General features: G+C 70.7%; 48 protein-coding genes, 1 tRNA gene and 4 pseudogenes (2 of these 53 only partly in view). 31 read left to right on the top strand and 22 right to left on the bottom strand.

The features are described 5' to 3' along the window. On the bottom strand, window positions 1-861 hold the 5' portion of the coding sequence (locus SRB17_RS29515) for a helix-turn-helix transcriptional regulator (protein ID WP_194294175.1). 129 nt of this gene lie to the left of the window's left edge; only the first 861 of its 990 coding nucleotides appear in the window; the start codon lies at window positions 859-861; the stop codon falls past the left edge of the window. 62 nt (window positions 862-923) lie between these two features. Between SRB17_RS29515 and SRB17_RS29510 the strand changes: the two genes are divergently transcribed. The 5 genes from SRB17_RS29510 (at window position 924) to SRB17_RS29490 (ending at window position 7,624) form a co-directional block, all read left to right on the top strand. Beyond that, window positions 924-2,432, top strand: coding sequence for an MFS transporter (locus SRB17_RS29510; protein ID WP_153543204.1), 1,509 nt, complete (start codon window positions 924-926; stop codon window positions 2,430-2,432). Between the two features lie 235 nt (window positions 2,433-2,667). Continuing rightward, complete coding sequence (locus tag SRB17_RS29505) at window positions 2,668-3,429, top strand: DeoR/GlpR family DNA-binding transcription regulator (RefSeq protein ID WP_153543203.1); 762 nt, start codon at window positions 2,668-2,670, stop codon at window positions 3,427-3,429. After that, window positions 3,426-4,373 carry a 1-phosphofructokinase gene (gene pfkB, locus SRB17_RS29500; RefSeq protein WP_153543202.1) on the top strand — a complete coding sequence of 316 codons (948 nt, stop codon included), beginning with the start codon at window positions 3,426-3,428 and terminating at the stop codon, window positions 4,371-4,373. The genes SRB17_RS29505 and pfkB overlap by 4 nt, the downstream gene beginning before the upstream one ends. Before the next feature lie 691 nt (window positions 4,374-5,064). Then, window positions 5,065-7,251, top strand: coding sequence for a PTS fructose transporter subunit IIABC (locus SRB17_RS29495; protein ID WP_153543201.1), 2,187 nt, complete (start codon window positions 5,065-5,067; stop codon window positions 7,249-7,251). Between the two features lie 118 nt (window positions 7,252-7,369). Next, window positions 7,370-7,624: a hypothetical protein gene (locus tag SRB17_RS29490; RefSeq protein WP_153543200.1), complete on the top strand. Its 255-nt coding sequence runs from the start codon at window positions 7,370-7,372 to the stop codon at window positions 7,622-7,624. 37 nt (window positions 7,625-7,661) lie between these two features. Here SRB17_RS29490 and SRB17_RS29485 read toward each other — a convergent pair whose 3' ends face one another. The 4 genes and pseudogenes from SRB17_RS29485 to SRB17_RS29470 all read right to left on the bottom strand — a co-directional run bounded on the left by SRB17_RS29485 (window position 7,662) and on the right by SRB17_RS29470 (window position 12,266). Next, window positions 7,662-8,408, bottom strand: coding sequence for a DUF6227 family protein (locus SRB17_RS29485; RefSeq protein WP_153543199.1), 747 nt, complete (start codon window positions 8,406-8,408; stop codon window positions 7,662-7,664). 157 nt (window positions 8,409-8,565) lie between these two features. Beyond that, complete coding sequence (locus SRB17_RS29480) at window positions 8,566-9,783, bottom strand: L,D-transpeptidase (protein WP_323376409.1); 1,218 nt, start codon at window positions 9,781-9,783, stop codon at window positions 8,566-8,568. 185 nt (window positions 9,784-9,968) lie between these two features. Then, window positions 9,969-10,994: a P1 family peptidase gene (locus SRB17_RS29475; RefSeq protein ID WP_153543198.1), complete on the bottom strand. Its 1,026-nt coding sequence runs from the start codon at window positions 10,992-10,994 to the stop codon at window positions 9,969-9,971. A gap of 37 nt (window positions 10,995-11,031) precedes the next feature. Then, a pseudogene (locus SRB17_RS29470) lies at window positions 11,032-12,266 on the bottom strand (low temperature requirement protein A). Window positions 12,267-12,402: 136 nt separating this feature from the next. Between SRB17_RS29470 and SRB17_RS45545 the strand changes: the two are divergent. Next, entirely contained in the window at window positions 12,403-12,579 is a 177-nt protein-coding gene (locus tag SRB17_RS45545; protein ID WP_194294174.1) for a hypothetical protein, read from the top strand. A 19-nt stretch (window positions 12,580-12,598) separates the two neighbouring features. On the opposite strand, the gene mscL is transcribed toward SRB17_RS45545, so the two are convergent. The 6 genes from mscL to SRB17_RS29440 form a co-directional block, all read right to left on the bottom strand. After that, a complete protein-coding gene (gene mscL / locus SRB17_RS29465) occupies window positions 12,599-13,075 on the bottom strand; it encodes a large conductance mechanosensitive channel protein MscL (RefSeq protein ID WP_323376408.1) in 477 nt (158 codons plus the stop codon). Between the two features lie 165 nt (window positions 13,076-13,240). Continuing rightward, on the bottom strand, window positions 13,241-13,819 hold the full coding sequence (locus SRB17_RS29460) for a hypothetical protein (protein WP_153543197.1): 579 nt from the start codon (window positions 13,817-13,819) through the stop codon (window positions 13,241-13,243). A gap of 155 nt (window positions 13,820-13,974) precedes the next feature. Continuing rightward, window positions 13,975-14,808 (bottom strand): S-methyl-5'-thioadenosine phosphorylase, encoded by an 834-nt coding sequence (locus tag SRB17_RS29455; protein WP_153543196.1) that lies wholly within the window; start codon window positions 14,806-14,808, stop codon window positions 13,975-13,977. A 99-nt stretch (window positions 14,809-14,907) separates the two neighbouring features. Further along, the gene (locus SRB17_RS29450; RefSeq protein WP_323376407.1) at window positions 14,908-15,213 is read right to left on the bottom strand and encodes an FmdB family zinc ribbon protein; all 306 of its coding nucleotides are present in this window, start codon (window positions 15,211-15,213) and stop codon (window positions 14,908-14,910) included. Between the two features lie 67 nt (window positions 15,214-15,280). Further along, the gene (locus SRB17_RS29445; protein ID WP_323376406.1) at window positions 15,281-16,579 is read right to left on the bottom strand and encodes an MFS transporter; all 1,299 of its coding nucleotides are present in this window, start codon (window positions 16,577-16,579) and stop codon (window positions 15,281-15,283) included. 282 nt (window positions 16,580-16,861) lie between these two features. After that, window positions 16,862-18,418 carry a potassium/proton antiporter gene (locus SRB17_RS29440; RefSeq protein WP_323376405.1) on the bottom strand — a complete coding sequence of 519 codons (1,557 nt, stop codon included), beginning with the start codon at window positions 18,416-18,418 and terminating at the stop codon, window positions 16,862-16,864. 217 nt (window positions 18,419-18,635) lie between these two features. Between SRB17_RS29440 and SRB17_RS29435 the strand changes: the two genes are divergently transcribed. Further along, window positions 18,636-21,413, top strand: a complete 2,778-nt coding sequence (locus SRB17_RS29435) for a penicillin acylase family protein (protein ID WP_153543194.1) — start codon at window positions 18,636-18,638, stop codon at window positions 21,411-21,413. Window positions 21,414-21,488: 75 nt separating this feature from the next. Here SRB17_RS29435 and SRB17_RS29430 read toward each other — a convergent pair whose 3' ends face one another. Further along, complete coding sequence (locus SRB17_RS29430; RefSeq protein ID WP_153543515.1) at window positions 21,489-22,070, bottom strand: 5-formyltetrahydrofolate cyclo-ligase; 582 nt, start codon at window positions 22,068-22,070, stop codon at window positions 21,489-21,491. Between the two features lie 133 nt (window positions 22,071-22,203). On the opposite strand from SRB17_RS29430, the gene galU reads away from it, so the two are divergent. From galU to SRB17_RS29395, 7 genes are all read left to right on the top strand, one after another. Next, a complete protein-coding gene (galU, locus tag SRB17_RS29425) occupies window positions 22,204-23,115 on the top strand; it encodes a UTP--glucose-1-phosphate uridylyltransferase GalU (protein ID WP_153543193.1) in 912 nt (303 codons plus the stop codon). Beyond that, complete coding sequence (gene glp / locus SRB17_RS29420) at window positions 23,112-24,434, top strand: gephyrin-like molybdotransferase Glp (RefSeq protein ID WP_153543192.1); 1,323 nt, start codon at window positions 23,112-23,114, stop codon at window positions 24,432-24,434. Before galU ends, glp begins: the two co-directional genes overlap by 4 nt. Before the next feature lie 85 nt (window positions 24,435-24,519). After that, on the top strand, window positions 24,520-25,032 hold the full coding sequence (gene moaC, locus SRB17_RS29415; RefSeq protein WP_153543191.1) for a cyclic pyranopterin monophosphate synthase MoaC: 513 nt from the start codon (window positions 24,520-24,522) through the stop codon (window positions 25,030-25,032). Continuing rightward, window positions 25,029-25,529: a MogA/MoaB family molybdenum cofactor biosynthesis protein gene (locus tag SRB17_RS29410; protein ID WP_153543190.1), complete on the top strand. Its 501-nt coding sequence runs from the start codon at window positions 25,029-25,031 to the stop codon at window positions 25,527-25,529. The genes moaC and SRB17_RS29410 overlap by 4 nt, the downstream gene beginning before the upstream one ends. A 20-nt stretch (window positions 25,530-25,549) precedes the next feature. Further along, window positions 25,550-26,173, top strand: a complete 624-nt coding sequence (locus tag SRB17_RS29405) for a GNAT family protein (protein WP_323376404.1) — start codon at window positions 25,550-25,552, stop codon at window positions 26,171-26,173. A 174-nt stretch (window positions 26,174-26,347) separates the two neighbouring features. Then, entirely contained in the window at window positions 26,348-27,541 is a 1,194-nt protein-coding gene (gene glpR / locus SRB17_RS29400) for a gephyrin-like molybdotransferase receptor GlpR (RefSeq protein ID WP_323376403.1), read from the top strand. A gap of 91 nt (window positions 27,542-27,632) precedes the next feature. After that, a tRNA-Ala gene (locus SRB17_RS29395) sits at window positions 27,633-27,706 on the top strand. Between the two features lie 49 nt (window positions 27,707-27,755). On the opposite strand, the gene SRB17_RS29390 is transcribed toward SRB17_RS29395, so the two are convergent. Next, complete coding sequence (locus tag SRB17_RS29390; RefSeq protein ID WP_153543188.1) at window positions 27,756-28,232, bottom strand: GNAT family N-acetyltransferase; 477 nt, start codon at window positions 28,230-28,232, stop codon at window positions 27,756-27,758. Between the two features lie 80 nt (window positions 28,233-28,312). Here SRB17_RS29390 and SRB17_RS29385 point away from each other — a divergent pair, with 80 nt between their 5' ends. Further along, window positions 28,313-29,116, top strand: a complete 804-nt coding sequence (locus tag SRB17_RS29385) for an exodeoxyribonuclease III (protein WP_323376402.1) — start codon at window positions 28,313-28,315, stop codon at window positions 29,114-29,116. A gap of 9 nt (window positions 29,117-29,125) precedes the next feature. Here SRB17_RS29385 and SRB17_RS29380 read toward each other — a convergent pair whose 3' ends face one another. Further along, window positions 29,126-29,761 carry a MerR family transcriptional regulator gene (locus SRB17_RS29380; RefSeq protein ID WP_153543512.1) on the bottom strand — a complete coding sequence of 212 codons (636 nt, stop codon included), beginning with the start codon at window positions 29,759-29,761 and terminating at the stop codon, window positions 29,126-29,128. 187 nt (window positions 29,762-29,948) lie between these two features. Here SRB17_RS29380 and SRB17_RS29375 point away from each other — a divergent pair, with 187 nt between their 5' ends. The 4 genes from SRB17_RS29375 to SRB17_RS29360 all read left to right on the top strand — a co-directional run bounded on the left by SRB17_RS29375 (window position 29,949) and on the right by SRB17_RS29360 (window position 33,679). Further along, entirely contained in the window at window positions 29,949-31,520 is a 1,572-nt protein-coding gene (locus SRB17_RS29375) for a flavin-containing monooxygenase (protein WP_228396351.1), read from the top strand. Then, window positions 31,517-32,479 carry an alpha/beta fold hydrolase gene (locus tag SRB17_RS29370; protein ID WP_153543187.1) on the top strand — a complete coding sequence of 321 codons (963 nt, stop codon included), beginning with the start codon at window positions 31,517-31,519 and terminating at the stop codon, window positions 32,477-32,479. The genes SRB17_RS29375 and SRB17_RS29370 overlap by 4 nt, the downstream gene beginning before the upstream one ends. Next, window positions 32,476-33,360 (top strand): SDR family oxidoreductase, encoded by an 885-nt coding sequence (locus SRB17_RS29365; RefSeq protein WP_153543186.1) that lies wholly within the window; start codon window positions 32,476-32,478, stop codon window positions 33,358-33,360. Before SRB17_RS29370 ends, SRB17_RS29365 begins: the two co-directional genes overlap by 4 nt. Window positions 33,361-33,454: 94 nt before the next feature. Continuing rightward, window positions 33,455-33,679 (top strand): hypothetical protein, encoded by a 225-nt coding sequence (locus SRB17_RS29360; protein WP_153543185.1) that lies wholly within the window; start codon window positions 33,455-33,457, stop codon window positions 33,677-33,679. 201 nt (window positions 33,680-33,880) lie between these two features. On the opposite strand, the gene SRB17_RS29355 is transcribed toward SRB17_RS29360, so the two are convergent. Then, on the bottom strand, window positions 33,881-37,270 hold the full coding sequence (locus SRB17_RS29355; RefSeq protein WP_153543184.1) for a S41 family peptidase: 3,390 nt from the start codon (window positions 37,268-37,270) through the stop codon (window positions 33,881-33,883). A gap of 172 nt (window positions 37,271-37,442) precedes the next feature. Here SRB17_RS29355 and SRB17_RS29350 point away from each other — a divergent pair, with 172 nt between their 5' ends. The 6 genes and pseudogenes from SRB17_RS29350 to SRB17_RS29325 all read left to right on the top strand — a co-directional run bounded on the left by SRB17_RS29350 (window position 37,443) and on the right by SRB17_RS29325 (window position 45,481). Next, window positions 37,443-38,045: a TetR/AcrR family transcriptional regulator gene (locus SRB17_RS29350; protein WP_153543183.1), complete on the top strand. Its 603-nt coding sequence runs from the start codon at window positions 37,443-37,445 to the stop codon at window positions 38,043-38,045. A gap of 121 nt (window positions 38,046-38,166) precedes the next feature. Further along, the gene (locus SRB17_RS29345; protein ID WP_323376401.1) at window positions 38,167-40,392 is read left to right on the top strand and encodes an MMPL family transporter; all 2,226 of its coding nucleotides are present in this window, start codon (window positions 38,167-38,169) and stop codon (window positions 40,390-40,392) included. Between the two features lie 166 nt (window positions 40,393-40,558). Beyond that, entirely contained in the window at window positions 40,559-41,074 is a 516-nt protein-coding gene (locus tag SRB17_RS29340; protein ID WP_153543181.1) for a YbaK/EbsC family protein, read from the top strand. Continuing rightward, a pseudogene (locus SRB17_RS29335) lies at window positions 41,071-41,954 on the top strand (EamA family transporter). Before SRB17_RS29340 ends, SRB17_RS29335 begins: the two are co-directional and overlap by 4 nt. A 259-nt stretch (window positions 41,955-42,213) precedes the next feature. Next, window positions 42,214-44,208 carry a GtrA family protein gene (locus SRB17_RS29330; protein WP_153543180.1) on the top strand — a complete coding sequence of 665 codons (1,995 nt, stop codon included), beginning with the start codon at window positions 42,214-42,216 and terminating at the stop codon, window positions 44,206-44,208. A 283-nt stretch (window positions 44,209-44,491) separates the two neighbouring features. Continuing rightward, a complete protein-coding gene (locus SRB17_RS29325) occupies window positions 44,492-45,481 on the top strand; it encodes a glycosyltransferase family 2 protein (protein ID WP_153543179.1) in 990 nt (329 codons plus the stop codon). A gap of 469 nt (window positions 45,482-45,950) precedes the next feature. On the opposite strand, the gene SRB17_RS29320 is transcribed toward SRB17_RS29325, so the two are convergent. Both SRB17_RS29320 and SRB17_RS29315 read right to left on the bottom strand, forming a co-directional pair. After that, entirely contained in the window at window positions 45,951-46,511 is a 561-nt protein-coding gene (locus SRB17_RS29320) for a hypothetical protein (protein ID WP_153543178.1), read from the bottom strand. 99 nt (window positions 46,512-46,610) lie between these two features. Continuing rightward, window positions 46,611-47,428 (bottom strand): annotated as a pseudogene (locus SRB17_RS29315) (IS5 family transposase). Window positions 47,429-47,520: 92 nt separating this feature from the next. Here SRB17_RS29315 and SRB17_RS29310 point away from each other — a divergent pair. After that, a complete protein-coding gene (locus tag SRB17_RS29310) occupies window positions 47,521-48,132 on the top strand; it encodes a hypothetical protein (protein ID WP_153543177.1) in 612 nt (203 codons plus the stop codon). Window positions 48,133-48,755: 623 nt separating this feature from the next. On the opposite strand, the gene SRB17_RS29305 is transcribed toward SRB17_RS29310, so the two are convergent. Continuing rightward, complete coding sequence (locus tag SRB17_RS29305; protein ID WP_228396350.1) at window positions 48,756-50,174, bottom strand: recombinase family protein; 1,419 nt, start codon at window positions 50,172-50,174, stop codon at window positions 48,756-48,758. Between the two features lie 25 nt (window positions 50,175-50,199). Here SRB17_RS29305 and SRB17_RS29300 point away from each other — a divergent pair. The 3 genes and pseudogenes from SRB17_RS29300 to SRB17_RS29290 form a co-directional block, all read left to right on the top strand. Further along, a pseudogene (locus tag SRB17_RS29300) lies at window positions 50,200-50,322 on the top strand (EamA family transporter); the annotation flags it as partial. A 57-nt stretch (window positions 50,323-50,379) separates the two neighbouring features. After that, window positions 50,380-51,273 (top strand): NAD(P)-dependent oxidoreductase, encoded by an 894-nt coding sequence (locus tag SRB17_RS29295; RefSeq protein WP_153543176.1) that lies wholly within the window; start codon window positions 50,380-50,382, stop codon window positions 51,271-51,273. A gap of 82 nt (window positions 51,274-51,355) precedes the next feature. Beyond that, window positions 51,356-51,631 carry a DUF1876 domain-containing protein gene (locus SRB17_RS29290; RefSeq protein WP_153543175.1) on the top strand — a complete coding sequence of 92 codons (276 nt, stop codon included), beginning with the start codon at window positions 51,356-51,358 and terminating at the stop codon, window positions 51,629-51,631. Between the two features lie 32 nt (window positions 51,632-51,663). Here the strand turns inward: SRB17_RS29290 and SRB17_RS29285 are convergent, their stop codons facing one another. From SRB17_RS29285 to SRB17_RS29275, 3 genes are all read right to left on the bottom strand, one after another. After that, on the bottom strand, window positions 51,664-52,845 hold the full coding sequence (locus tag SRB17_RS29285; protein WP_323376502.1) for a serine hydrolase domain-containing protein: 1,182 nt from the start codon (window positions 52,843-52,845) through the stop codon (window positions 51,664-51,666). A gap of 83 nt (window positions 52,846-52,928) precedes the next feature. Next, a complete protein-coding gene (locus tag SRB17_RS29280; RefSeq protein WP_153543174.1) occupies window positions 52,929-53,390 on the bottom strand; it encodes an organic hydroperoxide resistance protein in 462 nt (153 codons plus the stop codon). A 159-nt stretch (window positions 53,391-53,549) separates the two neighbouring features. After that, window positions 53,550-54,014: a MarR family transcriptional regulator gene (locus SRB17_RS29275; protein WP_323376400.1), complete on the bottom strand. Its 465-nt coding sequence runs from the start codon at window positions 54,012-54,014 to the stop codon at window positions 53,550-53,552. A 169-nt stretch (window positions 54,015-54,183) separates the two neighbouring features. Here SRB17_RS29275 and SRB17_RS29270 point away from each other — a divergent pair, with 169 nt between their 5' ends. Continuing rightward, on the top strand, window positions 54,184-54,522 hold the full coding sequence (locus SRB17_RS29270) for an SsgA family sporulation/cell division regulator (protein ID WP_153543172.1): 339 nt from the start codon (window positions 54,184-54,186) through the stop codon (window positions 54,520-54,522). 17 nt (window positions 54,523-54,539) lie between these two features. On the opposite strand, the gene SRB17_RS29265 is transcribed toward SRB17_RS29270, so the two are convergent. Then, window positions 54,540-56,210 carry a penicillin-binding transpeptidase domain-containing protein gene (locus SRB17_RS29265; RefSeq protein ID WP_323376399.1) on the bottom strand — a complete coding sequence of 557 codons (1,671 nt, stop codon included), beginning with the start codon at window positions 56,208-56,210 and terminating at the stop codon, window positions 54,540-54,542. Window positions 56,211-56,867: 657 nt separating this feature from the next. Here SRB17_RS29265 and SRB17_RS29255 point away from each other — a divergent pair. Next, window positions 56,868-57,184: the 5' portion of a hypothetical protein gene (locus SRB17_RS29255; RefSeq protein WP_153543170.1), read on the top strand. 223 nt of this gene lie beyond the right edge of the window; 317 of the gene's 540 nt are visible here — the first part of the coding sequence; it begins with the start codon at window positions 56,868-56,870; the stop codon falls past the right edge of the window.

Below are 57,184 nucleotides of genomic sequence, written 5' to 3'. Positions count from 1 at the left end.
CACCGCCAGCCACTCCAGCGGATCCCCGCAGGTGCCCCGCAGCACACACCCGCCCTCACCGTCGTCCTCCGGCATCCCGAGCCGCGCCGGCAAGCGCGCGGAGACCCGCTCCGCCGGCGCGGCGAACCGCACCGCGAACTCGTATATCTCCTGCCGCCGCTGGATGGACTGCCGCAGGTACTCCGCCGCGCTGCCGGTCGGCAACTCCCGTGGCGCGAAGCGGACTCCGGTCGCGAACGGCTGGCTCACCCGGTCCACCCGGAAGGTCCGCCAGTCGCCGCGGTCGAGGTCGTAGGCGACGAGATACCACCGCCGCCCGGTCGACACCAGCCGGTGCGGCTCGGTCAGCCGTCGTGACTCGCTGCCGTCCCGGTCGCGGTAGGCGAACCGCAGCCGCTCGTGCCCCGCCACCGTCGAGGCCATCACGGTCAGCGTCTCCGGCGCGATGGTCGGCCCGTCCCCGCTGGTCAGCGGTGTCGTCGCGGCCTGGAGCGTGGACACCCGGTGGCGCAGCCGGGCCGGCAGCACCTGCTCCAGCTTGGCCAGCGCCCGCACGGACGCCTCGTCCACGCCCTCCACCGCGTGTCCGGCCCCGGCCCGCAGCCCCACCGCGATCGCCACCGCCTCCTCGTCGTCCAGCACCAGCGGCGGCAGAGCCTTGCCGGCGACCAGCCGGTATCCGCCGTCCGCGCCCCTGGCGGCCTGCACCGGATAGCCCAGCTCCCGCAACCGGTCGATGTCCCGCCGCACGGTACGCCGGGAGACCCCGAGCCGCTCGGCCAGCTCACCGCCGGGCCACTCGCGCGGCGTCTGGAGGAGCGACAGGAGCTGCAGCAGCCGTGCCGGTGTGTCCGTCGTCATGCTTTCGAGCATGCCCCACCACTAGGACATGATCTGACCTAATGGGGTCCTAGCTTGAGGGCATGACCTCCACGGAACAGACCCTCAGTGCGCACCGGGCATCCGGTGACCGCCGCCGCTGGTTCGCGCTGGCGATCGTCATGACCGCAGCCTTCATGGACCTGGTGGACGTGACGATCGTCAACATCGCCATCCCCTCCATCGAGCGGGACTCCGGCGCCACCGTCAGCCAGATCCAGTGGATAACGGCCGGCTACGCCCTGGCCTTCGCCGCAGGCCTGATCACCGGCGGACGTCTCGGCGACATCCACGGCCGCAAGCGGCTGTTCCTGATCGGTATCGGCGGCTTCACCCTCGCCTCCGCCCTGTGCGGCTTCGCCGCGAACCCGGAGATGCTGGTCGCCTCCCGCATCCTGCAGGGCGGTATGGCGGCGATGATGGTGCCGCAGGTGCTGTCGATCGTGCACGCCACCTTCCCCGCCCACGAACGCGGCAAGGTGTTCGGCCTGTTCGGCGCGATCGTCGGCCTCGGCGCGGTCTCCGGACCGCTGCTCGGCGCGCTCCTGACGGAGTGGAACCTCTTCGGGCTCGAATGGCGCCCCATCTTCCTCATCAACCTCCCCGTCGGCGTCCTCGCCCTGCTGCTCGGACGCCGCTTCATCGCCGAATCGAAGGCCCCCAAGGCGCTGAAGCTGGACCTCGTCGGTGTCGCCCTGGTCTCGCTGGGCCTGCTGATGCTGCTCTACCCGCTCACCCGCGGCCGCGAGCTGGGCTGGCCGCTGTGGGGGTACCTCTGCATGGCCGGCGCGCTCGTCGTCTTCGCGGTGCTGGTGTCGTACGAAAAACGGAAGGCGGCCAGGGACGGTTCCCCGCTCGTCGAACTGTCCCTCTTCCGGGTGAAGAGCTTCGCCGCGGGCATCGCCGTACAGACCGTCTTCGGGGTCGCGCTCGGCATCTTCTTCCTGGTCTGGACGCTGTACATGCAGATCGGCCTGGGCTGGAGCCCGCTGCGGGCCGGGCTGACCGGCGTGCCGTTCTCCCTCGCGGTGTCCACGGCGGCCGGGATGTCGGTGCAGAAGCTGGTCCCGAGGTTCGGGCGGAAGGTGCTCCAGGCGGGCGCGCTGGTCATGGCCGCGGGCGTCCTGCTCTACCTGTGGGAGGCGCACCGGTTCGGCCTCGCCATCGCCTCCTGGCAGATGGCCCTGCCGCTTCTCGTGATGGGCGCCGGGATGGGGCTGATCGTCGCCCCGCTGACCGACGCGGTGCTCTCGGAGGTGCCGCGCGAGCACGCCGGATCCGCGTCCGGGCTGATCAACACGGTGCAGCAGATGGGCAACGCGCTCGGCCTGGGGCTCGTGTCGGTGGTGTTCTTCGGCGAGATCGGCGACCGGCTGGCCGCGGCCCAGGTCGGCCCGGCCTTCGTGCACGCCTTCCAGCACGCGCTGTGGTGGGTCGCCGGGATCATGGGCGCGATCTTCCTGCTGATGTCCGCCCTGCCCAAGCGGCCCGCACAGCATGCGGAGGGAGCCGGGGCGGAGGCGCCGGCGCGCGAGCCGGAGCTGGTGCACTGAGTCGTGCCCGACGAGGGCCCGGCACCTGCGGGTGCCGGGCCCATCGCATGCCCCTCTGTGCTTGCTCCTCTGTGCCCCTCTGCCGTGCTCCTCTGTCTGGCCGGACGCCCGGTCATGTCCGATTGAGGCCCGAACCTGTTTACTTTCCGGAAATCCAGGCGTAGCCTCACGACTGAAACCACACGTTCGGGCATGAGTCAGAAGTGAACGGACATCGAGTCGGAGGCGAGCGGACATGTACGCACCGGAACGGCAGCAGGAGATCCTCCGGCTCGCTCGTGACGGCGGCCGGGTGGACGTGCTGTCGCTCGCCGAGGAGTTCCAGGTCACCGCGGAAACGATCCGCCGCGATCTGAAGGCCCTCGACCGCGCCGGCCTCGTCCGCCGGGTGCACGGCGGTGCCATCCCGGTCGGCCGCCTGGACTTCGAACCGGACCTCGCCGAGCGCGAGTCCACCGCCGCCGACGAGAAGGACCGCATCGCCAAGGCCGCCGTCGCCGAACTGCCGACCGAGGGCACGATGATCCTCGACGCCGGTACGACGGTCGCCCGGGTCGCCGCCGCGATTCCGCTGGAGTCCTCCCTCACCGTCGTCACGCACAGCCTGCCGATCGCCGCCCGCCTCGCCGACCACCCGGGCATCCAGCTCCATCTGGTCGGGGGGCGCGTACGGCACCGTACGCGCGCCGCCGTGGACGCCTGGGCGCTCCGCGCGTACGGCGAGATCCGCGCCGACGTGCTGTTCGTGGCGGCGAACGGCTTCTCCGCCGAGCACGGCCTGACCACGCCCGACCTCGCCGAGGCCGCGGTCAAGCGGGCCGCGGTCGCCGCCGCCCGGCGCGTGGTGCTGCTGGCCGACTCCTCCAAGCACGGCCAGGAGCACTTCGCCCGCTTCGGCGACCTGGGCGACGTGGACCTGCTGATCACCGACAGCGGGCTGAGCCCGGAAGACGCCGCCGCCATCGAGCGCGGCGGCACGGAAGTAGTGCGCGCATGATCCTCACCGTCACCCCCAACCCCTCCCTCGACCGCACCTACGAGGTCCAGGCCCTCAAGCGCGGCGAGGTCATCCGCGCCGAGACGGAGCGCATGGACCCCGGCGGCAAGGGCGTGAACGTCTCGCGCGCCGTCGCGGCCGCCGGCCGGCGCACGGTCGCCGTCCTGCCCCTCGGTGGTGCGCCGGGGGCGCTCATCGCCGAGCTGCTCGACGCGCAGGGCATCGAGGTCGCGCCGGTTCCGATCGCCGGAGCCACCCGCTCGAACATCGCGCTCGCGGAGTCCGACGCGGTGCTCACGAAGATCAACGCGCCGGGGCCCGAGCTGTCGGAGGCCGAACAGGAACTCCTCCTGGACACCGTGCGCCGGCAGTCCCGCGACGCCGACTGGATCGCATGCTGCGGCAGCCTGCCCCGGGGGCTCGCGCCCTCGTGGTACGCCGACGTGGTCACACGGGCGCACGCCGGGGGCGCGCGCATCGCACTGGACACTTCGGGGCGTGCGCTGCTGGAAGCGCTGCGCGCGCGGCCCGACGTGGTGAAGCCCAACGCCGAGGAGCTCGCGGAAGCCGTGGGGCGCCCCCTGGCGACCGTGGGCGACGCGCTCAAGGCGGCCGAGGAGGTGCGCGGCATGGGCGCGGGCGCCGTGCTCGCCAGCCTGGGTGCGGACGGGCAGCTCCTCGTGGAGGACGCGGGCGCCTGGTTCGCCACCGCCCGCGTGGACACCGTGCGCAGCAACGTCGGTGCCGGCGACTCCTCGCTCGCCGGCTTCCTGATCGCCGGCGGCAGCGGCCCCGAGGCCCTCGCCTCCGCCGTCGCCCACGGCGCCGCCGCCGTCCAGCTCCCCGGCAGCGTCATGCCGACCCCCGCCGACGTGGACCCGTCGGCGGTCACCGTCACGGCCGAGATCCCCCTCGACCGCGAACTGACGGAGCCGGTGTCATGAACACCCTCGCGCTCCGCGGCACCCGCGCTGACACCCGTCGGCCGGGCGCACACACCGCGTCCGCGTACACCGCCGCGTCTGCGCACCTCGCGCTCCGCGGCACCCGCGCTGACACCCGTCTGCCGGGCGCGCACCTCGCGCTCCGCGGCACCCGCGCTGACACCCGTCTGCCGGGCGCGCACCTCGCGCTCCGCGGCACCTGCCCCGACACCCGTCGGCCGGGCGCACACACCGCGTCCGCGTACACCGCGTCCGCGTACACCGCGTCCGCGTACACCGCGTCCGCGTACACCGCGTCCGCGTACACCGCGTCCGCGTACACCGCGTCTGCGCACCTCGCGTCCGGGCACCTCGCGCTCCGCGGCACCCGCGCTGACACCCGTCTGCCGGGCGCCCACCTCGCGTCCGCGTACACCGTGTGCGCACACCTCGCGTCCGCGTACACCGCCTCCGCGCACCCCGCGTCCGCACCCCAGGACGCGTCCGCCCGGCCTGTCTCGGAGCGGCAGGGTTCCCCTTTGGCCCGGGCTGCCCCCGGGCCGGACGGCCGGCCCAGCCGCCGACGTGCCGCCCTGGGGAGGCGGGGTCTCCCCGGCCCCGTCTCCCGAACGGCCTCATCCCCCCACCGCACCCCCGTCCCCCTTTCCGCCCACCCCTCTCCCCGGGCGATACGCGTGCATAGGAGCCCGCGATGAGCGACATGATCACCGCGGACCTGGTCGACCTCGACCTGTCCGCCGACACCAAGGAAGCGGCGGCGCGCGCCCTCGCCGAGCGCATGGTGGCCCAGGGCCGGGTGACCGACCTGGAGGGCTTCCTCGCCGACGTGGCCGCCCGCGAGGCCCAGATGCCCACCGGCCTCGACGGCGGGATCGGCATCCCGCACTGCCGCAGCGCTCACGTCACCGAGCCGACCCTCGCCTTCGGCCGCAGCGCCGCCGGCATCGACTTCGGCGCCGCGGACGGCCCGGCCGACCTGATCTTCCTGATCGCGGCCCCGGCCGGCGCCGACGACGCCCACCTCACGATCCTCTCCTCACTGGCCCGTCAGCTGATGAACACCGAGTTCACCTCGGCGCTGCGCGCGGTGACCGGCGCGGCGACGGCGGCGGCGCTGATCCGCGGGGACGAGACGCCGAGCACGGCGCAGGCGCCGGCGGCGCCTTCCGAGGAGGGCGCGCGCGCTGCAGCCGGCGCTGCTGTGGGCGCCGTGGGCGCTGCGGGCGCCGGCGCATCCGAAGACTCCGCTGCGGCGTCGGTGGCGGCCTCCGCCGGCGCCGCGGCGGACACCACGGCGCAGGCGCCGGGCGCGGCCGCCCCGGCGCCGGAGACCTCCGCGGGCGCCGGCTCCGCCGCTGACTCGGCCGGGCGCCCCTTCCGTATCGTCGCCGTCACCTCCTGCCCGACCGGCATCGCGCACACCTACATGGCCGCCGAGTCCCTGGAGAACGCGGGCCGTGAGGCGGGCGTCGAACTCGTCGTCGAGACACAGGGCTCGGCCGGCTTCACCCGGCTGGATCCGGCGGTGATCGCGGCGGCGGACGCCGTGATCTTCGCGCACGACGTCGCCGTACGCGACAAGGACCGCTTCGCCGGCAAGCCGACCGTCGACGTCGGAGTGAAGGCGGGCATCAACCGCCCCGCCGAACTCATCACGGAGGTGCTCGCGAAGGCGGCGCGCGGCGAGACGAGCGCGTCGGCGCCCGCACCGGGCGGTACCCCGGTAGAGCGCGCGGGCGACTCCACCGAGGGCTACGGCACCAAGCTCCGCAGGTGGCTGATGAGCGGTGTGAGCTACATGGTGCCGTTCGTCGCCGCTGGCGGCCTGCTCATCGCCGTGGGCTTCGCGATCGGCGGCTGGCAGGTCAACAAGGCACCGTCGGTCATGGACCACTTCGTGTGGACGCAGACCGACAGCTGGGGCGCGCTGCTCTTCCAGATCGGCGGCGTGGCCTTCAAGTTCCTCGTCCCGGTCCTGGCCGGCTACATCGCGTACGGCATGGCCGACCGCCCCGGCCTCGTCCCCGGCTTCGTCGGCGGCGCGATCGCCCTCGACATCAATGCGGGCTTCCTCGGCGGTCTCGCGGCCGGTCTCATCGCCGGCGGCGTCGTGATGGCCATCCAGAAGGTGAGGATCCCGGCGCCCGTGCGCGGCATCATGCCGGTCGTGGTGATCCCGCTGATCTCCTCGGCGATCGTCGGATTCCTGATGCTCGTCGTCATCGGCAAGCCCATCGCCAGCGCCCAGAAGGGCCTCACCGACTGGCTGAACAGCCTCACCGGCACCAACGCGATCCTGCTCGGCGCCCTGCTCGGCCTGATGATGTGCTTCGACCTGGGCGGTCCGGTCAACAAGGTCGCCTACACCTTCGCCACCGCCGGTATCGCGGTCTCCAACCCCAGTGACTCCGCGATGAAGATCATGGCCGCGGTGATGGCGGCCGGCATGGTCCCGCCGCTGGCGATGGCGCTGGCCACCACCGTGCGCGGCAGGCTGTTCACGCAGACCGAGCGCGAGAACGGCAAGGCCGCCTGGGTGCTGGGCGCCTCCTTCATCTCCGAGGGCGCGATCCCGTTCGCGGCGGCCGACCCGCTGCGCGTGATCCCCTCGTCGATGGTCGGCGGCGCGCTCACCGGAGCCCTGTCGATGGTCTTCGGCGCCACCCTGCGCGCCCCGCACGGCGGCATCTTCGTGGTCCCGCTGATCGGCAACCCCTTCCTGTACCTCGTCGCCATCGCGGTCGGCGTCTGCGCCACCACGGCCCTGGTCGTCCTCCTCAAGGGCATGCGCAAGCAGGCCCCGGAGACCACGGCCAGCGACCCCGCCGCGAACGCGGCCGCCCCGGCGAAGGAGACCAAGCAGCCCGTGGCGGCCTGACCGGCGCACGCCCCCGCCACGCCTTGTCCCTTTAGTTCGCTGTGAGTTGTTCACGGCACATGCGAGATACGTCACGGTCCGGGGCCGAAGTCCCGGACCGTGGTGTGTACTGGCGTGCATGCCCGAGCATCTCTCGACCCTCCAGCTGGCCGGCGCGGCCGTCCTCACCCTGGCCGGCGTGGCCTGGGCGATCGTCGTCGTACGCCTGTTGCGCCGCTTCCGCGCGGCGGCCCTGCGAGAGGTCCCGGCTGCCCGTCGTCTCACGTTCCTGCCGCCCCAGCCCAAGGCCGGCCCGGCGCTGGAGAAGGTGGAACTGACCCCCGCGGAAAAGGACGCCTTCGCCGGGCTGATACGGCGACTCGGCGATCACTGACCGCGGAAGCGCGGTCACCCGCCCCGGGGCACGCGCGCTATCCCTGTCGCGCCGCGCGCCGCTCCATGGCGTCCCGCGCCGCGTCCTCCGACAGGTAGACCTCGCACATGTGCCGCCCGTCCGGCGTCGCCGTGTGCTCCACCTCCCACAGGGAGACCACACTGCCGTCCGGCAGCAGGAACGCGTGCTCGTACAGCGCGTAGCTCAGTCCCGCGCGCCCGGCGCGCCCCGGGCGCCCGAACGCCTGGGTGATCTCGTGCGCCGTCGCCGTCGCCAGCAGCGCCGCCGTCTCCCCGTCGGGCCGGTCCGGGTTCTCCGCGCGGCGCAGAAGCCGGCGCGCGTGGTCCGCCGAGTCGTCGGAGGCGAACACGTGCCGGGGCTGCGGGATCGCCCACAGCCGCATCAGCGCGGGCAGATCGAACTCCGGCGTCTCCGGCGGCATCCCGAGCCGCGCCGTCGCCGCCTGCAGCTCCTCCTCGTCGACGTACACCTCGCTCTCCGGGGCGCTGTCCGGCGTGGGGTTGTGCACGAGTTCCCACAGCGTGACCGCGGAGCCGTCGGCGAGCAGCCAGGTGTGCCGGTACGTCTCCCGGTGCCGCCCCGCGCTGTGGTGCGCGGAGTGCAGCGAACTGTCGTGCGCCAGCGCGCAGTCGAGCTGCCGTATCACTTCGTCAGGCAGCTCGAAGGAGTTCAGGGCACGGCCGAGGAGCCGCTCGAGATGCTCCTCAGGAGACTCGGGCGACTCGGCTGGTTCGTACGCTGCCGTCTCGTACGGAACGCTCAAGGCTTCTCCCGGCGTTGCTGCATGTCACCTTGTGGGTGCATACCGTAGCCCCTCGGTCGGACATCATGTCCGGGAACCGAGAAAACGTACGGCGGGAAAACGTGCGGGCCGCGCGAGAAGTTTCCGCGCGGCCCCACATGGCGTCAAAAACCGCCGCTCAGACGGCACTTCCGGCGATCCAGGCGCTCCATGACATGTTCCAGCCGTTGAGCCCGTTGTCCGGGGAGACCGTCGTGTCCGGGGAGTTCTTCACGACGACGACGTCCCCGATGAGCGAGTTGTCGTAGAACCACTTGGCGGGCGTGGCGCCCTGCGCGCCCTGCGCGTCGGCCAGGCCGACGCAGCCGTGGCTGGTGCCCTCGCGGCCGAAGGGCGGGTTGCCCCTGTCGTACCAGTAGTTGCCGTGGATGAAGGTGCCGGAGTCCGTCAGGCGCATCGCATGCGGCACGTCCGGGATGTCGTACTCGCCGCCGAGGCCGACCGTCCGGCTGTCCATACGGGTCTGGGCGAACTTCTCGGAGATCACCATCTGCCCGTTGTAGGTGGTGTGCTGCGGGCTTCCGGTGGAGATCGGAATCGTCCTGATCGTCCTGCCGTCCCGGACCACGGTCATGGTCTGGGTGCCGGCGTCGACCGTGGAGACCTGCGACCGCCCGATGGTGAAGGCGACGGTCTTCCTCTGCACCCCGTAGACGCCGTTCGCGCCCCGGACCCCGTCCAGGTCGATCTTCATGGTGACCGTGGAGCCGGCCTTCCAGTACTCCCGCGGCCGGAAGTCCAGCCGCCGGTCGCCGAACCAGTGCCCGACCACCTGCTGACCGCTGCCGGAGTCGACCGTGATGTGCGACTGCACGGCCTTCTTGTCGGTGATCGACTTGTCGAACGTGAACGACACCGGCATGCCCGCCCCGACCGTGGTGCCGTTGTCCGGCGTGTAGGTGCCGATGAAGCTGTTCGCCGACGTCACGGTGGTGAAGATGGAGTTGGCCGCCGCGGTCCGCCCGCCGGCGTCCTTCGCGGTCGCGTCGATCTCGTACTTCGTCCCGCGTTCCAGCCGCTGCTTCGGCTTCCAGCTGCTGCCGTCCGCCGATATCGCCCCGGCCACGGACCGGCCCGTCCCCGACACGGTCATCTTCACGGCGGTCAGCTTTCCGCCGCTGACCTTCACACCGGTCGCGTTGATGGACGCGCCGGTCGAACCGTCCTCGGCCGAGATCGCGATCTTCGCCGTGGACGTCTTGGCGGAGTTCTTGCCGCCCTTGCCGTCGTCGGTGGCGTTGGCGCTGCCACCGCAAGCTGTCAGGGCGAGGCTGCCGACCACCAGGGCGGCACAGGCCCCCAGTACGCGCCGCGCTGCAATGTCCGGCGTTGTCACGGGCTGCTCCAGGTTCGTGTGATGTGCGTGATCCGTTCCAGTGCGCGAAGAAAGAGGGCACTGGCGCCCGGGAAGGTTCCCTCCGGCTCCCGTTGACGCGATCACGTGACAGAACCGCGACAATTCAGACCTCGCGGGCGACGGACCAGTGCGAGTGCGGGGCGCGCCGCCGCCGCGCACCACCCCTACTGCGCTCCGTACAACTCCCGGTACGACGGCCACACTCCGCCCGGCCCGTCGACCGACTCCGCGGCGCGTACACCCCGCACGATCGCGCGCGTCACGACATCGGCGCCGGCGGCGAGGATGTCGTTCAGTCCCCTCGGGTGCTCGGCAAGAGCGTGGGCGCCGGTCGCCAGCGCGAACACCGTGTCGCCGTCGTGCATGAGGTGCACCGGCCGTACGGCGCGTGCGATCCCGTCGTGCGCCGTGCCCGCCAGCTTCTGCGCCTGTGCCTTGGACAGGTTCGCGTCGGTCGCGACCACGGCCAACGTCGTGTTGAGCGGGGGCGGCGCGTTCCTGGCGGCTGTTTCGTCGAGGCGCCGGCGCGCGGCCTCGTGCACGCGCCCCTCGGGATACTCCACCCGCCCCTGACACAACTCCCCGTACAACGCCCCCGTCTGCGGCTCGATCACCGACCCTGCGGCATTCACGACCACCAGCGCGGCCACGGTGATCCCCGAGTCGAGCACCGTGCTCGCGGTGCCCACCCCGCCCTTGATCCGCCCCGCCACGGCACCTGTTCCGGCCCCGACACACCCCTGCGCGACCGGTGCGCCCGGCGCGCTCGCCGCCGCATCCTCCACCGCCGCCCGTCCTGTCGCCGCGTCCGGCCGCGCGCGGAAGTTCCCTCCGCGCCCCAGGTCGAAGACGCACGCGGCGGGCACGACCGGCACGACGTGCGCCGGGTCCGCCCCCACCCGCACTCCCCGCCGCCGCTCCTCCAGCCAGGCCATCACACCGGACGCCGCGTCGAGCCCGTACGCGCTGCCACCGGTCAGCACGACCGCATCGACCCGCTGCACCACGTTGCGCGGATCGAGCGCGTCGGTCTCCTTGGTACCGGGGCCGCCGCCGCGCACGTCCACGGCGGCGACCGCACCGCCCTCCGGAGCGAGTACGACCGTGGTGCCGGTGAGCCGGCCGTCCCCGGTGCGGGTGGCGTGCCCCACCCGCACCCCGGCGACGTCCGTGATTGCGTCGACTGTCATGGCGGCCAGTCTTCCCCGTCCCGGCGCCTCGGGGGACTCAGCCGGCCGCAGCGGTGGCCCGCGCCGCGCGCTCCCGGCTGACCACGCGCGCCGACAGCATCACCCCGACCGCCACCGCGCCCGAGCACACCAGCCCCGTCGCGAGCACCGCCCAGTCGCCCAGGAAGGTGCAGCAGATCACCAGCAGCGCCGCGACCGGCAGCACCAGTTGCTGGGCGACGCCGACCTTGAAGTACCGCGAGTGGAGGGCCCAGACGGCGAGCAGATACAGCGCCGTGGGCAGTGTCAGGGCCGCCGACGCGGACAGCGTGGAGATGTGGGTCTTGCCGACCGCGTGTTCCACGGCCACCTCCAGGCCCGCGCCGATCGCCGCGGCCGAGGAGAAGATCAGGTAGTGGCCGTAACCCCACAGGAACGCCTGGCCGTGGGCGCGGAGGTGGCCGTGGATGGGCACCACGAAGTAGATCCACCACGCGGAGAAGACGATCAGGAGCCCGCCGCGATCGGCAGCAGCTCGCCCAGGGCGTTGTGCTCGTCGAAGGCCCCCTTCACGGCTGCGGTCGCCGCGGCGATCGTCTCGCCGAGCACGATGATGGTGAACAGGCCGTACCGCTCGGCGATGTGGTGCGGATGCCAGGAGGTCCCGTGGTCCTTCTCGGCGAACAGCGGCACGCACATCTCCGCGACCGCCATCACCAGGAACACCCAGGGCCTTGCGTGCTGGGGCAGCAGCAGCAACCCGAGCCAGCCCACCTGGCACAACAGCACGCCGCACGCGTACCGCAACGCCACGGTTCTCTCGGCACCCTCGGCCGATCTCGCGGCTCTCAGCCACTGCGTGGCCATCGCCAGCCGCATGATCACGTAACCGAGCCAGACCACCAGGTAGTCGTGCTGCTGGAAGGCCCGGGAGATGCCGGCCGCCAGCACCAGGACGCCGGCGATCTGCACCAGGGTGACGACCCGGTAGAGCGCGTCGTCGTTGTCGTACGCCGAGGCGAACCAGGTGAAGTTCATCCAGGCCCACCAGATGGCGAAGAACTGCATGGCGTAGTCGAGGATTCCGTCGCCCGCGTGCCCCGCGGCGACGGTGTGCACCAGTTGCGCGCCGGCCTGCGCGATCGCCACGACGAAGCACAGGTCGAAGAAGAGCTCCAGCGGTGAGGAGACCCGGTGCGCCTCGTCACGCCCGCGCGCGACGAGCCGTCGCAGGGGGCCGGAGGAGTGGGGCGCGCCCGAGGAGGCGGGCGCCGGAGCGGAACTCGACGTCATGCCCCTCAGCACAGCAGAAAAGCGGCCGGGAGGCCCCGTGAAGGCATCAGGCCGACAGCGAACGCCTTCACGAGCGGCTCCCACCGAGGCTGCCGGACGCGCACGGGCGCGTGGAGGGGGACCGTACCCTGGAGACATGAGCACCGCCCCCGCCTCCGAGCCCCGCGATCCGAAGCCCGCGCTGGTCTTCGACGACCCGTTGGACCAGCAGACCTCGGACGACACCGACCGCGGGTGGGGCGAGCGCGCGGACGGTGACAGCGCGGCCGACCTCAAGCGCTTCCTCGACGAGAAGCCGCCCCACCACCTCTGAGCGGTCCGCAGCGGCGCCGCTAGGGCTCGTCGTGTCCCGAGCCGCGCTGCGCGACCAGCGCGTCGCGGATCTCCTTGAGCACCTCCAGCTCGGTGACCTCGATGACCTCCTTGGTGCCCTCCCGCGCCGCCTTGCGGGCCGCCTGCCGCGCCAGGTACTTGGACATCGGCAGGATCATCATGAAGTACACGACCGCCGCCGTGATCACGAACGTCATCGTGGCGCCGAGGACAGAGCCCCACAGGATCGGCACACCGCTCTTGACCGAGCCGTCCGGGCCCACCGCACACGGGTCCTTCAGACAGAAGCTGTAGTGATCCAGGTTCTGCGTGCCGATCGCTCCCACCAGCGGGTTGATGACCCCCTTGACCACCGAGTTCACGATGTTCGTGAAGGCCGCGCCGATGACCACCGCGACTGCCAGATCGACGACGTTGCCGCGCATCAGGAAGGCCTTGAAGCCATGCCAGACGCTCGGTTCCTTCTTCGCGCTCACCTAGGGGACTCTCCTCGCCTGCGCAGGGTGTGGAACGAAACGCTCCGCAACCTACGACACGGTGCTGCCATCGTGTCCAGTCCCGTCGTTCGATCGAGCGACTTGACAGCAAACCGTCAAGACAGCGTCCGAGCCGGTTCGGCACCGCGTCGATCAGTACGTCGATCAGCACAGCGTCACCGCCAGGCGCGCCGTGGCGCTCGCGCCGACGAGCCGGGCCGCCGTGCCACGCGGCACCGCCAGCACGACCAGCGCCCCGCTCTCGGCCCGGTCCTGCAGCGGCTCGGGCACCTCGGTCACCCGCACGCCGCGCGCGAGCACGCGTGCGACGCCCCCGGCCGACGGATCCCCGGCGGCGATGACGTCGACACGGTCGCCGGGCCGCAGGAGCCGGACGGTGGCCGCGTCGGCGATCCGCACGGGCGCCGTCACCACGTCCACGGCCGCGGGCCGGCGGACGGGCACCGTGACCGGGTGCCGCCGGGCCTGTTCCGCACGATGCGGTTCGGCCCCCGTGCGCGGTCCCGCGGCGACGAGCGCGGCCGCGGTCACCGCCAGGCCGGCCGCGACGGCCCGCCCGCGGTGCCGTGCGAGCCGCTGCAGCCGATACCGCCCGCCGCGCACGCGCACCGGCGCGAACTGCGGGACGTCACAGGTCGCCGGGGCGTCCGTGCCCAGTGGACGCGGGAGCCGGATCGAGGACGGATGGGGGAACGGGTTCGGGGACGAAGAGGACCAGGGCATGGGGATCACCGCCTGCGACGAGGAATTCGGCTTGCGAGGCCACGATGAGGCTTCGCGCCGAATCCCGCCGGAGCCGGTGGATCACGGAGCGATTGTGGACAACTCGCCCACCCGAACGGGGAATTCCGGCCGGTTGTCCACAGGATTGCCGAGCGCTATGGCAGCTCGAAGCCCGGATCCATGCCGCCGAGCGCGTTCACGCACAGACAGTCCCGTGCCCCGGTCTCCGGCAGCGCCGCCACCGCGTCGAACAGCACACCGCGCAGCCGGTCCACATTGGCCGCGAACACCCGCAGCACCTCCTCGTGCGAGACGCCCTCACCGGTCTCGGCGCCCGCGTCGAGGTCCGTGACCAGGGTCAGCGACGTGTAACACAGCTGAAGTTCCCGGGCGAGCGCCGCTTCCGGGTGGCCTGTCATGCCCACGACCGACCAGCCCTGCGCCCGGTGCCACAACGATTCGGCACGCGTCGAGAAGCGCGGCCCCTCGACCACGACCAGCGTGCCGCCGTCCACCGGCTCCCAGTCCCGCCCCCGGGCGGCCTTCAGGGCGGCAGCGCGTCCGGTGGGGCAGTAGGGGTCGGCCATGGAGACGTGCACGACGTTCTGCACGGTGCCGTCGGGCAGCGGCAACCCGTCGAAGTACGACTGCGCCCTCGACTTCGTACGGTCCACGAACTGGTCCGGCACGAGCAGGGTGCCGGGGCCGTACTCGGGCTGCAGCCCGCCCACCGCGCAGGGGCCGAGAACCTGCCGGACGCCGGCGGAGCGCAGCGCCCACAGGTTGGCGCGGTAGTTGATGCGATGCGGCGGCAGGTGGTGGCCGCGGCCGTGCCGGGGCAGGAAGGCGACCCGCCGGCCGGCGATCTCGCCGAGGAAGAGGGAGTCACTGGGCGGCCCGTAGGGGGTGTCCACCTGGACCTCGGTCACGTCGTCGAGGAACGAGTAGAAGCCCGAGCCACCGATTACGCCGATCTCTGCGTTCGCCATGACCAGCACACTAGCGGGCGGTGAAACCGTGGGGGAGCGCCGCCTGGAAGCGCCGAAGACCCTGCCGTCGTACGACGGCAGGGTCCGGGGAAGAGAAGGTCAGGCCGCGGAGCTGCTGGCGGAGCTCGACGAGGACGGCTTCGAGTCGGACGAGGACGAGCCGGACGACTTGGTGTCGGACGACGACGTGCTCGACGACTTCGACGCCGGGCTGCTGCTCGATGTGGACCCGCGGGAGTCGTTGCGGTAGAAGCCGGAGCCCTTGAACACGATGCCGACCGCGGAGAACACCTTCTTCAGGCGGCCCTTGCAGTTGGGGCACTCGGTCAGGGCGTCGTCGGTGAACTTCTGCACCGCCTCGAGGCCCTCGCCGCACTCGGTGCACTGGTACTGGTAGGTCGGCACTGTCTTCCTCCTGGCACTCTTACTCAATGAGTGCTAACGACGGTCCATACTGACGTATTCCGGGGGATCAGTCCACCGCCACCGGCACGCGGTGACCGACGCCACGTGCGACGGTACGGTTCTGCGACCGCCCGACCAGCCGCGACCGAAGTGCCAGCAGGGTCGCCAGCGCGAGCACCGTGCCGGCCATCGGCACCAGGAATCCCGCGCCGTCCCACAGCCGGTCCTCCAGCTGCCCGGCGACCGTGACGGCGGCGGCCTGTCCGAGCGCGACCGCGCCGGTCAGCCAGGTGAAGGCCTCGGTGCGGGCGCCTGCCGGGACCAGGCCCTCGACCAGCGTGTAGCCGGTGATCAGCGCCGGTGCGATGCACATGCCGACCAGCAGGCCTAGTCCGGCGAGCAGCAGCACCGAGTGCGCCGTCCACAGGGCGGACGCGACGATCGCGAGCGCCGTGTAGCCGACGACCAGGCGGTGCTGGGGGGCGGTCTTCCAGGCGATCGCGCCGCAGACGACGCCGGACAGCATGTTGCCGGCGGCGAAGACGCCGTACAGGACGCCGTTCAGGCCGGGCTCCCCGATCGACTCGGTGAAGGCCGCCAGGGCCACCTGCATGCCGCCGAATACGGATCCGATGCCCAGGAAGGTCACGACCAGCACGCGCACGCCGGGTACGCGCAGCGCGGAGGCGTGCTGTACGCGCGCGTGCCCGCTCTCGGCGGTCACGGGCGGCTGCGTGCCCTTCTGCGCGGCGAACAGCAGACCGCCGACGAGGGTCAGCGCGCCCTCCGTGACCAGGCCGGCCGCCGGTGTCACCGCGGTGCACAGCGCGGTCGCCAGCAGCGGCCCGAAGACGAAGGTGAGCTCGTCCGTGACCGACTCGAACGCCGCCGCCGTGGTCATCAGGGGCGAACCGTGCAGCTTCACGCCCCAGCGCGCACGCACCATGGGGCCGACCTGCGGCACCGAGGCGCCGGTCGGGACGGCCGCCAGGAACAGCGTCCACAGCGGCGCGTGCGCCAGCGCGAGCGCCGTCAGCGACAGGCCGGACAGGGTGTGCACCAGGACGCCGGGGATCAGCACGGCGCGCTGGCCGTAGCGGTCGGCGAGGCGCCCGCTGTACGGCGCGAACAGCGCCATGGAGACACCGGTGGCGGCCGCTGCGGCGCCCGCGGCGCCGTACGAGCCGGTGGTGTGCTGCACGAGCAGCACGATGGAGATGGTGAGCATCGCGAACGGCTGGCGCGCCGCGAAGCCGGGGAGCAGGAAGGTCCAGGCGCCGCGGGTGCGCAGCAGCTGTCCGTATCCCGGGTGGGACGAGACCGGCGAGGTCTTCTCCGGTTCGACGGTGGTGACCGTGGATCCCACGGCCCGTGCCTTTCTGCCGCCTGGTAGCGCGGGCCTGGTGTGGCCCGGGTGCCGAGAGCTGTCCTCTTGCGCGGACTGCGGTAGATGCCGGCGCCCACTGCGGGTGGGGGGACCCGGCCGCCATACGGTCGCGCCAGCTCTGCGTCAGGCAGAGTTGGTTCGATCAGGGTGCGCCTTCATGCTACAGGGGCCACCGCGTCCAACAGCTGTGAAAACGAGCACCACGGATGAGGCCACCTGGGATTTCACGGGAAGGGAGCGTGAACCGCAGGGAACGCGCCGTCAATGCGAGCTGCCCGCGCCGTTCATGCCGAGCCAGCCCGCCAGCTTGCCGCCGTGGGCGACCGCGCGCAGGCGGCGCTCCGCCGCGTCACGGACCGGGTCGGTGGCCACGACGAGCAACTCGTCGCCCCGGCGCAGCACGGTCGTGGGCAGCGGAACGAACGATTTTCCTTCGCGGACGACGAGGGTGACGCCGGCGCCGGAGGGCAGGCGCAGCTCGTTGACCTCCACGCCGTGCATGCGGGAGCCCTCGGGGATCGTGACGGACAGCAGGTGTCCGCGCAGCCGCTCCAGCGGCGCCGACTCGATGCCGAGGTCGGCGGCCTCGCCCTGCTCGCCCAGCCGCAGTGTGCGTGCCAGCCAGGGCAGCGTCGGCCCCTGGACGAGGGTGTAGACCACGACCAGCACGAAGACGATGTTGAAGATGCGGCGGCTGCCGGTGACGCCGTTCACCATCGGGATGGTCGCCAGGATGATGGGCACGGCGCCGCGCAGTCCCGCCCACGACATCAGGGTCTGCTCCTGCCACGGCACGCGGAACGGCGCCAGGCTGAGCACCACGCTCAGCGGACGGGCCACCATGGTGAGGATCAGCCCGATGACCAGCGCCGGCACGACGTCGTCGCCCAGTTCGTGCGGGGTGACCAGCAGGCCGAGCACGACGAACATGCCGATCTGGGCGATCCAGCCGAGCCCCTCGGCGAAGCCGCGCGTGGCCGGCCAGTGCGGGAGTTTCGCGTTGCCGAGCATCATCGCGGCCAGATAGACCGCCAGGAAGCCGCTGCCGTGCGCCAGGGCGCCGGCGGCGTAGGCGGTCACGGCGATCGCCATGACCGCGATCGGGTAGAGGCCGGAGGCCGGCAGGGCCACGTGCTTGAGCGCCCAGGAGCCGAACCAGCCCACCGCGAGCCCTATGGCCGCGCCGATCGCCAGTTCCAGAGCGATCTCTCCGAGCAGGACGTACCAGTGCTCGACCGGGCCGGCCGTGCAGAAGGCGACGACCAGGATGACCACCGGGGCGTCGTTGAAGCCGGACTCCGCCTCCAGCGTGCCCGTCACGCGCGCGGGGAGGGGAACCCTGCGCAGCACCGAGAAGACCGCCGCCGCGTCCGTCGACGACACCACCGCGCCGATGATGAGCGCCTGCCGCCACTCCAGCCCGACCAGATAGTGCGCGCCCGCCGCGGTGACGCCCACGCTGACGGCGACTCCGAACGTCGCCAGGACGGAGGCGGACGACAGGACCGGCCTGACCTCTTTCCACTTCGTGCCGAGACCGCCCTCCGCGAGGATCACGACCAGGGCCGCATATCCCATGACCTGGGTCACCGCGGCGCTGTTGAAGTGGATCTCGCCGATGCCGTCCTGGCCCATGAGGACGCCGATCCCCAGGTAGACGAGCAGGCTGGGGAGCCCGCTGCGGGAGGAGATCCGGACGGCCGCGACGGCGACGAGGAGGACCACGGAGCAGACGAGCAGAAGCTGGTTGAGGTGGTGAACAGTCAGCGGCGGTTCCCTTCCTTGGCCCGCGCGCCGGGGGCGCGAGCTGGCGTGCACAAGACCCGAGGCTGCGGCGCACCGCACCCAAGTACTTCGTTACCTTACCTAAGTCTTGACGCTTTCTTGACGCTTGCCGGGAGAAGATCGAACGCTCGTGCGCGCTGGTTCCCGGCTCCGCGTCAAGCGGGACAGGGCCCTGCGCCTATGGTTGCTCCAGCGCTCATTCAAAGTCACAGCCCGACCTGCCGCTCGCGTTAGGACAGCAAGGACAGCGATGCCCCCCAACACCACCGCCACAACGGGTGCCGCCACCACCACCGGTGCCGCGCCCGCCAAGTCCGGCAGGAAGAAGGGGCGCAAAGCCCGGCTGATGGTGCTGGTCCTGGTACTGGCCATCATCGGGGGCATCGCCTACGGCGCGTACTGGTCGATCAGCACCGTCCGCGCCTCCTTCCCGCAGACCAAGGGCACGATCACGCTCCAGGGCCTGTCGGGGCCGGTCGACGTCAAGCGGGACGGCAACGGCATCCCGCAGATCTACGCGTCCTCCGACACGGACCTGTTCATGGCGCAGGGCTATGTCCAGGCGCAGGACCGGTTCTACGAGATGGACGTGCGCCGGCACATGACCTCCGGGCGCCTGTCGGAGATGTTCGGCAAGAGTCAGGTCAAGAACGACGAGTTCCTGCGCACCCTCGGCTGGGACCGGGTCGCCCGGCAGGAGTACGACACCAAGCTGTCGGCCGCCTCGAAGACGTACCTCCAGGCGTACGCCAAGGGCGTCAACGCCTATCTGCAGGGCAAGGACGGCAAGGACATCTCCCTGGAGTACGCCGCCCTGGGCTTCACCAACGACTACAAGCCGCAGCAGTGGACCCCGGTCGACTCGATCTCCTGGCTGAAGGCGATGGCCTGGGACCTGCGCGGCAACATGCAGGACGAGATCGACCGCGCCCTGATGACCAGCCGGCTCGGCCCGCAGCAGATCCAGGACCTGTACCCGGAGTACCCGTACGGCCGGAACAAGCCGATCGTGCAGGAGGGCCAGTACAACGAGGCGACCAGGTCCTTCCAGCAGAGCGGCGCCACAGGCGCCTCTGCGGGCTCCACGGGCACGACCGGCTCCTCCACCTCGGCCACGTCGGGATCGTCGCTCACGAGCCAGCTGGCGGGCCTCTACAACGTCCTGGACGACGTTCCGACCGCCGTCGGAGTGAACGGCCAGGGCATCGGCTCCAACTCCTGGGTGGTGTCCGGGAAGTACACCATCACCGGCAAGCCGCTGCTCGCCAACGACCCGCACCTGTCGGCGTCGCTGCCGTCGGTCTGGTACCAGATGGGCCTGCACTGCCGCACCGTCTCCACCAGGTGCCAGTACGACGTGACCGGCTACACCTTTGCCGGCATGCCCGGTGTGATCATCGGCCACAACGCGAACATCGCCTGGGGCATGACCAACTCCGGGGTCGACGTCACCGACCTCTACCTGGAGAAGGTGAGCGCGAACGGCTACCTGTACGACGGCAAGGTCCGGCCTTTCAAGACCCGCCAGGAGACCATCAAGGTCGCCGGCGGCTCGGCCAAGACGATCGTCGTGCGCCAGACCCAGGACGGGATGCCGCTGCTGTCCGACCGTGACGACGAACTCGTCCAGGTCGGCAAGCGGGCCACGGTCAACACCGCGGCCCCCGACCGCGGCGACGGCTACGGCATCGCCCTGAGGTGGACCGCGCTGGACCCGGGCACCTCCATGGACGCCGTGTTCGCCCTCGACAAGGCGGCGAACTGGAGCGACTTCCGCCAGGCCGCCGCCCTGTTCGACGTGCCGTCGCAGAACCTGGTATACGCCGACACCGACAACCACATCGGCTACACGCTGCCCGGCAGGATCCCCACGCGGTCGGCCGTGGACGACGGCTCGATCCCCGCGCCGGGCTGGGACTCGAAGTACCGCTGGACCGGCTTCATCAAGCACGACGAGCTGCCCTACGAGTACAACCCCAAGCGCGGCTACATCGTCACCGCCAACCAGGCCGTGGTCGACAAGGACAAGTACCCGTACACCCTCACCACCGACTGGGGCTACGGCGCCCGCAGCCAGCGCATCACCGACCTGATCGAGTCCAAGATCAAGGACGGCGGCAAGATCTCGACCGACGACATGCGGCAGATGCAGCTGGACAACAGCAGCGAGATCGCCAAGCTCCTGGTGCCCAAGCTGCTGAAGATCAACCTCGACGACAAGAACGTCCGCGACGCGCAGAAGCTGCTGGAGGGCTGGGACTACACCCAGGAGTCCGACTCCGCGGCGGCCGCCTACTTCAACGCGGTCTGGCGCAACATCCTCAAGCTCGCCTTCGGCAACAAGCTCCCCAAGGAGCTGCGCGTCCAGGGACAGTGCCTGTGGGTCGACAAGATCGACAGCACCGGCCCGGTGGACGACGACACCAAGGTGCGCGAGTGCGGCGATCGCGACGCCGACCAGGCGCAGCCGGACGGCGGCGACCGCTGGTTCGAGGTCGTGCGCACCCTGATGGACAAGCCGGACAGCGACTGGTGGAAGACGCCCAGGTCGGGCACCCGGCCCGCGGCGAACAACATGGACCAGCTCTTCGCCCGGGCCATGATCGACGCCCGCTGGGAGCTGACCGCCAAGCTCGGCAAGGACATCGACACCTGGAGCTGGGGCCGGCTGCACCGCCTGTTCCTGAAGAACCAGACGCTCGGCACCGACGGCCCCGAGGCGCTGCAGTACATCCTCAACCGCGGCCCCTGGAAGCTCAGCGGCGGCGAGGCCACGGTGAACGCGACCGGCTGGAACGCCGCCGGCGGCTACGGCGTGGTCTGGGTGCCGTCCATGCGGATGGTCGTCAACCTGGCCGACTTCGACAAGTCCAAGTGGATCAACCTGACCGGCGCCTCCGGGCACGCCTTCAGCGCGCACTACACGGACCAGACGAGCCTGTGGGCCAAGGGCGAACTGCTGCCCTGGTCGTTCTCGGACAAGGCGGTCGACAACAGCACGAGCGACACACTGGTCCTCAAGCCGTGACCGACTGAGAGCACGGCACGGAAGACGGCCCTCCACGCGCGCGTGGAGGGCCGTTTCGCCTACCGGAGCGTCCCGTCAGGCGCTCGGGAAGCGGCGCACGCCGGAGGGCGTCACCACGGCGTGCACGGGCCTGTCGTGCGCCTCCGCCGGGACCTGTGCGACGACCTCCGTGTCGTAGAGCAGCACCACGAGCCGGGGGCGCACCCCCGAGCGCTCCAGACGGGCCAGTACGCGGTCGTACGACCCTCCGCCGCGCCCCAGGCGCATCCCGCGCGCGTCGACGGCGAGCCCGGGCAGCAGGACGACGTCCGCGGCCGTCACGGCGTCCGGGCCGAGGCGCGCGCCGGAGGGCTCGAAGAGGGCCATCTTCCCGCCGTGCCGGACCAGGGCGAGGGAGTCCGGGCCGGCGTACTCGCCCCAGTCGAGGTCGTTGTCGGGCAGGAGCGCGGGGAGCAGGACCCGCACGCCCCGCGCGCGCAGCGCGTCCAGCAGTGCCTGCGTGCCGGGCTCGCTCCCCACGGAGACGTACGCCGCCACCGTGCGCGCATGCGCCAGCTCGGGCAGCTCCAGGGAGCGCTCCGCCAGCGCGCGCCCCGTCGCCTCGACGTCATCGTCCGTCAACCTGTTCCTCACCGAGAGGAGCTCCCGCCGCAACATCCGCTTGTCAGGCTCGCTCGTGCGTCCGTCGTGTTCCACGGGTCGTTCTCGCGCCCTTCTTGAATGCCGTCATAAAGGGTCAACCAACCGGAGCCACAGATTCCCAACAAAGGCACCGGATAAGGTTGCGGGCATGACTCAGTCGCACCCCAGGATCAGCAAGGCTGTCATTCCCGCAGCAGGTCTCGGCACGCGGTTCCTGCCGGCCACCAAGGCCACTCCCAAGGAGATGCTGCCGGTCGTCGACAAGCCCGCGATCCAGTACGTGGTCGAGGAGGCCGTGTCGGCGGGGCTCGACGACGTCCTCATGATCACCGGACGCAACAAGCGCCCGCTAGAGGACCACTTCGACCGCAACTACGAGCTGGAATCGGCGCTCCAGAAGAAGGGCGACGCCGGCCGGCTCGCGAAGGTGCAGGAGTCCAGTGACCTGGCCACGATGCACTACGTGCGCCAGGGCGACCCCAGGGGTCTCGGCCACGCCGTGCTGTGCGCCGCCCCGCACGTCGGGCACGAACCCTTCGCGGTGCTTCTGGGTGACGACCTGATCGACCCCCGCGACCCGCTCCTGCAGCGCATGATCGAGGTCCAGGAGCAGCACGGCGGCAGCGTGATCGCCCTCATGGAGGTCGCGCCCGAGCAGATCCACCTCTACGGCTGCGCGGCCGTGGAGACGACCGCCGACGGCGACGTCGTCAAGGTGACCGGGCTGGTCGAGAAGCCCGACCCGGCGGACGCCCCCTCCAGTTACGCGATCATCGGCCGTTACGTCCTCGACCCGCACATCTTCGACATACTCCGCAAGACCGAGCCGGGCCGCGGCGGCGAGATCCAGCTCACCGACGCCCTCCAGCAGCTCGCGACGGACGAGAAGGTCGGCGGACCGGTGCACGGCGTCGTCTTCAAGGGCCGCCGCTACGACACCGGCGACCGTGGCGACTATCTGCGTGCCATTGTCAGACTCGCGTGCGAACGTGAAGACCTGGGCCCGGACTTCCGGACCTGGCTTCGCAGTTACGTAGCCGAGGAGATGCAGCAATCTTGAGCAGCGCCGCGACCCGCCCCGCCGGCCCGGACGACCTGTGGTCGGTGGACGAGCACCTGGAGGACATCCTCTCGACCGTCCGCCCCCTCGAACCCATCGAGCTGCAACTGCTCGACGCCCAGGGCTGCGTCCTGGTCGACGACGTCACGGTGCCGGTGTCCCTGCCGCCGTTCGACAACAGCTCCATGGACGGGTACGCGGTGCGGGTCACGGACGTGGCGGGCGCCAGTGAGGAGTTCCCGGCCGTCCTGGAGGTCGTCGGCGACGTCGCGGCGGGCGCGGCCGACCCGGTCCGGGTCGGCCCCGGCCAGGCCGCCCGCATCATGACCGGCGCCCCGCTGCCGCCCGGAGCCGAGGCCGTCGTCCCGGTGGAGTGGACCGACGGCGGACTCGGCGAGGGCCCGGCGAGCGGGATGCGGGCACGCAGCCTGGCCCCCGAGGGCGCCGGGGGGCAGGTGCGCGTGCACCGCCCCGTCGAGGCACGCGCGCACGTGCGCGCCAAGGGCAGCGACGTGAAGGCCGGCGACCGCGCCCTTCAGGCCGGGACGATCCTCGGCCCGCCGCAGATCGCGCTGCTCGCCGCGATCGGCCGCGGCACGGTACGCGTGCGCCCGCGCCCGCGCGTGGTCGTGCTGTCCACCGGCAGCGAACTCGTCCAGCCCGGCGAGGAACTGGGCCGCGGCCAGATCTACGACTCCAACAGCTTCGCCCTCACCGCCGCCGCGCGGGACGCCGGCGCCATCGCCTACCGGGTGGGCGCCGTCGCCGACGACGCCGAGACCCTGCGCTCCACCATCGAGGACCAGCTCGTCCGCGCCGACATGATGGTCACCACGGGCGGGGTCAGCGTCGGGGCGTACGACGTCGTCAAGGAGGCGCTGTCGTACGCCGACGACGCCGAAGAGGCAGGCAGCGGCGTGGAGTTCCGCAAGCTCGCCATGCAGCCCGGCAAGCCCCAGGGCTTCGGCTCCATCGGCCCCGACCACACACCGCTGCTGGCCCTGCCGGGCAACCCGGTGTCGTCGTACGTCTCCTTCGAGCTGTTCGTCCGTCCGGCGATCCGCACCCTGATGGGCCTGGCGGACGTCCACCGGCCGCGGACGCGCGCGACGCTGACGGCGGACAAGGCGCTCAGCTCGCCGAAGAACCGCAGGCAGTTCCTGCGCGGGGCCTACGCCGACGGCGAGGTCACCCCCGTGGGCGGTTCCGGTTCCCACCTGATCGCGGCCCTCGCGCAGGCCGACGCGCTCATCGTGGTGCCCGAGGACACCGAGTCCGTCGAGCCCGGCGCCGAGGTCGAGGTGGTCCTGCTCGGCTGAGCCGCGCAGGTTGGCGGTACCGTGTCGCGCACAACAGGTCCGCGCACCGCACTGCGCCGGGCCCGGACCGGGAGCGGCACACAGCATGACTGAGTCTTTCCGGGGGGAGACCCCCGGACCCTCTGCGCAGGACCGACTGACGCACCTCGACGAGGCGGGCGCGGCCCGCATGGTCGACGTGTCCGGGAAGGACGTGACCGCGCGCACCGCCCGCGCCAGCGGCCGCGTCCTCGTCTCGCCCCGCGTGGTCGAGCTGCTGCGCGGCGAGGGAGTGCCCAAGGGGGACGCCCTCGCCACCGCGCGGATCGCCGGCATCATGGGCGCCAAGCGCACCCCGGATCTGATCCCGCTGTGTCACCCGTTGTCGGTCTCGGGTGTGAAACTGGATCTGTCGGTCGCGGACGACGCCGTGGAGATCCAGGCCACCGTGAGGACGACGGACCGTACGGGCGTCGAGATGGAGGCCCTCACCGCCGTGACGGTCGCCGCGCTCACCGTGATCGACATGGTCAAGGCGGTCGACAAGGGAGCGGTCATCACGGACGTGCGGGTGGAGGAGAAGACGGGCGGCAAGTCGGGCGACTGGAGCCGGGCATGACCTACCGGGCTCTGGTGGTCACCGCCTCCAACAGGGCTGCCGCGGGCGTCTACGAGGACAAGGGCGGCCCCTTGGTCGCCGACGGCCTCAAAGGCCTCGGCTTCGACGTCGACGGCCCCCGGGTGGTCCCGGACGGGGATCCCGTGGAGGCGGCCCTGCGCGCGGGGGTCGCCGCCGGCTACGACGTCATCGTGACCACCGGCGGCACCGGCATCTCGCCCACCGACCGCACGCCCGAGGCGACCCGCGCGGTGATCGAGTACGAGGTGCCGGGCATCGCGGAGGCCATCCGGGCGTTCGGGCGGGAGAAGGTTCCGACCGCGGCCCTCTCCCGGGGCCTGGCCGGGGTCGCGGGGCGGACCCTGATCGTCAATCTGCCGGGCTCCACGGGCGGGGTGAAGGACGGCCTCGCCGTGCTGGAGCCCCTGCTGGCCCACGCCGTCGACCAGATCCGCGGCGGCGACCACCCCGGATCCAGCAGCGGGGGTGCGAGCTGAACAGCCCTTCCTGGCCTGTCGTGCTGGCGGACGGCGACGTCGTCCTCCGGCCGATAAGGCTGCGCGACCAGCGGGCCTGGCGCGAGGTGAACCGGCGCAACCGGGACTGGCTGCGCCCCTGGGAGGCGACCATTCCGCCGCCCACGCCGAGCGGTCCGATCGCGCACCGGCCGACCTACCGCCAGATGGTCCGGCACTTGCGTTCCGAGGCCAACGCGGGCCGGATGCTGCCGTTCGTCATCGAGTACCAGGGGCGGCTCGTCGGTCAGCTGACGGTTGCCGGGATCACCTGGGGATCGATGTGCTCGGGCCACGTCGGGTACTGGGTGGACGAGTCGGTGGCCGGGCGCGGGGTGATGCCGACCGCCGTCGCGCTCGCGGTGGACCACTGTTTCCGCATCGTCGGACTGCACCGCATCGAGGTCTGTATTCGGCCCGAGAACCGGCCCAGCCGCCGGGTCGTGGAGAAACTCGGATTCCGCGAGGAGGGGCCCCGGCCGCGCTATCTCCACATCGACGGGGCCTGGCGGGACCATCTGGTGTTCGCGCTCACCGCGGAAGAGGTGCCCGACGGTTTGCTCGCACGGTGGCAGCGGGCACGCTCCCAGCAGGTGCGGCCGAAACCCCAGAACACCGGGAATTGAATATGTGTTCGAAATTGATCGGGTGTTGACCGTCTCGGGGGCATTGAATTTCGCACCTGCGGCTGCCCGCTGATCGCATCGGTCGCAAAAAAAGCTGGAAATATCAGCCAGATCGTGCGACACACCGGCCCAATTGGCGGATGGCCTCACGCAAACCCCTCTACGGTGTGAGGCGTGAGCAGCAGCGGCCTCATCTACGCAGTCATTGTCGGGGCCTGGGCCGCCTACTTGGTGCCGATGTGGCTCCGTAGGCAGGACGAGCTGAACGAGGCCCGTCCGACGGAACGCTTCAGCACCGCCATCCGGCTGCTGTCCGGACGGGCGGGAATGGAGCGCCGGTACGCCAAGGACCTGCGGGCGCGCTCCGCCCAGGAGGGGGAGCCGGACGCCGGCCGCCCGGACGGCGTCACCGACTCGGTGGACGTCCGGGCCTTCGCCATGCCTCCGACCCGCCGTCAGGTGCACGCCGACGCCGAACCCGAAGCGTCCGGCGGCACGGAACCGGCGCGTGAACACGACACCCCGCCGGCGCGCAAGTCCGGCCCCGCGCCCGCGCCCGCACAGCAGCGCGTGCAGTCCGCGCGCCATGCGTCCTCCGCGCAGGCGGCCGCAGCACGCGCCCGGCGCTCGAAGGTCCTCGCGCGCCGCAGGCGCACCACCGTGGTCCTCTTCCTCGCCTTCACCATGGGCGCGATCGTCGCCGCCGTCGGCGGGCTCGCCTTCCTGTGGGCGCCCGCCGCACCGGCCGTGCTGCTCAGCGCGTACATCGTGTACCTGCGCTCCCAGGAACGCCGTCGCTTCGCCTACCAGATGGACCGCCGCCGCGCCGAGGTCGCCGCCCAGCGGCTGCGCGAGCGGGAGCGCCAGCCGCGCCGGCGCGCGCCCCTCGACGCGGGCCCCGGCGCGGACGAACCGGAGGAAGCCCCTCAGGCCCAGACGGACACCGGGCTCGCCGCACTCGCCGCGGACCGGCGTGCCCTGGTCGAGCAGACGGACCACGCCGAGTGGGTCGACCAGCAGCGGGAGCGGCAGCGGCGGCCCGGCGGGGACAGCTGGGACCCGGTGCCGGTGCCCCTGCCGACGTACGTGACCGCACCGGTCGCGCCCCGCGCCACGTCCGACGTGGACCTGGGGGCGCCCGACACATGGAGTTCGGCGCGTTCCAGCTCGGTCGCGCCCGAGCGGGAGGCGAGCCGTACGGTGGAGGCCGAGTCGGACGAGCAGGCGCCCGCCTCCGGGGACAAGCCGGCCGGCGGCCGCAGTGACGCCCGGCGCACGGCTTCCGCACGCCGGTCGCGCGAACGCGGGCGCACGCCCCTCTTCGACCAGTACGAGGACGGCGGCCGCCCGCGCGCGGCCAACGAGTGACGCCCGCCACACGTCAGGAAGGCGCGCTGACCAGTCAGGGAACGGATTTCCAAGCACCCCGATCGGGATGCTAAAGTTTCACTCGTTGCAAGGGCCTGTGGCGCAGTCCGGTAGCGCACCTCGTTCGCATCGAGGGGGCCAGGGGTTCAAATCCCCTCAGGTCCACGCAGCATGGAGCCCCGGTCGGCGGAAGCCGACCGGGGCTCCATCGTGTTCACAGCCGCTTCGCGAAGCAGTGGCTGTCCTCGTAGTCGCGGTAGTAGCCGAACTTGGCGCACGGCTCGTAGCCGCTGGAGGCGTACAGGGCGATGGCCTCCGGCTGCTTGGCGCCCGTCTCCAGGACCATACGGACGCGGCCGGCCATCCGGGCGTCCTCCTCCAGCGCCGCGAGCATGCGGCGGGCGAGACCCCGGCCGCGCATCTCCGCGATCACGAACATGCGCTTCAGCTCTGCGTCGCCGTCCTCGTTGCCCTCGTCGTTGCGGTCCTGGCTGCGCCAGCCTCCGGTCGCGACGGGGCGGTCGTGCTCGTCGTAGGCGATCAGGTACACGCCCCGGGGCGGGTCGAAGTCGCCCGGATCGAGGAGCGTGGCGTCGCCGCCGTCGCCGTAGCGAAGGTGGTACTCGGCCTGAACCTCGTCGTTCAGCTTGACGGCGTCGGGGTGGTCGAAACGAACACGTCGTATATTCATGCTAGGTATCGTACTTCTATGCAGTCGGGTGGCCTTCGGCCTTTTGCGGGCTCGGACCAGTGTGCCGGTATCGTGCCCTGGTGCTGACTGTGACCTCGGTGAACGTGAACGGGCTGCGAGCCGCCGCCAAGAAGGGCTTCGTGGAGTGGCTGGCGCAGACCACGGCGGACGTCGTCTGCCTGCAGGAGGTGCGCGCCGAGCCGCACCAGCTGCCCGAGGAGGTACGGCAGCCCGACGGCTGGCACGTCGTGCACGCCCCCGCCGCCGCCAAGGGCCGTGCGGGCGTCTCCCTCTACACGCGCCGCGAGCCCGACCGCGTCCGGGTCGGCTTCGGCTCGGCCGAGTTCGACGGCAGCGGGCGCTACGTCGAGGCCGACCTGCCCGGCGTCACCGTCGCGTCCCTCTATCTGCCCTCCGGCGAGGTCGGCACCGAGCGGCAGGACGAGAAGGTCCGCTTCATGGGCGAGTTCCTCACCCACCTCGGGGCGCTGCGCGAGCGGGCCGCCGCCGACGGGCGCGAGGTGGTCGTCTGCGGCGACTGGAACATCGCCCACCAGGAGGCCGACCTCAAGAACTGGCGCGGCAACACCAAGAACTCCGGCTTCCTGCCCGAGGAGCGGGAATGGCTCGGCCGGGTGTTCGCCGCCGAGGAGGGCGGCTACGTGGACGTCGTACGCGCCCTGCACCCGGACGCCGAGGGCCCCTACACCTGGTGGTCGTACCGGGGGCGGGCCTTCGACAACGATGCAGGTTGGCGCATCGACTACCAGGTCGCCACGCCCGGTCTCGCCGGCAAGGCCGTCAAGGGCTTCGTCGAGCGCGCGGCCACGCATGCCGAGCGCTGGTCCGACCACGCACCGGTGACCGTCGTCTACGACCTGTAGGTAACGCCTTCAGGCTTTGTTCTCGCCCGTCTTCTTGTTGATACGCCGGTCCAGCGCCAGCGACAGTTCCGCCTCCACCACGCTGCGGGCCAGCGGGCGCAGGCGGTGGAGGTCCTCCTTGGGGGCGTGGCGCAGGATCAGGTCGGTGAAGAGTGCGGCCAGGGCGTCGGCGTGCTCGCGGACGCGAGCGCCGGCCGTGAGGACCTCGCCGAGCGGGATGCCCTCGCGGACCAGGGCGGAGGAGACGTCCAGCAGGCGGCGGCTGATGTGGACGATCGCGTCACCGTCGGTGCCGAGGTAGCCGAGTTCCATGGCGGCGGCGAGGTTCTCGGGGGTGACCTCGCCCTCGAAGCGGGCGGCGAGTTCCTCGGGGGTGAGGCGGACCGGTTCCTCCTCGGTGGGGGTGCCGACGCCGACGAGGTCGGCGACGTTCCGGCCCTGGTCGAGGGCCTCGGCGAGTTCCGCGATGCCGTTGAGCGTGTGGCCGCGCTCCAGCAGGGCGCCGATGGTGCGCAGACGGGCCAGGTGGTGGTCGTCGTACCAGGCGATACGGCCCTCGCGGCGGGGTGGCGGAATCAGCTTGCGCTCGCGGTAGAAGCGCAGCGTGCGCACGGTGATGCCGGCCAGGCGGGCCAGTTCCTCCATGCGGTACTCGCGCCCGCCTTCCTTGCGTACTGCGTCCTCTGCCACGCCCGAAGCCTATGTTGTACCGCCGGTAACTTTCCTTCCCCCGCCCCCTACCGCTCGGTACGGAGCTGCTCTACAGTCCCATTGCGCCAGTGTTCACTGGCAGAGTTTCTGGGTTCCTAGGTGATGCGTGGAGGCTTCGTCGATGGCCGAGCACGAGCATGTACGGGTGGCGGTGATCGGGTCCGGGTTCGGCGGGCTGGGGGCCGCCGTGCGGCTGCGCCGCGAAGGGATCACCGACTTCGTCGTCCTGGAGCGGGCGGACAGCGTCGGCGGCACCTGGCGGGACAACAGTTACCCCGGGTGCGCCTGTGACGTGCCCTCCCACCTCTACTCCTTCTCCTTCGCGCCCAACCCCGACTGGCCGCGCACCTTCTCCGGGCAGGAGCACATCCGCGCCTACCTGGAGCACGTCACCGACCTCTTCGGACTGCGCCCGCACATCCGCTTCGACTCCGAGGTCAAGCTGATGACCTGGGACACCGAGAACCTGTGGTGGGAGATCGAGACCGCGGGCGGCACGCTCACCGCCGACGTCGTCGTCTCCGCCACCGGGCCGCTGTCCGACCCGAAGATCCCCGAGATCCCGGGCCTGGCGTCCTTCCCGGGCAAGGTGTTCCACTCCGCCCGCTGGGACCACGACTACGACCTGCGCGGCAAGCGTGTCGCGATGATCGGCACCGGCGCCTCCGCCATCCAGATCGTGCCCTCCATCCAGCCGCAGGTCGGCCGGCTCACCCTCTTCCAGCGCACCCCGCCGTGGGTGATGCCCCGCGTGGACCGCGCCATCAGCGGCGTCGAGCGCGGGCTGCACCGGATGCTGCCCTTCACCACCCAACTGCGGCGCGGACTGCTGTGGAGCATCCGTGAGCTGCAGGTCCAGGCGTTCACCAAGCACCCCGACGAACTCGGCCTGGTCGAGCAGCTCGCCAAGCGCAACATGGCCCGCGCGATCAAGGACCCGGCCCTGCGCGCCAAGCTCACCCCGGACTACCGCATCGGCTGCAAGCGGATCCTGCTGTCCAGCACGTACTACCCGGCGCTGGCCCGGCCCAATGTGGACGTCGTCGCCGGCGGGCTCAGCGAGGTCCGCGGCTCGACCGTGGTCGCGGCCGACGGCACCGAGGCCGAGGTCGACGCGATCATCTTCGGTACGGGCTTCCACGTCACGGACATGCCGATCGCCGAGCGGGTGGTCGGGGCGGAGGGCGTCACCCTCGCCGAGTCCTGGAAGAACGGCATGCAGGCGCTGCGCGGCGCCGCGGCAGCGGGCTTCCCGAACTGGATGACCATCATCGGGCCCAACACCGGCCTCGGGAACTCCTCCATGATCCTCATGATCGAGTCCCAGCTGAACTACATGGCCGACTATCTGCGGCAACTGGACGTCCTGGGGGTCCCCCCAGGCCCTCAAGGCTCTGGGGGAGGCCGTACGGCCCTCGATGCCCGGCCCGCGGCCGTCGAGGACTGGAACCGCACGGTCCAGGAGCGCATGAAGCGCACCGTGTGGAACACCGGCGGCTGCACCAGCTGGTACCTCGACGCGAGCGGCCGCAACACCACCATCTGGCCCGGTACGACGTCCGAGTTCCGGCGTGCGACGCGGCGGGTGGACCTGGCCGAGTACGAGGTCATCCGGAGGACCGACGGCAAGCCGGCCGGTACGGCCGCGCAGCGGGCGGTGGCCGCGGGCCGGCGGAGCGAGGGCGCCGCATGAGCCGCCTCGCCTCCGTGACCCCCGTGACCTCGGGCCCGTACGCCCCGCCCACCCCCGCCCGCGAACTCACCGTCGTCTCCGCCGACGGCGCGCGGCTGCATGTCGAGGTGCACGGCCCCGAGACCGCGCCCCCCGTCGTCCTCTCCCACGGCTGGACCTGCTCGACCGCCTTCTGGGCGGCGCAGATCCGGGACCTGGCGACCGACCACCGCGTGATCGCGTACGACCAGAGGGGGCACGGACGCAGCCCCGCGAGCCCCGCGTGCACCACCCAAGCGCTGGCGGACGACCTGGAAGCGGTGCTCGCGCAGACGCTCGCACCCGGGGAGAAGGCGCTGATCGTCGGTCACTCCATGGGCGGGATGACCGTCATGGCCGCGGCCACGCGCCCCCGCTTCCGCGACCACGCCGCCGCCGTCCTGCTGTGCAGCACCGGCAGTTCGCGGCTGGTCGCCCAGGCGCGCGTGGTGCCGCTCGGTGCCGGGCGCGTGCGCACCTGGATCACCGGGCGCATTCTCGGCTCGCGTGCCCCGCTCGGTCCGGTCACGCCGGTCGCGAAGCGCATCCTCAAGTACGCCACCATGGGCGCCGGTTCGGCCCCGCACATGGTGGAGGCGTGCGCGCGGATCGTGCACGCCTGCCCGCGCGCCGTACGCCACGCCTGGGCGCGCGTGCTCGAGGCGCTCGATCTCGACCACGGCGTACGGGAGTTGCAGGCGCCCACCGCGATCGTGCACGGCGCGTCCGACCGGCTCACGCCACCCGTACACGCCCGCGCGCTGGTCGCCGCGCTGCCGCACTGCGTCGGCCTCACCGAACTGGCCGGCGTCGGCCACATGACCCCGATCGAGGCTCCCGACCTGGTGACCGGCAGGATCCGGGAACTCGTCACCACGTATGTCGTCACGGAGAGTACCCCCGAAGCAACGGGTGCCGCAGAGATCAAGGAGGGCGCATGAGCAGGGTCAGCCTCGAAGGGCAGGTCGCGGTCGTCACCGGAGCGGCGCGCGGCGTCGGTGAGTTGCTGGCCCGCAAGCTCTCCGCGCGCGGTGCGAAGGTCGCGCTGGTCGGGCTGGAGGAGGAGGCGCTCAAGGACGTCTCCTCGCGCCTGCACAGCGACAGCGCCTACTGGTACGCCGACGTCACCGACCACGAGACGATGAGCCGGGTCGCGCAGGAGGTGAAGGCGCGGTTCGGGAAGGTCGACATCGTGGTGGCCAACGCCGGTGTGGCGAGTGGCGGTCCGTTCGCCGACTCCGATCCGCAGGCCTGGCGGCGGGTGATCGAGGTCAACCTGATCGGTTCGGCGGTGACCGCGCGGTCCTTCCTGCCGGTGCTGGTGGAGAGCCGGGGCTATCTGCTCCAGGTCGCCTCCCTCGCCGCGATCACTCCGGCGCCGATGATGACGGCGTACTGCGCGTCCAAGTCGGGTGTGGAGGCGTACGCGCACAGTCTGCGCGCCGAGGTCGGCTACCAGGGCGTGCGCGTCGGCGTCGCGTACCTGTCCTGGACCGACACCGACATGGTGCGCGGTGCCGACCAGGACGACGTCATGCGGGAGTTGAGGCAGCGGCTGCCGTGGCCGTCGAACAAGACGTACCCGCTGGGCCCGGCGGTGGACCGGCTGGTCGCCGGGATCGAGCGGCGCTCGGCGCATGTGTACGGGCAGTGGTGGTTGCGCGGCATGCAGGGCGTGCGCGGTTATCTGCCGGCCCTCATCGGGACGGTCGGGCAGCGCGAGATGAAGCGGTTCGCGCCCCGGCTGCAGGGAATGCGTTCCGGGCTCGTCGGTGCAGGTGGGGCGGCCGACGAGGCAGTGCGTGCTACGCACCGTGACTGATCCACATGCGCTGCGTGGTCGCCCGTGTGAATCTGGGTGAGGCCCCACCGAGGGGCCGATTCCCCCACCTCACCCTCTACGGGAGTGAACCCACATGGGTATGAAGGACAAGGCCAACGAGTGGCAGGAACAGGGCAAGCAGAAGGTCGGTGAGGCCCGCGAGCGGGCCGGCCAGCGCGGTCAGCAGCAGCCCCAGCGCGGTCAGCAGCAGCCCCAGCGTGGCCAGCAGCAGCCCCAGCGTGGTCGCGAGAACCTGCGCGACATCGAGGACACGGAAGCGGAGATGGAAGACCGCTTCGACCGGGACTACGACGCCTAGTCGCTGCGCTCGGCTTTGGCCGGATGGCGTGGGGCGCCCTTCTTTTTGGAGGGCGCCCTGCGTTTGTTGTGGGGTGGTTGAGTCGCGTTGTCGGGTGCGGGTGCGTTGTGGCTTGTCGCGCAGTTCCCCGCGCCCCTGAGGCGTCGCGTCCCTTGTCGTCCAGTTCCCCGCGCCCCTTCGATACGCGTCCCCCGTCAAGAGCTACTGGCGTGGCGGCAGCTGTGGGCGGGATCGGTTGGGGAGGTCGCTGTAGTCGGGGGGGATGGCGGCCGGGTTGGACTCCAGGAGTTCCAGGGCGAGTTCGACCGCGTCGGTCAGCTGGGTGTGGCGGCCTTCGGCCCAGTCCAGGGGGGTGCGCATGATCTCCAGGTCGGGGGCGACGCCGTGGTTCTCCACGGACCAGCCGTAGGCGTCGAACCAGGCCGCGTTCATGGGGACGGTGATGACCGTGCCGTCGCCCAGGCGGTGCCGGCCGGTCATGCCGACGACTCCGCCCCAGGTGCGCTGGCCGACCACGGGGCCGAGTCTGAGGAGTTTGAAGGCGGCCGTGATCATGTCGCCGTCGGAGGAGGTCGCCTCGTCGGCGAGGGCGACCACCGGGCCCCTCGGCGCGTTCGAGGTGTACGACACCGGCTGCGCGTCCCGCGTCAGGTCCCAGCCCAGGATCGTGCGGCTCAGCTTCTCGATGACGAGTTCGCTGATGTGTCCGCCCGCGTTGCCGCGCACATCCACGATCAGGGCGGGCCGGGACACCTCCATGCGCAGGTCGCGGTTGAACTGGGCCCAGCCGGAGCCGCCCATGTCGGGGATGTGCAGGTAGCCGCACTTGCCGCCGCTCACCTCCCGTACGACCTCGCGGCGTTTGGCGACCCAGTCCTGGTAGCGCAGCGGCCGTTCGTCGATCAGCGGGACGACGGCGACCCGGCGGGCCCGGCCCGGCTCGCCGTCCGCCGGGACGAACGTCAGCTCCACGGTCGTACCGCCGGAGCCGGCGAGCAGCGGATACGGGCCGGTCACCGGGTCGACCGGGCGGCCGTCGACGTGGGTGAGGACCGCGCCCTCGCGGATGCCCGTGCCGGCCAGCGGTGAGCGGGCCTTGGAGTCGGAGGAGTCGCCGGACAGGATGCGTTTGACGACCCAGCCCTCGTCCCTGTGCGCGAAGTTGGCGCCGAGGAGGCCCTGCCAGCGCTGGTAGTGGGGCGGGCCCTCGTTGCGGCGGGCGGCGGTGACGTAGGCGTGCGAGGTGCCGAGTTCGCCGAGGACCTCGCGCAGGAGGTCCGCGAAGTCGTCGGGGGAGGCGACCCGCTCGACGAGGGGGCGGTACTGCTCGAGCACCGCGTCCCAGTCGATGCCGCACATGCCCGGGTCCCAGAAGTAGGCGCGGATGAGCCGGCCGGCCTCGTCGTACGCCTGGCGCCACTCGGCGGGCGGGTCGACCACGTGCAGGATGCGGCGCAGGTCGATCCAGACGGTCGTGTCGCTGTCGCCCACCTCCGTGGCGGGCACCGCGCGCAGGTCGCCCTCGTCGACGACGACCAGCCGCGTGCCGTCGCCGCTGACCGCGAACCAGTCGAGGTGGTCGACCAGTTCGGACTTCTTCGCCTTGGCCAGGTTGAAGTACTCCAGGGTCGGGCGGCCGCTGATGTCGGCCGGGTTGGCGAAGGTCTCGCCGAGCGCGCCGGAGATCGGCCAGCGCAGCCAGACCAGTCCGCCGCCGGCGACCGGGTGGAGCGCGGAGTACTTGGAGGCGATCACCGGGAACGGCGTGACCCGCATCGCCAGGCCCTCCACCTCCACGGTCACCGTGCCGGCCTCGCCCGTCTCCTCCTCCTCGACCGGGTCGAGCCCGCCGGCCGCCGGACGGCCCTCGGGGTTCAGGGCGAAGGGGGAGGGGGTCGCCGAGTTCAGCGGGACGAGGTACGGGCGGCAGCCGAGCGGGAAGGACAGGTCGCCGGTGTGGACGTCGTACACCGGGTCGAATCCGCGCCAGGAGAGGAAGGCGAGATAGCGGCCGTCGCGGGTGAAGACGGGTTTCTCGTCCTCGAAGCGGCCGTTGGTCACGTCCACGATCAGCCGGTCCTTGATGCGGGCCAGCTTGATCCGGCGCAGGGAGCGGCCGATGCCCGGGTGGGACCAGGTGAGCCAGGCGCCGTCCGGCGAGAAGGCGAGGTCGCGCACGGGGCCGTTGACGGACCGGATCAGCTCGGTCACGTGCCCACCGACATCGGCTGCACCTGAGTCACCCGAGCCACTTGAATCATTTGGGTCACGAGAGTCATCCGAGTCACCCGAGTCACTCTCGGTTTCCGCCGCCTCTTCGGTGACCCGGCCCTCCCGGCCCTCGGTGTGCTCCGGCTCCTCCCCGACATCGATCAGCAGCAACCGCCCGTCGTGCGAGGCGACCGCCAGCCGTTCGCCCAGGGGATCGGAGACCATCTCCAGGACGCGGCCGAGCCGGCCGGAGGCGAGCCGGCGGGGGGCGCGGTCGCCGGTCGCGCGGGGCAGCTGGACGATCTCGACGGCGTCCTCGCCCTCGGCGTCCGTCACGTACGCCACCTGGCCGGTCGTGCCCAGCATCTCCGGCAGCCGTACCCGCACGCCGGGCGTGTCGGTGATCGTACGGGCGGGGCCGTCGCGGTGGGTGAGCCAGTACAGGCTGCCGCGTACGACGACGGCGCCGGCCCGGCCGGTCTCGTCCACGGAGATGCCGTCGACGTTCTGCGCGGCGGGCACCTGGTAGCGGCGGCGCCCGGTGGCCGGCCCGCCCAGGCGGATGTCCAGCTTGCGCGGCACGGCCTTCGGGGAGAAGTCGTCCACCAGCCACAGGTCGCCCGCGCACTGGTAGACCACGCGCGTGCCGTCGCCGGCGGCGTGCCGGGCGTAGAAGGCGTCGTGGTCGGTGTGGCGGCGCAGGTCGGTGCCGTCGTACGCGCAGGAGTAGAGGTTGCCGACGCCCTCGTGGTCGGAGAGGAAGGCGATGCGGCCCGCGACGAACATGGGGCAGGCCAGATGCCCGTCGATGTCGGGCAGCAGGCGTTGCCCGTGCAGCCAGAGGCGGCCCATGGCGCCGCCCCGGTACCGCTTCCAGGAGGCCGGTTCGTGCGGCGGGGTGCCGGTGAGCAGCAGGGTCTTGTGGACCCCGTCGACGTCGGCGACCTGGATGTCGGCGACCGGGCCCCAGGGCAGTTTGCGCCCGGGGTCGCCGGCGGTGGTCACCTTGTAGGCCCAGGTGAAGTACGAGAACGGCTCGCCGTGGGAGGCGACGGCGAGGATGTCGCACGTCCCGTTCTCGTCCGGGGGCGTCCAGCCGCAGACCTGGGTGTCGGTGCTGCCCCAGTACGTCAACTGCCGTGCGGGACCGCCCTCGACACCGACGAGGTGGATCTCGGGGACGAAGCTGCGCCAGCTCGTGAAGGCGATCAGGCGGCCGTCGGGGGAGAAACGCGGGTGCCCGTCCTTCGTGCGGTCCGCCGTGAGCCGCCAGGCCCGGCCCGGGGCGTCGAGCGGGGCCAGCCAGACGTCGTCCTCGGCCACGAAGCACACCAGGTCGCCGCTGAGGTGGGGAAAGCGCAGATAGCTCACCCTCCCCATGCTTTTCCGCCCGCTGGGGCCCAGCAACTCGTGCGGCCCGCACGGCCCCGAACTTATGCGCCCCTCACGTTCGTGACCCAACACACGTACGAAACGGTTTCGTTTCGCATGCGCCCAGGGTATCTTCATGGTGGTAGGCAGCAGGAGGCTCCGGAGTGGGAAGGCGAGTGGCATGACCGAGGTCGCAACGGCACGTCGCAGCCGGATCACGCCCGAGCGCGAGGCCCAGTTGTACGAGGCCGTGCTCGACCTGCTCCGAGAGGTCGGCTACGACGCGCTCACCATGGACGCCGTCGCCGCCCGCACCCGGTCCAGCAAGGCCACGCTCTACCGCCAGTGGGGCGGCAAGGCCGAGCTGGTGGCGAAGGCGGTGCGGCACAGCAAGCCGGGCGGCTCGGCCGACGACGTCGACACCGGGTCGCTCAGAGGCGATCTGCACGGCCTCACCCTGCGCTCGGACGACTGCGAGATGGAACAGAACTCCGCGCTGATGCGGGGTCTGGCGATGGCCGTACACGGCAATCCCGACCTCCTGCGGGCGTTCAGGGACCATCTCGTCGAGCCGGAGATGGCGGAGTTGCGTCGCGTGGTGCAGCGGGCGATCGACCGGGGCGAGGTCCGTGCGGACAACCCGGCGATCGACTACGTGATGCACATGATGATCGGCGGGTTCGCCGCCCGCTCGCTCATCGACGAGCAGCCACCGACGCAGGCCTTCCTCCTGTCGTACATCGACGCCGTGGTCCTCCCCGCCCTCGGCGCCCCCACCACCTGATCACCACCTGATCACCTTCCGATCCCCGAGCAAGCCCACCACCTGACGTCACCGCTCACGTCGTCGGGCTGATCACCCCTGCCCTGATGAACCCCACGACCTGACCGGGAGTACGCCAGAAGTGGCCACGTTTCTGTACAAACTCGGCCGTCTCGCCTTCCGGCGACGGCACTTCGTCGCCCTGATATGGGTCGCGCTGCTCACCCTTGCCGGGGTGGGCGCCGCGACCGCGCCGCCTGCCGGCAGCACGTCCTTCTCCATCCCCGGCACCGAGGCCCAGAAGGCCTTCGACCTGCTGGAACAGCGCTTCCCCGGGATGAGCGCCGACGGCGCCACCGCGCGCGTGGTCTTCAAGGCGCCGAGCGGCGAGAGGATGACCGACCACGCCAACAAGGCGGCCGTCGAGAAGACCGTCAAGGAGCTGGGCAGCGGCTCCGAGGTCGCCTCCGTCGCCGACCCCTACACCGGGCACGCGGTCAGCAAGAACGGCACGATCGCCTACGCCTCGGTGAAGTACAAGGTCTCCGGCATGGAGCTGAAGGACTCCTCGAAGGACGCCCTGAAGGAGGCCGCGCAGGACGCGCGGGACGCCGGGCTGACCGTCGAGGTCGGCGGTGACGCGCTCGCCGCGACCCCGGAGACCGGCTCCAGCGAGGTCATCGGCATCGGGATCGCCGCCGTCGTCCTCGTCATCACCTTCGGCTCGCTGCTCGCGGCCGGATTCCCGCTGCTCACCGCCATCGTCGGCGTCGGCATCGGCGTCTCCACGATCACCGCGCTCGCCAGCGCCCTGGACCTCGGCTCCACGACCTCCACCCTGGCGTCGATGATCGGCCTGGCCGTCGGCATCGACTACGCGCTCTTCATCGTCTCCCGCTACCGCGCCGAACTGGCCGAGGGCCGCGAGCGCGAGGACGCGGCCGGACGCGCCGTCGGCACGGCGGGCTCGGCGGTGGTCTTCGCAGGCCTCACCGTCGTCATCGCCCTGGTCGGCCTGTCGGTCGTCAACATCCCGATGCTCACCAAGATGGGCATCGCGGCGGCGGGCACGGTGGCCATCGCCGTCCTGATCGCGCTGACCCTGATCCCGGCCCTGCTCGGCTACGCGGGCCGCAAGGTCAAGCCGGCGGGCGAGAAGAGCAAGCTGCTCGGCGGCGGCCGTACGCCGAAGAAGCCCGGCCGCCCCAACATGGGCTCCCGCTGGGCGAGCTTCGTCGTACGGCGCCCGGTCGCCGTCCTGCTGCTCGGCGTGCTCGGCCTCGGCGCGGCGGCCATCCCGGCCGCCTCCCTGGAACTGGGCCTGCCCGACGACGGCTCCCAGCCCACCTCCACCACCCAGCGCCGCGCCTACGACCTCCTCTCCGAGGGCTTCGGGCCGGGCTTCAACGGTCCCCTGATGGTCGTGGTCGACGCCAAGGACAGCGCGCACCCCGAGAAGGCGTTCACCGAGGTCGGCGACGAGATCAAGGGCCTGAAGGACGTCGTCACCGTCACCCCGGCCGTGCCCAACAAGGCCGGCGACACCGCGACGATCACCGTCGTACCGGGGTCCAAGCCGTCCTCGCAGACGACCGAGGACCTGGTGCACGCCATCCGCGACAAGGGCGCGGACATCGCCGCGAAGACCGACGCCAAGGTGCTGGTCACCGGCTCCACGGCGATGAACATCGACGTCTCGCAGAAGCTGAACGACGCGCTGCTGCCGTACCTGGCGCTGGTGGTCGGCCTGGCCTTCCTGCTCCTGATCGTGGTCTTCCGCTCGGTCCTGGTCCCGCTGAAGGCGGCCCTCGGCTTCCTGCTCAGTGTGATGGCGGCCCTCGGCGCGGTCGTCGCGGTCTTCCAGTGGGGCTGGCTGTCCGGCCTGATGAACGTCGAGCAGACCGGCCCGGTCATGTCGATGATGCCGATCTTCATGGTGGGTGTCGTCTTCGGCCTCGCGATGGACTACGAGGTCTTCCTCGTGACCCGGATGCGGGAGGCGTACGTCCACGGCGAGAAGCCCGCCCAGGCCGTCGTGACCGGGTTCAGGCACGGGGCGCGGGTCGTCACGGCCGCCGCCGTCATCATGATCGCCGTCTTCTCCGGCTTCATCGGCTCCACCGAGTCGATGGTCAAGATGATCGGCTTCGGCCTCGCGATCGCCGTCTTCTTCGACGCGTTCATCGTCCGCATGGCCATCGTCCCGGCGGTCCTCGCCCTGCTCGGCAAGCGGGCCTGGTGGCTGCCGAAGTGGCTCGACCGCGCGCTGCCCGATGTGGACGTCGAGGGTGAGGGCCTGCGCACGCAGTCCCCCGCGGCCGGCAAGGACGCCGACCCCGACGGGGAGCGGGAGCTGGTACGGGTCTGACGTACCGAGGCGATAGGGCCTGACGTACCGCTTCCGACAGCGGACCGGCCGGTGAGGGTGCCCGTGGGGACGGGGCTGCACCCTCACCGGCCTTCTGCTTCTCGTCTTCTGCCGCTCGCCGGAAAACCTCGTGAGCGGGTCTCTGGCGAGGGGGTAGCGTTCCGGCATGACGACGACAGCCGCCACTGACGCCGACGAGTCCGGAGCCCACCCCCGTTTCGCCGAGACCCTGCGCGCGCTCGGCCTCGACGACGTGCTCACACGGACCAGAAGGTTCCCGGAGGCCACCCGGACCGCCGCCGAGGCCGCCGCGGCCATCGGGTGCGAGCTCAGCCAGATCTGCAAGTCGCTGATCTTCGCCGCCGACGGGGTGCCGGTGCTGGTCCTCATGGACGGTGCCTCGCGCGTGGACGTGGAGCGGGTGCGGGCGGAACTGGGCGCCGGCAAGGTCACCCGGGCCGACGCCGGTGTCGTGCGCGAGACCACGGGCTACGCCATCGGCGGCGTGCCGCCCTTCGGGCACCGCACCCGCACGCGTGTCCTCGCCGACCGCTCGCTGCTCGCCCACGACACGGTGTGGGCGGCCGCCGGAACGCCGCACACGGTCTTCCCGATCGAGCCGAAGGCACTGGTGGACCATGCCGGTGCCGACCTGGTGGACGTACGCGAGCGGGGCGCGTGACGCCGCTGGTCGCGGCCGCCGTCCTGTTCGCCGCCGTGACCCACGCCGGCTGGAACGCCATCGCGCACCGGATCACCGACAAACTGGACTGGTCGGCTTCACCCTGATCTCCGGGGGCGGGGTGCTGATCGGGCTCGCGATCGTGCCGTTCGTGGCCGTCCCGGCGGGGCCCGCCTGGCCGTACCTGCTGACCTCGGCGGTCGTGCACATCGCCTACTTCGCCCTGCTGATGACCTCCTTCCGGCTCGGCGACTTCGGCCAGGCGTACCCGATCGCGCGCGGCAGCGCCCCGCTCGTGGTCACCGTGCCGGCCGCCGTGTTCGCCCACGAGGTGCCCGGCGGCTGGGCGCCGGCCGGGATCGCCGTGTCCTGTGTGGGGCTCATCGGCGTCAGCCTGTGGGGTCTGCGCGGCAGCCGGCCGAACTGGGCGGCGATCGGCGCGGCCCTCGCGACCGGGCTGACGATCGCGGGGTACACGGTGATCGACGGCCTGGGCGTGCGCGCCGCGCACTCGCCGCTCGGGTACATCGCCTGGCTCTTGGCCGTCGAAGGGCTCGTCATCCCGGCCTACATGTGCGCACGCGCGCGTGCCGACACCGTCCGGCTGCTCCGGCCGTACGCCGCCCTCGGCCTGATCGGCGCCGCCCTGTCCTTCGCCGCGTACGCCCTGGTCCTGTGGGCCCAGACCCGTGCCGAACTCGCCCCGATCGCCGCCTTGCGCGAGTCCTCGGTCAACCCTCGCTCATGCGTCAATAACTTCGCTGGTCAGGGCACCGGTGAAGCCATTTCGTACGCTGTAGCCCCGTCCGGCGTGGTGAAAGCGCGATTGGGTTCTACCGTTGCGCTGACGTCAGTTGGCGACGCTCTCAACCCAGCGTGAGCCACCGGAGGTTCAGACGGCTGGCGTCCAATGCTCCTCGCTGGTTTACCTTGCCCTGGCCGCTACCACTATCACTGTGTGTAGCTCATCCGACGCGCCTGCTACACCCACCGCTGGGACACCCAACCCGCCGGCCCGCGCATCCGAAAACCCAGCTCACTACCCACTGGCGGACGCTCCAAGCTCGACTACAAGTGTTCATATTTGAATCATGCACGATTTAAATGATGTTCTTAATTCAAACACATAACTTCCCGCCATGCTTCACTCGACGGTCTGGCGCCGACATATGCCCTCATGGGTACGGAACATCTGGCGAGAGGTCGTGGCCTTCGGTCTCGTCGGCGCCGTCGCGTTCGTGGTGGAGACGGCGAGCTTCAACTTCCTGATCTTCGGTTCGCCGGACCACGGCGGGCCGCTGGGCTCCACACCGGTCCTCGCCTCCGCGATCGCCACGCTCCTGGCCATGGTGGTCAGCTGGCTGGGCAATCGCTACTGGACCTATCGGGACCGCAAGGGAGCGGTCGACCGACGCGAGGTCGCCTGGTTCATCGCCGTCAACCTGGCCGGGCTGGCGGTCACCGCCTTCCCCGTCTACGTCGCGCACGAAGTGTTCGGACTGTCCTCCCCGTTGAGCGACAACGCGGCCCGCTTGGTGGGCTGGGCGGCGGCGACGCTGGTGCGGTTCGCCGCGTACCGCACCCTCGTTTTCACCGCACACCGAGAGGACTCCCTGGACATGCCCGCGACGACCGGCCGTTGGCGTGCGATCTCCCGTGCCACCCGGCCGGATGACCTGCTCTGGCCCTGCTTCCTGGCCGTGGTGGCCGCGATCTGCGGGTGGGCCGTCTCCGTCGCGTTCCACCCCGGCTTCCTCAGCCCGGACAGCCTTTCGCAGCTGGCGCAGGCACAGGGGAAGCAGCCGGTGACCGACTGGCACCCGCCAATCCTGGCTCTGTTCTGGCGCACGCTCATCGACATCACCGGCGCGCTGTCGGCGATGGCCGCGCTCCAGGCCGCCGTGCTGTGGGGCACCCTCTGGGTGCTCGCGGTCGTGCTGTGGCGTCGGACCGGCAGCCGCCCCTTGTCGCTGCTGATGCTCGGCTTCGGCCTCGCCCCGCATGTCCTTACCTTCACCGGGGTGGTGTGGAAGGACGTGCACATGGCATACACGCTGCTGGCCGCATGCGCGATCGCGCTCGTCGCGCGAGAGCTGCCGGAGGGACGGGAGCGGGCCCGTTGGGGATTGCTGGTCCTCGGCATGCTCTTCCTCACCTACGCGATGCTGGTGCGCAAGAACGGGCTCCCGGCCGTCGTACCGATCTTCCTGCTGCTGATGTTCGCGCTTTGGCCGCGTCCCGGGCGGCGCCGCTGGCTGGTCGCCGCGGGGTCACTGCTGGCGCTCGCCGCCGTCGGCAGCCTGGGGGTGTCCTGGGCCGCCCATCCGCTCGCGGTGCGCCAGTACGCGCAGATACCCCTTGACGACGTGGTCCACGTACTCACCCCTCAGCAGGTGCGCTCCGCCGCGACGAAGGCCGGGGCGACCCCGGAGTTCACCGGCGACCTGGTCGCGACCGCGCGGACCTGCCAACGCAGGGACATCGTCTGGGACGCCTACTTCGCCTGCTATCCGCACAAGCCAGGTGATCGGGCCGGCTTCGGGGCCGACCAGGCCGACGTCCTGCTCAAGATGTGGACGCAGCAGATGCCGCACCACGCGACCGGCTACGTCGAGTACCGCTCCCGTACCTTCGCCCGGCTGCTGTTCCAGGGCAATCTCCAGTACCTAGGCGGTGACTCCGCCGTCATGCCGAAGGACGTCCGGGTCAACAAGACACTGGACGCGGCCATGAAGTCGTATGTGATGGGCTTCGACCGCGACTTCCCCTGGCTGTTCCAGGGCTGGTTCTGGCTGGTGGTCTCGCTGGTGCTGGCACTGCGCCGCCGCTGGGCCGGCCCGTGGTCGCGGGAGCTGCGGCTGCTCGGCGTGAGCGGTGTCATCTACATCGCCACCTACCTGCCCACCGCCCCTTCGGCCAACTACCGCTACGTGTACTGGCCGGCGATCGCCGGCACCTTCGGGATACTGCTGGCGGTGAGCGGAGCGATCGTGGCGCGGCGCACGGCCCACGCCACCCAGGACACCGATTCCACCGCGGCGGTCGAGGCACTCGTGAACCGTCCATTCACGGCAGACCCGACCGCGCCGCACCCCGGCGGCTCCGGTCCTCGCCTGGACGTCACCACCGGCTGATCCCGGCGCCGGTCGCACCCGCGCCGGGTGGCTGCCGCAGCTCTCCGGCACGTCCCGCCAGGGGCCTGGCGGCGCGGAACCGCCACATCACCGCGTTGAAGTGACCGCGCAGGTCGGGGATCGGCCGAACGCCCCCACCGGCAGTTGCGGCTCGATCAACTCCCGCTCGCATCTGTCAGATCACCACGCGTCACGCGACCGGTCCACCGCACCCAGCACCACCCTGCAGCGGGGAAGGCCGATCTCGTGATCTCAACTCAGAACACCCCTAGAGGATCACGGAATGAACCCTACAATCGCGTGCGTCGTGCCCTGCTACAACGAAGAGGCTGCCATAGGCAAGGTCGTGCGCGATCTGCGTGCCTCGCTGCCCGAGGCGGTCATCTACGTCTACGACAACGCTTCGACGGACAACACCGTCGCCGAGGCCCTGGCGGCGGGCGCGATCGTGCGCCAAGAGCCGCGCAAGGGCAAGGGCAACGTGATTCGACGGGCGTTCGCCGACGTCGAGGCCGACGCACTGCTGATCATCGACGGCGACGACACCTATGACGCCTCCCGTGCCCGTGAGATGGTCGACCTGCTCTTCGAAGGCCCCTACGACCAGGTGGTCGGCGCCCGTCGAGAGGTCGAGGAGAGCGCCTACCGGCCCGGGCACGCGGTCGGCAACAAGATGCTCACGGGCGCCGTGCGGACGCTGTTCGGCAACGACGTGAGTGACATGCTCAGCGGTTATCGCGTGTTCTCGCGGCGTTACATAAAGTCCTTCCCGGCACTGTCGCGCGAGTTCGAGACAGAGACCGAGATGACGGTGCACGCCCTCAGCCTGCGGCTGCCGACCACCGAGATGGAGATCGACTTCAAGGATCGGCCCGCCGGAAGCGTGAGCAAGCTGCGCACGTACCGCGACGGTTGGCGCATTCTGAAGCTCATCCTGAGCCTGGCCCGGCGCCAGCGCCCCTCGCAGTTCCATGCAGTGATCGCCGCTCTGTTGACGATCATCTCGCTCGCTCTGGGCCTGCCGGTGGTCATCGACTTCGTGCAGACCGGCATCGTCTTGCGGCTTCCGACCGCCCTACTGGCCGCCGCCATCATGATCATCGCGGTGCTCGTTCTGCTGGTCGGCTACATACTCGAGTCCTTCATGCACATGCGCCAGGAGCAGGCACGCCTCACCCACCTGCGTTATCTCGCACCGTCCCGCGGCGTCGACTTCGTGCCGGCGGAGTTGGGCAGCGCGCCGCAGGAGTCCGGGCCGGAGGCCGTTGCCTGAGAGATCCTCCCCGAGCCCGGGTACACGCACGCTTCCGCGACGCTGCGTGAGTCCTGAGTCAAGCCTGGCTCATGCAGTATCTCGCCGGTCAGCGGGGACGCCTACATCTTGGAAGACCGACTATTATGGCGGAAATGCTGTGAGTTGGGCTTGTCGCTCGATGACGTGACGCCCAGTCAAACCACGCTGCCGGGAGCAATCCGACGACTGCTCTTGTCGGCAGCCTCTGGACGGCCCCCTGGGAGAGCAAACCAGGGCTCACCACCACAAACAGGTACCCAGATATTGCAGTAGTACCTGAGTTTCAGCGTCGGATGGGACTCAGTTCGATCACTTGTGTACGTGGTCGGACTGAGTGTGCCCGCGCACGAGGTTCGGCCTCTATCAACCGCTAACAATATGAGGTTGATTGGGCTGGCATTGCCTTTGGACCGGTCGGCGCTCGAGGACCCCCGCCCGCTCACTTGTCCTAGAGCTCCTGCTCGGGTGGCGTGATCCCAAGGTCGGCACGCATGACGCGGCGTAATTCCCACAGGGCGTCCCAGAGCCTTCTCATGTCCTCCTGGGCTGCCTCCACGCCCTCCCCCTCCTCGGCGAGGCCTCTGTCGAGCCTCTTCAGTAGGCCGTACAGATCACCGAAGCCGCGGTTCACCGTGCTGGCTGCTGCCATCACACCATCGGGCAACATCATTTGGGCCTCGGCATGACACAGACGGTGGTCCCGACGCGCTCTATCCAGATCGGACCGCAGTTCGTATGTCACCTCGCCCGCCTTCAGCGCGTGCCAGAAGCTCGCCATCACGGTGATGTAGTCGCGGGTACCAGCGTTGAGAGCGGCGTAACACGTTCTCCGCGCTTCAAGCTGAGCCTGGCGAGCGGCGTACTCGCGTTCCTCGGCCTTGAGTTGCCTGGCGTGTTCCATCTCGCGGACCTTGGCACGGTCAGCAGTGCGCTGCGTGAGCAGGGCTGACGCGAGCGTGCCCCCGATGCCCAGAACTGCTACTGCGATCTCGCTGATTGAACTACTCATGCCGCCCCCGGCTCGGATCAGCTCACAGAGACTGTACCGGGCGGCCGTGGTCTGCTCCCAGGCATGCGTCGACGCGCAATCCCGGTCCTCCTCGGCAGATCAATTCATTGGGTTTCCCTGATGGAGTGAGAGCTTCTTCAGCCGGCGCCAGCAGATGATGCCGTCAGGCCAGGCTGAGGAACGCTTCGTGGATGTCGTCGCGGATCTCCCAGCGGATGTGTAACCGGCGGAACCAGTGCAGCAGCGCGAAGCTCTGCTCGACCACCCACCGGTGCACGCCCAGTCCCGACCCGTGTTCGACACCGCGGCGGGCGATGATCGGGGTGATCCCGACAGCCCGGAGCTGCTTGCGGTACTTGTCGTGATCGTAGCCACGGTCGGCGTAGACCGCGTCCGGTCGCCGACGGGGCCGTCCGCGTCGGCCGCGCACCCGCGGGACGGCCTCGATCAGCGGCATGAGCTGGGTGACGTCGTTGCGGTTTCCGCCGGTCAGCGATATTGCCAGCGGGATGCCGTTCGCTTCGGTGATCAGATGGTGCTTGGCGCCTGTTCGGGCACGGTCGACCGGGCTCGGTCCGGTTTTGGGCCGCCTTTCATGGCCCGGACGTGGGAGCCGTCGATCACCGCCCTCGACCGGTCCAGCGCGCCGGCGGCGTTCAGTTCGACCAGGAGCGACTCATGCAGACGCTGCCAGACTCCCGCGTCGTTCCAGTCGCGCAGGCGCCGCCAACAGGTCATGCGGAACCGAAGCCCAGCTCCTGCGGCAGGAATTCCCACGGAATGCCGGTGTGCAGCACGAACAGGATGCCCGACAGGACCTTCCGGTCGTCCAGGCGCTTGCGCCCCGGGTGATCCGGTCGGCGTGGCACGCCCGGCAGTAACGGCTCGATCCACGCCCACAGCTCATCCGACACGATCCACGGGCGGCTGCTGGCCCCTCCTCATGCACCGGTCAACTGCACAGCAGGCACCAACATTCCAAGGTTTCAAAACCGCGCAGAGCACTCCCATGCTCACCTCCGCCAGGCACTGCGATGGCGGCAACGGTCAGTGGAAGACGTACGTCGGTGGTGACCTTGTAGGCGTCAGCGACCCGCTCCGCAGCGACGTCAATGATGACGTGGTTGCCATCAGCCTCTACTCGAAGCAGGCCGGCGGGTTTCTGTATGACGGTGCGGCCAACCGGACAGACGGATACTCCAAAGCCGTGACCGGGTGGGGGCACAACAATGTGGGCGACTACGTGTGCACCGACGGTGCCAACGGCGGCGTCCACTGCAATGTCCAGATCGCCAAGACGGATATCAGCGTCACCGGAGCCGACGGCAATCTGCGTCCCATCACCGATCTCGCCTTTGCGACCCAGTACACCCCGGACGGCGTCGCTGCGGTCAACGGCGACAGCGGCGGGCCGGTCTTCGCCGGCGTGAACAACTACACGGCAGACGAGGCACGGGGCACGATCACCGCGCTGGACACGACCGTCACATGCCCGTCCAGCCTCAACCAAGACACTGTCCTCGACGGCCACGTCCGAAGGCCATGGTGCCTCAAGGGCGCGTACTACGTGCCGATCTACCAGACCCTGTCCGACATGGGCTGGACCCTCATCACCAACTGACCGGTCCGGCAGAAGTTGTGGGCTGATGTCGATGGGTGTCAGCCCACCCCCGGTTCTCTTCCAGCGGAAAACCTGACAGGCTCCCCGCGCCGCCGACGACCATGGAGTGTGCGCGTGAATCCGAAACGCATCCGCCGTGTCCTGGCCGCCTGTGTGGTGGTAGCGGGCCTGACTACTGCACTGACCCTATGGCTCACCCGGGACACAGACACCCAGGGGGCCGCAGTGCTGGGCGAAGTGCTTCTCAGTGCGGACGGCCGGACCATTACCACCGCTGTCAGGTGGACCCCATGCCAGGAGGTCAAGCCCAGCCTGGTGGCCCGTGAGTCAAGCAACTCCGTCACCTTGGTCTTGCACGAGGGCACGGCCGATCTGCGTCACCAGTGCGCCAGCACGCCCCAGCAGATCAGCGCCACCCTGCGCTCCCCCCTCGCGTCACGGAAGCTCACGGACGAAGTCACGGGATGGACCATCACGCCATTCCATGCGACACAGCTCGCAACCGCCCACTACGTCCCTCAGGGCTACAAGCCGACGGACAACGTCTACCCGGACGACGCGAACCAACGTCCTGTCTTTCCCTTCGAGCGGAGCGCGACGCAAGGCCCCGCCTGGACGCGCTTCTACAGCACTACCTCGGGGCAGCCCTCTCTGAGCATCACCCAGACCAGGGGCACGGGTCCGCACAGCGCAGCCCAGGGCAAGGACGTCTCCATCAACGGCCACTCCGGCCACCTGGATGACAAGACCCCCGACAACCGCACGGTGGCCTGGTCCGACGGTACGTACACCTTCGTCATAAACACAGCGAGCCCCCGCGTCACCGATGCACAGCTCCTCGAAATTGCCAGCCACCTGACCTGACGCTGCTCCCCAGGAGGGCTACCACACCACCGGCGCCAGGCATCTGGCTTCGTACGAGAGCGCCCGAACGAGTCCTCATCCAGAGCGTTCGGCTTGATGTCGACCCGGTCCGTGTCGAACCCCCTGCCCTTCCTCGTCGGCGGCCGGACGACCACGGCGGCGAACAGGAACCGATAGATCGCGTTCATGCGCTCATAGTTCTCCTCCTTCTCCAGCCTCTCCCAGTTCGCTTCGGCGTCCGGCCCGGCGATCCACTCCAGGACGGCGGCAGGCCGCTTGATCGTCTTCCGCTGACGCTCCTTGATCCGCTTGAGTACGACGGCGCGCATGGCGTGGAACTCCGCGGTCGTAAAGTCGTCATCCGTGAGCCACAGCTGTTTCAACTCCTCCAGCTTCGCGCGGTCCTTTTCGTCCGCCATCACATCGGCCTCGGGGCGCGTGGTCGACGGGGGCTCGTAGTCGGAAGTGTCCAACCTCGTGAGGGCGCGGACGTTTTCCGGCTGCCACGTCTTGCCCTTGGACGTCAGCACTCCCCGGGTGGCCAAGTCCTGGGCAATGCCCTGGGGCGACTCGCCGTCCAGGTACCGCCGGAAGACCTCGCGGACGGTCTCCGCCTCATGCTCGATGATCGCCTGACCGTTGCTGGTGTAGCCGTAGGGGCGGTTGCCCACGTGTGGCCTGCCCTCGCGGGCCTTGTCCTTGAGGGCGTCCTTCAGCCGACGTGACGTGTCGTCGGAAGAGCGGCACGCGTGGGCCACCTCGATACGAAGGATGAACCGGTCATCTGGGTCCGACAGGTCGCGTCGGTTCGCCTCGCCGTGCAGCAGAATCCGCTTGTCGTCGGCGATCGAGAGCAGCTCCTCAAGATCCTTGGGCTGCCTCATGAGGCGGTCGGGGTGGTAGACGATGACGTGCCGGATCGCTCCTTCCCCCATCGCCTTCAGCATTTCTTGCCAACCCGGCCGCTTGCGGTTGCGCTGCCATGCCGACCGGTTGTTGTCCACGTAGACGTGGGCCGGCTCGACACGGAGCTGAAGACGTTCGGCGATGTCCCGGCAGATGCGTTCCTGCCGGTCGACTCCGGTCTGATCCTCGTCCTTGGCATGCGAGATGCGACAGTAGATCGCTGCGGGATCGCCCGGCGTGACGGTGGCCTTGGCTAACGTCAATCGGCTCATGGAAACGCTGTATGAGCGGGGTATGACATCGATCATCGTCGGGGCCGCCATCGGCGCGCTCTGCTTCAAGGAGCGCTTCGGACCGCCGAGGATCGCGGCGGCCGGGCTGCTGGTGGTGGGCATCGGGTTGATGATGCACGCCGGGTAGTGGGGTAGTCCGACAGAGAGAACCGCTGGGCAGCAACCGGACGACAGGGAGCCGTCAATGACCGACAAGCCGACCGTCAGCGTTCTGGGTACCGGCATCATGGGGGCCGCGATGGCCCGGAACCTGTGCCGCGCCGGGCTGGAGGTCCGTGCGTGGAACCGTACGCGCGAGAAGGCCGAGCCGCTCGCCGCCGACGGCGCACGGATCGCCGGCACCCCCGCGGAGGCCGTCGAGGGCGCCGACGTCGTCCTGACGATGCTGTACGACGGCAACACCGTCCTCGGCGTCATGCGCGAGGCCGCCGCGGCACTGCGGCCCGGCACGGTGTGGGCGCAATGCACCACTGCCGGGACCGAGCTGGTCACCGACCTGGCCGCCTTCGCCGACGAGCACGGACTCGTCTTCTACGACGCACCCGTCCTCGGTACCAGGCAGCCCGCCGAGGCCGGTCGGCTGACCGTGCTGGCCGCCGGGCCGGAGGAGGGACGGCAGACCGTCGCGCCCGTCTTCGACGCGATCGGCGCGAAGACCACGTGGACCGGGTCCGACGGCGGCGCGGGCAGCGCCAGCAGGCTGAAGCTGGTCGCCAACAGCTGGGTGCTCGCGGCCACCGCGGCGGCCGGTGAGGTCCTCGCCCTCGCCCGGGCCCTCGGCGTCGATCCGCAGGGGTTCTTCGACCTCATCGAGGGCGGTCCGCTCGACATGGGGTACCTGCGGGCCAAGGCCGCGCTGGTGCTCGACGGCAAGCTCACCCCGCCGTCGTTCGCGGTGGCCACTGCCGAGAAGGACGCCCGGCTCATCGTCGAGGCGGCCGAGCGGGGCGGGGTACGGCTGGACGTCGCCGCCGCGGCCGCGGAACGGTTCGCCCGCGCCGCCGCCCAGGGGCACGCGGACGAGGACATGGCCGCCGCGTACTTCGCCAGCTTCGACGAGTCCGGCCGGAACGGGTGACCGCCTCCGCCGAGGTGACGTTCCCCGCACACGGGAGCACCCTGGAAACAGCTGGAATCAGCTGTTCCCGGAGGTGATCCTCATGATGCACACCACTGTCGGATGGCATGTCGAGCTGGAGTTCCTGGAGGATGATCAGCACACCAAGGCGGCGGCCCTGGTGCGCTTGCCCGACGGTAGCGAGGTACGGGCGCACGGCCACGCCACCCGGCACCGCGTCGACGCCAACCAGCCACGGGTCGGTGAGGAGATAGCAGGCGCACGTGCCCTCAACGAACTGGCCATGGAACTGCTGTCCAAAGCACACGACGAGATCGACGCGGCGTCCGGACGGACCTCGCACACGATCAACGTCTGACGGCGCGCGCCTTTGACGGCGCGCGCCGTGTGTCAGCGGGCAACCTGGGCGAGCGCCGTGCGCACGGCCCGCACCAGCGCCTGCGCCCTCGGGTCCGCCGTCACGCTCTTCCTGAACCCGTTGGTGACGTAGCCGAAGGCGATGCCGGTCTCCGGGTCGGCGAACGCGAGGGCGCCGCCCCGGCCCGGATGCCCGAAGGAACGGGGGGAGAGCAGCGGGGAGGCCGCGCCGTGCAGCATGTAGCCGAGCCCGAACCGGGTGCCGACCACCAGGACCCGGTCCGGTCCCGCGGACTGCTCGGCGCGCGCCAGTTCCGTCGTCTCCGGGGTGAACAGCCGGCTGCCGCCGCCCACCTGGCCGATGAGCGAGGCGTAGAAGCGGGCCAGCCCGTCGGCGGTGGCGATGCCGTTGGAGGCGGGCAGGGCGGCGGCGCGGTAGGCGGGATCGTTCTCGTCGGGCAGCGGGGTGATCGCGGCGAAGGCGCGGCGGGTCAGCGAGTCCGGGTCGGCGTAGGCCTCGGCCACGGCGCGCTTGGGGCGGGTCTTCAAGCCGCCCACCGCCTCCGGTGCCTCGGCCGGGCCGACACGGCCCACGCGCGCGTGCTCCGAGTCCGGCAGACCGAGCCACAGGTCCGCGCCGACGGGGCCGGCGATCTCGTCCGCCAGCCACTCGCCGACCGGGCGGCCGGTGATCCGCCGGATCAGTTCGCCGGTGAGCCAGCTGTAGGTCTGGGCGTGGTAGCCGTGGTCCGTGCCCGGCTCCCACACCGGCGCCTGTGCGGCGACGGCCGCGGCGCCCAGGTCGGGGTCGGCCGCCTCGGCGGGGGTCAGCGGGCGGTCCAGCACGGGCACGCCCGCGCGGTGCGCGAGCAGGTGCCGGACGAGGGTGTGCTCCTTGCCGGCCGCCTTGTACTCGGGCCAGTACGCGCCGACCGGGGCGTCCAGGTCCAGCTCGCCGCGCTGGTGCAGGAGCAGCAGCCCGGCGGCGACGACACCCTTGGTCGCCGAGCGCACGATCTGCGCGGTCCCGCGCTCCCACGGGGCCGTACCGGCCGTGCCGTCGACGTCCTTGGCGCCGGCCCACAGATCGACGACCCGGTGCCCGTCGCGGTACACGGCGACGGCCGCGCCGCGCTCCCCGAGCAGCGCGAAGTTCGCTGCGAACGCCTCCCTGACCGGCTCGAAGCCCTCGGCCACTGTGCCGTTCACGTCCACGTCCGCCGTCCCTTCGATCACTGACCCAGCGCCTGCGACAGTGCGCGCAACACCGGCTGCGTGCCTGTGATTCCTCGGTCCGATCAGCCCAGGAGGATCGTTACGTCGATGTTGCCCCGGGTGGCGTTGGAGTACGGGCAGACCTCGTGCGCCGCGTCCACCAGCCGGGCCGCCACGTCCGGGTCCAGCACCGGCAGGGAGACGCTGAGGGCGACCGCGAGGCCGTAGCCGCGGTGCCGGTTCGGGCCGATGCCGACCTTGGCGGCCACGGTGGAGCCGGTCAGGTCGTAGCCCGCGCGGTTGCCGACGAGGATCAGCGCGTTGTGGAAGCAGGAGCTGTAGCCGGCCGCGAACAGCTGTTCCGGGTTGGTGCCGTTGCCGTCCCCGCCCAGCTCCGGAGGCATCGCCACCTTCAGCCCGATCTGGCCGTCCTGGCTGGTGACATGGCCGTCGCGGCCGCCGTGGGCGGTGGCCTCGGCGACGTACATGATCTTCGTCGGACGGGTGTCGACAGCGGTGTTCTCGACAGCGGTGTCCTCGGTCATGGCCGGCCTCCCCCGGAACAAGTGGCGCGCAAGTACATCGTGCACAAGGTACTGGCCGGTCGGTCGGGAAACGGCACCAGGGGGTGGCAACTGCGGGTAACACGAGAGCGGTGCGGGATCGGCGGGGGATCGCGGGATCGGGGCGGGAGCGGCGCGGGATCAGTGCCGGTCGGCCGCCATGTCGGCGCGCTCTGTGAGTTTCCACAGCGCCTCGCGCAGCCCCGCGACCTCCTGTGCGCCGAGGCCCGTCGTGGTGAGAAGCGCGCCGGGTATGCATGCCGCGCGCTCCCTGAGTTCCTCTCCGCGCCCGGTGCACGCGACGAGTACCGAGCGCTCGTCGCCGGCCGCGCGCTCCCTGCGCACCAGACCCGCCCCCTCCAGTCGCTTCAGCAGCGGCGAGACGGTCCCGTAGTCCAGGCGCAGGGCACGCGCCAGCTCCTTCACGCTGGTCTCGCCGCGCTCCCACAGCACCAGGAGCACGAGGTACTGGGGGTAGGTGAGCCCGAGGTCGTCCAGAAGTGGACGGTACGCGGCGGTCACGGCGCGCTGTGCGGCGTACAGCGCGAAGCACAGCTGGTCGTCCAGCAGAAGCGACCCCTCGAAGGCCGGGTCCTCGTTCGTCACGTGCCCATTGTCACGGACTCCGGATCGAAGCCGAACGGCAGCCGCAGGAGCGAAGAGGTCTCGACCTGTCTCGAGCGGCAAAGAGGCGTAAATCGGAAAATATGGGACATTGGAGTGAAAGCGGACGCGAAGCTTCCGTGTAGGTCACGCAGAGTGAAAGGGCGATCCGATGTCTGTGGTCGAGCAGTACGCGCGCGCCCATATCGTCACGGACGAGGAGGACCCGGGGGCCGTACCGGTGGTGCTGCGATACGACCCCGACCGCGATCCACGCTCGGTCCGGGTCGGCCTGCCGGGCCCGCACGAGTGGACCTTCTCGCGCGCGCTGCTGGAGCGGGGACTGCGGGCACCGGTGGAGAGCGGCGCGGTACGGGTGTGGCCGTGCGGTCGCGTGCAGGCCGTCGTCGAGTTCCACTCGGACAACGGTGTCGAGGTGGTCCAGTTCGAGTCGAAGACGCTGGTGAGATTTCTGCGCCGGACGTACACGGAGGAGCCGGTGGGGGCCTGATCAGCCGCCCGTGCTGATCAGCCGCCCATCTTGAGCAGGGCCGCCACGATCGGCCCGGCCGTGTCGCCGCCGTGGCCGCCGGCCTGAACCACGCCCGCTGCGGCGAGGTCGCCCTTGAAGGCGGTGAACCAGCCGTTCGGCTTCTTCTGCCCGTCCACCTCGGCTGAGCCCGTCTTGGCGCCGTAGTCGCCGCTCATGCCCGCCATGGCCTTGGCCGCCGTGCCGTAGTCCGCCGTGAACCGCATGACGTCCTTCAGCTGGGACTGCGTCTTCGCCGACATCGTGCGCGACGCCTTCGCCAGCGTGCGGTGGTCCACCTCGGGGGACACCAGGTAGGGCTGGCGGAAGACGCCCGACTCGACCGTGGCCGCCACCGACGCCATGTTCAGCGGGTTCATGCGCACCCCGCCCTGCCCGATCAGCGAGGCACCCATCTGCGCGCCGCTCTGCACGGGGACGGAGCCGTCGAAGGACGGCACGCCGATGGCCCAGTTGTTCATGGAGAGGCCGTAGACCTCCTGGGCCTCCTTCGTCAGGTCGCTGTTGGACAGCTTCGGCGCGAAGTCGATGAAGGCGTTGTTGCAGGAGGCCCCGAAGCTCTGCTTGAACGTGCCCTTCTTGATCTCGGAATCGCCGTCGTTGTGGAACGTCCAGCCGGCCAGCTTGTACGTCTTGGGGCAGGGGTGCGAGGCGTCCGGGGTGATGAGGTTCTTCTCGAACAGCATCGTCGACGTCACGATCTTCATCGTGGAGCCGGGCGCGAGGGAGCCCTGGAAACCGACGTTGAAGCCGTGCCCGCTGTTGGCGACCGCGAGGATCTCACCGGTCGAGGGCCGTACGACGACCGCGGACGCCTGCTTCTGCTTGCCGACCTGCTGCTCGGCCGCCGCCTGGAAGGTGGGGCTCAGCGTCGTCCTCACCGTGCCCGGCGTGCCCTTGCTCAGCTCCACCAGCGTCTTGTCGGACAGTCCGGCCTTCTGCGAGGCCTTGCCGCGCACCACGCGCAGCTCCACGCCCGCCTTGCCGCCCGCCGTCTTGCCGTACTTCTCCCGCAGTCCGTCCAACACCGGGCTCAGGGACGGGTACTTGGCGGCCGTCAGCTCGCCGCCGTCGCGGTCCAGCGCCTTGATCGGCGGGGTGCCGGACTCGCCGGTGACCAGCGTGTCGCCGTCCTTCAGCTCCGGGTGCACGACCGAGGAGTGCCAGTCGACCAGCGGCTTGCCGTCGCTCGCCCGCCGCACCACGGTGAGCGAACTGCCGTACGCCAGCGGCTTGCCGAGGCTCTGGTACGACACCGTCGCCTTGACGGAGAACGGCACCTTGGCGCCCGTCGGCGTGCCGGCGGTGAGCGTGACGCCCTTCAGGTGGGCGTCCTTGGTGTAGCCGGTCAGCAACGCCGTGGCGGCGGAGGCGTCGTCGGTGGCGGCGGCCGCCTCGCCGACCCTGCCCTGCTGCCACGCGGTGAGGAAGCGGGAGGAGGCCGTGCGGACCTCGGCGGCGCTGAGCGGGCCGGTCTTGACGTGCTTGTGGTCGGCCGAGGCGGACGCCCGCTCGTCGGCGGAGGCGCCGCCGCCGGTCAGCGCGTAGACGGCGAACCCGGCACCGCCGAGGACAAGGGCGATCAGCCCGCCGACCACGGCGGGCCCGGTCGTCTTACGTCGCTCGGCGACGCGCCTTCTCTTGCCCACAGCCTCAGTTCCTCCGTGCCTTCCCCGGATCCCCGTAGCCCCCACACAACCCAACGACGGCACTCACCTTAAGGTCCCTGCCTCGGCGGGTGATCCCGGCGCCGAATCCGTAGCAACCTTGCGACATTCCGCGCGGACGAGGACGGCCGCCGACAACGACCACGACCGCTCAGCATCGTGCGGCGCCGTCGTGGTACGTCCGTCCAGCCGGCTAGACCCAGGTGTCCAGCCACATCCGCGACCGCCAGTTGTCGATCGGGATGGCCGTGCCGGTGTACAGGGGCCAGAAGTAGATGAAGTCTGCGTGGTCGAGCCCTGTAGGGCCCCGACCAGGGCGTTTGCCTCTGGCCGGAGCCGCCTCAGGCGGCCTGGGCCGTCTCTGGGCCGTGATCTTGGGGGTTCGATGGCAGATAGAGGCTGTCGACAGCCTTTCGGGTGCGCCCCTCACTGCTTTCCGAATCACCTTTCCGGCCCGTTATGCAGCTCATATGGACTACGAGTGGCGGGTCGTGAAGTTGCGCGATGGCGGGGCCGGGCATATTTCGAGGCGCCCTGTCGCGGACAAATGTGCAGGATTCGGATCCTCGAATCGAACAGGCGCGGGATCTCGCGAGGGCCAGACCTCGTACACCCGAGAAACAAGGAGGAGCGCTCGTTATGCGAGTAGCCACTCGATCAAGGACACAGTCCCAGCGCGCCCGCTGGGGAGCCCGGTTCCTGGGCGCCGGCCTCACCGCCGTAGTGGCACTTGGCGTCGACGCCAGCCCCGCGCTGGCACTACCGGGACCGCCGAGCGGCGATGCGGGCGTGCAGCCCGTCGAAGTACCCTTCCCGGGCGGGGATCCCGTGTGCCCCAGGGGGTCGACCGCGCTGCGGATCAACGAACCGTTCCAGGAGGGGACGAGGGTCGCCAACATCCCCGGTGACGGGACGGTCACCCTCACCATCCACGGCGCGGACAACCAGACGTTCGA

It is taken from the genome of Streptomyces sp. RB17 (assembly GCF_009604455.1).
Taxonomy (GTDB): domain Bacteria; phylum Actinomycetota; class Actinomycetes; order Streptomycetales; family Streptomycetaceae; genus Streptomyces.
Note: the sequence above shows the minus strand (reverse complement) of the source record. Positions and strands in the feature narration are given on the sequence as shown.

Coding starts and splice junctions, on each gene's coding strand:
- SRB17_RS45545 (WP_194294174.1), top strand. CDS start 12,403: ATGAGCACCGCCCCCGCCTCCGAGCCCCGCGATCCGAAGCCCGCGCTG.
- SRB17_RS29410 (WP_153543190.1), top strand. CDS start 25,029: ATGACCTACCGGGCTCTGGTGGTCACCGCCTCCAACAGGGCTGCCGCG.
- SRB17_RS29350 (WP_153543183.1), top strand. CDS start 37,443: ATGACCGAGGTCGCAACGGCACGTCGCAGCCGGATCACGCCCGAGCGC.
- SRB17_RS29370 (WP_153543187.1), top strand. CDS start 31,517: ATGAGCCGCCTCGCCTCCGTGACCCCCGTGACCTCGGGCCCGTACGCC.
- SRB17_RS29460 (WP_153543197.1), bottom strand. CDS start 13,819: ATGCCCTGGTCCTCTTCGTCCCCGAACCCGTTCCCCCATCCGTCCTCG.
- SRB17_RS29295 (WP_153543176.1), top strand. CDS start 50,380: ATGACCGACAAGCCGACCGTCAGCGTTCTGGGTACCGGCATCATGGGG.
- SRB17_RS29280 (WP_153543174.1), bottom strand. CDS start 53,390: ATGACCGAGGACACCGCTGTCGAGAACACCGCTGTCGACACCCGTCCG.
- SRB17_RS29390 (WP_153543188.1), bottom strand. CDS start 28,232: ATGAATATACGACGTGTTCGTTTCGACCACCCCGACGCCGTCAAGCTG.
- SRB17_RS29320 (WP_153543178.1), bottom strand. CDS start 46,511: ATGAGTAGTTCAATCAGCGAGATCGCAGTAGCAGTTCTGGGCATCGGG.
- SRB17_RS29375 (WP_228396351.1), top strand. CDS start 29,949: ATGGCCGAGCACGAGCATGTACGGGTGGCGGTGATCGGGTCCGGGTTC.
- SRB17_RS29360 (WP_153543185.1), top strand. CDS start 33,455: ATGGGTATGAAGGACAAGGCCAACGAGTGGCAGGAACAGGGCAAGCAG.
- SRB17_RS29325 (WP_153543179.1), top strand. CDS start 44,492: ATGAACCCTACAATCGCGTGCGTCGTGCCCTGCTACAACGAAGAGGCT.
- SRB17_RS29305 (WP_228396350.1), bottom strand. CDS start 50,174: ATGAGCCGATTGACGTTAGCCAAGGCCACCGTCACGCCGGGCGATCCC.
- SRB17_RS29310 (WP_153543177.1), top strand. CDS start 47,521: ATGCTCACCTCCGCCAGGCACTGCGATGGCGGCAACGGTCAGTGGAAG.
- SRB17_RS29330 (WP_153543180.1), top strand. CDS start 42,214: ATGCTTCACTCGACGGTCTGGCGCCGACATATGCCCTCATGGGTACGG.
- pfkB (WP_153543202.1), top strand. CDS start 3,426: ATGATCCTCACCGTCACCCCCAACCCCTCCCTCGACCGCACCTACGAG.
- SRB17_RS29270 (WP_153543172.1), top strand. CDS start 54,184: ATGTCTGTGGTCGAGCAGTACGCGCGCGCCCATATCGTCACGGACGAG.
- SRB17_RS29510 (WP_153543204.1), top strand. CDS start 924: ATGACCTCCACGGAACAGACCCTCAGTGCGCACCGGGCATCCGGTGAC.
- moaC (WP_153543191.1), top strand. CDS start 24,520: ATGACTGAGTCTTTCCGGGGGGAGACCCCCGGACCCTCTGCGCAGGAC.
- SRB17_RS29355 (WP_153543184.1), bottom strand. CDS start 37,270: ATGGGGAGGGTGAGCTATCTGCGCTTTCCCCACCTCAGCGGCGACCTG.
- SRB17_RS29340 (WP_153543181.1), top strand. CDS start 40,559: ATGACGACGACAGCCGCCACTGACGCCGACGAGTCCGGAGCCCACCCC.
- SRB17_RS29290 (WP_153543175.1), top strand. CDS start 51,356: ATGATGCACACCACTGTCGGATGGCATGTCGAGCTGGAGTTCCTGGAG.
- SRB17_RS29365 (WP_153543186.1), top strand. CDS start 32,476: ATGAGCAGGGTCAGCCTCGAAGGGCAGGTCGCGGTCGTCACCGGAGCG.
- galU (WP_153543193.1), top strand. CDS start 22,204: ATGACTCAGTCGCACCCCAGGATCAGCAAGGCTGTCATTCCCGCAGCA.
- SRB17_RS29380 (WP_153543512.1), bottom strand. CDS start 29,761: ATGGAGGAACTGGCCCGCCTGGCCGGCATCACCGTGCGCACGCTGCGC.
- SRB17_RS29455 (WP_153543196.1), bottom strand. CDS start 14,808: ATGGCGAACGCAGAGATCGGCGTAATCGGTGGCTCGGGCTTCTACTCG.
- SRB17_RS29495 (WP_153543201.1), top strand. CDS start 5,065: ATGAGCGACATGATCACCGCGGACCTGGTCGACCTCGACCTGTCCGCC.
- SRB17_RS29505 (WP_153543203.1), top strand. CDS start 2,668: ATGTACGCACCGGAACGGCAGCAGGAGATCCTCCGGCTCGCTCGTGAC.
- SRB17_RS29435 (WP_153543194.1), top strand. CDS start 18,636: ATGCCCCCCAACACCACCGCCACAACGGGTGCCGCCACCACCACCGGT.
- SRB17_RS29490 (WP_153543200.1), top strand. CDS start 7,370: ATGCCCGAGCATCTCTCGACCCTCCAGCTGGCCGGCGCGGCCGTCCTC.
- SRB17_RS29430 (WP_153543515.1), bottom strand. CDS start 22,070: ATGTTGCGGCGGGAGCTCCTCTCGGTGAGGAACAGGTTGACGGACGAT.
- SRB17_RS29475 (WP_153543198.1), bottom strand. CDS start 10,994: ATGACAGTCGACGCAATCACGGACGTCGCCGGGGTGCGGGTGGGGCAC.